54 protein-coding genes and 1 tRNA gene (2 of these 55 cut by a window edge) are annotated in these 56457 nt (G+C 74.1%); 32 read left to right on the forward strand and 23 right to left on the reverse strand.

Annotation, left to right across the window (positions count from 1 at the left end):
* From ACFPK1_RS09920 to ACFPK1_RS09935, 4 genes are all read right to left on the reverse strand, one after another.
* Positions 1-361, reverse strand: partial view of a hypothetical protein gene (locus ACFPK1_RS09920; RefSeq protein ID WP_378020754.1) — the 5' portion only. 593 nt of this gene lie to the left of the window's left edge; 361 of the gene's 954 nt are visible here — the first part of the coding sequence; the start codon lies at positions 359-361; its stop codon lies beyond the left edge, outside the window.
* A 114-nt stretch (positions 362-475) separates the two neighbouring features.
* Positions 476-1252 carry a crotonase/enoyl-CoA hydratase family protein gene (locus tag ACFPK1_RS09925; RefSeq protein WP_378020755.1) on the reverse strand — a complete coding sequence of 259 codons (777 nt, stop codon included), beginning with the start codon at positions 1250-1252 and terminating at the stop codon, positions 476-478.
* A gap of 8 nt (positions 1253-1260) precedes the next feature.
* Positions 1261-2019, reverse strand: a complete 759-nt coding sequence (locus ACFPK1_RS09930; RefSeq protein ID WP_378020756.1) for an SDR family NAD(P)-dependent oxidoreductase — start codon at positions 2017-2019, stop codon at positions 1261-1263.
* Between the two features lie 64 nt (positions 2020-2083).
* Positions 2084-3292 (reverse strand): MFS transporter, encoded by a 1209-nt coding sequence (locus ACFPK1_RS09935; protein WP_378020757.1) that lies wholly within the window; start codon positions 3290-3292, stop codon positions 2084-2086.
* A gap of 47 nt (positions 3293-3339) precedes the next feature.
* On the opposite strand from ACFPK1_RS09935, the gene ACFPK1_RS09940 reads away from it, so the two are divergent.
* From ACFPK1_RS09940 to ACFPK1_RS09960, 5 genes are all read left to right on the forward strand, one after another.
* Complete coding sequence (locus tag ACFPK1_RS09940; protein WP_378020758.1) at positions 3340-4224, forward strand: SDR family oxidoreductase; 885 nt, start codon at positions 3340-3342, stop codon at positions 4222-4224.
* A 10-nt stretch (positions 4225-4234) separates the two neighbouring features.
* A complete protein-coding gene (locus ACFPK1_RS09945; protein WP_378020759.1) occupies positions 4235-4690 on the forward strand; it encodes a MaoC family dehydratase in 456 nt (151 codons plus the stop codon).
* A 100-nt stretch (positions 4691-4790) separates the two neighbouring features.
* Positions 4791-5654: an esterase/lipase family protein gene (locus ACFPK1_RS09950; RefSeq protein ID WP_378020760.1), complete on the forward strand. Its 864-nt coding sequence runs from the start codon at positions 4791-4793 to the stop codon at positions 5652-5654.
* 115 nt (positions 5655-5769) lie between these two features.
* Positions 5770-6054, forward strand: a complete 285-nt coding sequence (locus tag ACFPK1_RS09955) for a WhiB family transcriptional regulator (protein WP_378020761.1) — start codon at positions 5770-5772, stop codon at positions 6052-6054.
* A gap of 30 nt (positions 6055-6084) precedes the next feature.
* Positions 6085-6495: an OsmC family protein gene (locus ACFPK1_RS09960; protein ID WP_378020762.1), complete on the forward strand. Its 411-nt coding sequence runs from the start codon at positions 6085-6087 to the stop codon at positions 6493-6495.
* Between the two features lie 3 nt (positions 6496-6498).
* Here ACFPK1_RS09960 and ACFPK1_RS09965 read toward each other — a convergent pair whose 3' ends face one another.
* A complete protein-coding gene (locus ACFPK1_RS09965) occupies positions 6499-6861 on the reverse strand; it encodes a nuclear transport factor 2 family protein (RefSeq protein ID WP_378020763.1) in 363 nt (120 codons plus the stop codon).
* 83 nt (positions 6862-6944) lie between these two features.
* Here ACFPK1_RS09965 and lon point away from each other — a divergent pair, with 83 nt between their 5' ends.
* From lon to ACFPK1_RS10025, 12 genes are all read left to right on the forward strand, one after another.
* Positions 6945-9263, forward strand: coding sequence for an endopeptidase La (gene lon, locus ACFPK1_RS09970; RefSeq protein ID WP_378020764.1), 2319 nt, complete (start codon positions 6945-6947; stop codon positions 9261-9263).
* 1 nt (position 9264) lies between these two features.
* The gene (locus ACFPK1_RS09975) at positions 9265-9582 is read left to right on the forward strand and encodes a winged helix-turn-helix transcriptional regulator (RefSeq protein ID WP_378020765.1); all 318 of its coding nucleotides are present in this window, start codon (positions 9265-9267) and stop codon (positions 9580-9582) included.
* 151 nt (positions 9583-9733) lie between these two features.
* Positions 9734-11479, forward strand: coding sequence for a GGDEF domain-containing protein (locus ACFPK1_RS09980; protein WP_378020766.1), 1746 nt, complete (start codon positions 9734-9736; stop codon positions 11477-11479).
* The gene (locus ACFPK1_RS09985; protein WP_378020767.1) at positions 11476-12126 is read left to right on the forward strand and encodes a rhomboid-like protein; all 651 of its coding nucleotides are present in this window, start codon (positions 11476-11478) and stop codon (positions 12124-12126) included. The genes ACFPK1_RS09980 and ACFPK1_RS09985 overlap by 4 nt, the downstream gene beginning before the upstream one ends.
* A gap of 99 nt (positions 12127-12225) precedes the next feature.
* A tRNA-Leu gene (locus tag ACFPK1_RS09990) sits at positions 12226-12300 on the forward strand.
* A gap of 198 nt (positions 12301-12498) precedes the next feature.
* On the forward strand, positions 12499-13128 hold the full coding sequence (locus ACFPK1_RS09995; protein ID WP_378020768.1) for an ANTAR domain-containing response regulator: 630 nt from the start codon (positions 12499-12501) through the stop codon (positions 13126-13128).
* A 199-nt stretch (positions 13129-13327) separates the two neighbouring features.
* On the forward strand, positions 13328-14521 hold the full coding sequence (locus tag ACFPK1_RS10000) for a branched-chain amino acid ABC transporter substrate-binding protein (RefSeq protein WP_378020769.1): 1194 nt from the start codon (positions 13328-13330) through the stop codon (positions 14519-14521).
* Positions 14522-14703: 182 nt separating this feature from the next.
* Positions 14704-15903, forward strand: a complete 1200-nt coding sequence (locus ACFPK1_RS10005; protein ID WP_378020770.1) for a branched-chain amino acid ABC transporter substrate-binding protein — start codon at positions 14704-14706, stop codon at positions 15901-15903.
* Positions 15904-16091: 188 nt separating this feature from the next.
* A complete protein-coding gene (locus ACFPK1_RS10010) occupies positions 16092-17078 on the forward strand; it encodes a branched-chain amino acid ABC transporter permease (protein ID WP_378020771.1) in 987 nt (328 codons plus the stop codon).
* 44 nt (positions 17079-17122) lie between these two features.
* A complete protein-coding gene (locus ACFPK1_RS10015) occupies positions 17123-18280 on the forward strand; it encodes a branched-chain amino acid ABC transporter permease (RefSeq protein WP_378020772.1) in 1158 nt (385 codons plus the stop codon).
* Positions 18277-19230: an ABC transporter ATP-binding protein gene (locus ACFPK1_RS10020; protein WP_378020773.1), complete on the forward strand. Its 954-nt coding sequence runs from the start codon at positions 18277-18279 to the stop codon at positions 19228-19230. The genes ACFPK1_RS10015 and ACFPK1_RS10020 overlap by 4 nt, the downstream gene beginning before the upstream one ends.
* Complete coding sequence (locus tag ACFPK1_RS10025) at positions 19227-19946, forward strand: ABC transporter ATP-binding protein (RefSeq protein ID WP_378020774.1); 720 nt, start codon at positions 19227-19229, stop codon at positions 19944-19946. Before ACFPK1_RS10020 ends, ACFPK1_RS10025 begins: the two co-directional genes overlap by 4 nt.
* A 260-nt stretch (positions 19947-20206) precedes the next feature.
* Here ACFPK1_RS10025 and ACFPK1_RS10030 read toward each other — a convergent pair whose 3' ends face one another.
* Positions 20207-20662, reverse strand: coding sequence for a PaaI family thioesterase (locus ACFPK1_RS10030; protein WP_378020775.1), 456 nt, complete (start codon positions 20660-20662; stop codon positions 20207-20209).
* Between the two features lie 80 nt (positions 20663-20742).
* Between ACFPK1_RS10030 and polA the strand changes: the two genes are divergently transcribed.
* Positions 20743-23511 carry a DNA polymerase I gene (gene polA / locus ACFPK1_RS10035; RefSeq protein ID WP_378020776.1) on the forward strand — a complete coding sequence of 923 codons (2769 nt, stop codon included), beginning with the start codon at positions 20743-20745 and terminating at the stop codon, positions 23509-23511.
* A 55-nt stretch (positions 23512-23566) separates the two neighbouring features.
* The gene (locus ACFPK1_RS10040; RefSeq protein ID WP_378020777.1) at positions 23567-25051 is read left to right on the forward strand and encodes a flavin-containing monooxygenase; all 1485 of its coding nucleotides are present in this window, start codon (positions 23567-23569) and stop codon (positions 25049-25051) included.
* A 14-nt stretch (positions 25052-25065) separates the two neighbouring features.
* Here ACFPK1_RS10040 and ACFPK1_RS10045 read toward each other — a convergent pair whose 3' ends face one another.
* Genes ACFPK1_RS10045 through ACFPK1_RS10070 form a run of 6 tightly spaced genes read right to left on the reverse strand, consistent with a single transcriptional unit; the run spans position 25066 to position 31880 of the window.
* On the reverse strand, positions 25066-26220 hold the full coding sequence (locus ACFPK1_RS10045; RefSeq protein WP_378020778.1) for a vWA domain-containing protein: 1155 nt from the start codon (positions 26218-26220) through the stop codon (positions 25066-25068).
* Positions 26210-27085, reverse strand: a complete 876-nt coding sequence (locus tag ACFPK1_RS10050) for an AAA family ATPase (protein ID WP_378020779.1) — start codon at positions 27083-27085, stop codon at positions 26210-26212. Before ACFPK1_RS10050 ends, ACFPK1_RS10045 begins: the two co-directional genes overlap by 11 nt.
* Positions 27082-28023: an XdhC family protein gene (locus tag ACFPK1_RS10055; protein WP_378020780.1), complete on the reverse strand. Its 942-nt coding sequence runs from the start codon at positions 28021-28023 to the stop codon at positions 27082-27084. Before ACFPK1_RS10055 ends, ACFPK1_RS10050 begins: the two co-directional genes overlap by 4 nt.
* A 1-nt stretch (position 28024) precedes the next feature.
* Positions 28025-30451 (reverse strand): aerobic carbon-monoxide dehydrogenase large subunit, encoded by a 2427-nt coding sequence (locus tag ACFPK1_RS10060; protein WP_378021004.1) that lies wholly within the window; start codon positions 30449-30451, stop codon positions 28025-28027.
* Positions 30452-30483: 32 nt separating this feature from the next.
* Positions 30484-31002: a (2Fe-2S)-binding protein gene (locus ACFPK1_RS10065; RefSeq protein ID WP_378020781.1), complete on the reverse strand. Its 519-nt coding sequence runs from the start codon at positions 31000-31002 to the stop codon at positions 30484-30486.
* Between the two features lie 2 nt (positions 31003-31004).
* Positions 31005-31880 (reverse strand): FAD binding domain-containing protein, encoded by an 876-nt coding sequence (locus ACFPK1_RS10070; RefSeq protein WP_378021005.1) that lies wholly within the window; start codon positions 31878-31880, stop codon positions 31005-31007.
* 248 nt (positions 31881-32128) lie between these two features.
* Between ACFPK1_RS10070 and ACFPK1_RS10075 the strand changes: the two genes are divergently transcribed.
* Positions 32129-33076 (forward strand): LysR family transcriptional regulator, encoded by a 948-nt coding sequence (locus tag ACFPK1_RS10075; protein ID WP_378020782.1) that lies wholly within the window; start codon positions 32129-32131, stop codon positions 33074-33076.
* On the opposite strand, the gene ACFPK1_RS10080 is transcribed toward ACFPK1_RS10075, so the two are convergent.
* From ACFPK1_RS10080 to ACFPK1_RS10100, 5 genes are read right to left on the reverse strand one after another with little or no spacing between them, the layout of a single operon-like run.
* Complete coding sequence (locus ACFPK1_RS10080; RefSeq protein WP_378020783.1) at positions 33060-35327, reverse strand: heavy metal translocating P-type ATPase; 2268 nt, start codon at positions 35325-35327, stop codon at positions 33060-33062. The two genes, ACFPK1_RS10075 and ACFPK1_RS10080, sit on opposite strands and share 17 nt — an antisense overlap.
* Positions 35328-35330: 3 nt before the next feature.
* Entirely contained in the window at positions 35331-35915 is a 585-nt protein-coding gene (locus ACFPK1_RS10085) for a GTP-binding protein (protein ID WP_465252220.1), read from the reverse strand.
* Entirely contained in the window at positions 35896-36225 is a 330-nt protein-coding gene (locus ACFPK1_RS10090; RefSeq protein ID WP_378020784.1) for a DUF742 domain-containing protein, read from the reverse strand. Before ACFPK1_RS10090 ends, ACFPK1_RS10085 begins: the two co-directional genes overlap by 20 nt.
* A gap of 44 nt (positions 36226-36269) precedes the next feature.
* The gene (locus tag ACFPK1_RS10095) at positions 36270-36686 is read right to left on the reverse strand and encodes a roadblock/LC7 domain-containing protein (RefSeq protein WP_378020785.1); all 417 of its coding nucleotides are present in this window, start codon (positions 36684-36686) and stop codon (positions 36270-36272) included.
* Positions 36683-38794 carry a sensor histidine kinase gene (locus ACFPK1_RS10100; protein ID WP_378020786.1) on the reverse strand — a complete coding sequence of 704 codons (2112 nt, stop codon included), beginning with the start codon at positions 38792-38794 and terminating at the stop codon, positions 36683-36685. The genes ACFPK1_RS10095 and ACFPK1_RS10100 overlap by 4 nt, the downstream gene beginning before the upstream one ends.
* Before the next feature lie 231 nt (positions 38795-39025).
* Here ACFPK1_RS10100 and ACFPK1_RS10105 point away from each other — a divergent pair, with 231 nt between their 5' ends.
* The gene (locus tag ACFPK1_RS10105) at positions 39026-39649 is read left to right on the forward strand and encodes a PAS domain-containing protein (protein ID WP_378021007.1); all 624 of its coding nucleotides are present in this window, start codon (positions 39026-39028) and stop codon (positions 39647-39649) included.
* 12 nt (positions 39650-39661) lie between these two features.
* Here ACFPK1_RS10105 and ACFPK1_RS10110 read toward each other — a convergent pair whose 3' ends face one another.
* Complete coding sequence (locus tag ACFPK1_RS10110) at positions 39662-40630, reverse strand: GNAT family N-acetyltransferase (RefSeq protein WP_378020787.1); 969 nt, start codon at positions 40628-40630, stop codon at positions 39662-39664.
* Positions 40627-41490: a class I SAM-dependent methyltransferase gene (locus tag ACFPK1_RS10115; protein ID WP_378020788.1), complete on the reverse strand. Its 864-nt coding sequence runs from the start codon at positions 41488-41490 to the stop codon at positions 40627-40629. Before ACFPK1_RS10115 ends, ACFPK1_RS10110 begins: the two co-directional genes overlap by 4 nt.
* Before the next feature lie 330 nt (positions 41491-41820).
* On the opposite strand from ACFPK1_RS10115, the gene rpsA reads away from it, so the two are divergent.
* Entirely contained in the window at positions 41821-43341 is a 1521-nt protein-coding gene (gene rpsA, locus ACFPK1_RS10120) for a 30S ribosomal protein S1 (RefSeq protein ID WP_378020789.1), read from the forward strand.
* 268 nt (positions 43342-43609) lie between these two features.
* Here the strand turns inward: rpsA and ACFPK1_RS10125 are convergent, their stop codons facing one another.
* On the reverse strand, positions 43610-43807 hold the full coding sequence (locus ACFPK1_RS10125; RefSeq protein WP_378020790.1) for a hypothetical protein: 198 nt from the start codon (positions 43805-43807) through the stop codon (positions 43610-43612).
* A gap of 143 nt (positions 43808-43950) precedes the next feature.
* Here ACFPK1_RS10125 and coaE point away from each other — a divergent pair, with 143 nt between their 5' ends.
* Positions 43951-44988, forward strand: a complete 1038-nt coding sequence (gene coaE, locus ACFPK1_RS10130) for a dephospho-CoA kinase (RefSeq protein ID WP_378020791.1) — start codon at positions 43951-43953, stop codon at positions 44986-44988.
* Between the two features lie 54 nt (positions 44989-45042).
* Here the strand turns inward: coaE and ACFPK1_RS10135 are convergent, their stop codons facing one another.
* Both ACFPK1_RS10135 and ACFPK1_RS10140 read right to left on the reverse strand, forming a co-directional pair.
* Positions 45043-45606: a DUF402 domain-containing protein gene (locus ACFPK1_RS10135; protein ID WP_378020792.1), complete on the reverse strand. Its 564-nt coding sequence runs from the start codon at positions 45604-45606 to the stop codon at positions 45043-45045.
* A gap of 87 nt (positions 45607-45693) precedes the next feature.
* On the reverse strand, positions 45694-46200 hold the full coding sequence (locus ACFPK1_RS10140; RefSeq protein ID WP_378020793.1) for a ribonuclease FAU-1 family protein: 507 nt from the start codon (positions 46198-46200) through the stop codon (positions 45694-45696).
* A gap of 56 nt (positions 46201-46256) precedes the next feature.
* On the opposite strand from ACFPK1_RS10140, the gene uvrB reads away from it, so the two are divergent.
* Genes uvrB through ACFPK1_RS10170 form a run of 6 tightly spaced genes read left to right on the forward strand, consistent with a single transcriptional unit; the run spans position 46257 to position 53737 of the window.
* The gene (gene uvrB / locus ACFPK1_RS10145) at positions 46257-48464 is read left to right on the forward strand and encodes an excinuclease ABC subunit UvrB (RefSeq protein WP_378020794.1); all 2208 of its coding nucleotides are present in this window, start codon (positions 46257-46259) and stop codon (positions 48462-48464) included.
* Positions 48465-48500: 36 nt separating this feature from the next.
* Complete coding sequence (locus ACFPK1_RS10150; RefSeq protein ID WP_378020795.1) at positions 48501-49208, forward strand: DUF998 domain-containing protein; 708 nt, start codon at positions 48501-48503, stop codon at positions 49206-49208.
* A complete protein-coding gene (locus tag ACFPK1_RS10155; protein ID WP_378020796.1) occupies positions 49205-50032 on the forward strand; it encodes an alpha/beta fold hydrolase in 828 nt (275 codons plus the stop codon). Before ACFPK1_RS10150 ends, ACFPK1_RS10155 begins: the two co-directional genes overlap by 4 nt.
* A 59-nt stretch (positions 50033-50091) precedes the next feature.
* Complete coding sequence (locus ACFPK1_RS10160; RefSeq protein WP_378020797.1) at positions 50092-50901, forward strand: LuxR C-terminal-related transcriptional regulator; 810 nt, start codon at positions 50092-50094, stop codon at positions 50899-50901.
* 53 nt (positions 50902-50954) lie between these two features.
* Positions 50955-52502, forward strand: a complete 1548-nt coding sequence (locus tag ACFPK1_RS10165) for a class I adenylate-forming enzyme family protein (RefSeq protein WP_378020798.1) — start codon at positions 50955-50957, stop codon at positions 52500-52502.
* Positions 52499-53737 carry an acyl-CoA dehydrogenase family protein gene (locus tag ACFPK1_RS10170; protein WP_378020799.1) on the forward strand — a complete coding sequence of 413 codons (1239 nt, stop codon included), beginning with the start codon at positions 52499-52501 and terminating at the stop codon, positions 53735-53737. The genes ACFPK1_RS10165 and ACFPK1_RS10170 overlap by 4 nt, the downstream gene beginning before the upstream one ends.
* Here ACFPK1_RS10170 and ACFPK1_RS10175 read toward each other — a convergent pair.
* Positions 53726-54373, reverse strand: a complete 648-nt coding sequence (locus tag ACFPK1_RS10175) for a UdgX family uracil-DNA binding protein (protein ID WP_378020800.1) — start codon at positions 54371-54373, stop codon at positions 53726-53728. The genes ACFPK1_RS10170 and ACFPK1_RS10175 overlap by 12 nt on opposite strands.
* 164 nt (positions 54374-54537) lie before the next feature.
* On the opposite strand from ACFPK1_RS10175, the gene ACFPK1_RS10180 reads away from it, so the two are divergent.
* The 3 genes from ACFPK1_RS10180 to ACFPK1_RS10190 all read left to right on the forward strand — a co-directional run.
* Positions 54538-54960, forward strand: a complete 423-nt coding sequence (locus tag ACFPK1_RS10180; protein ID WP_378020801.1) for a VOC family protein — start codon at positions 54538-54540, stop codon at positions 54958-54960.
* 77 nt (positions 54961-55037) lie between these two features.
* Entirely contained in the window at positions 55038-56300 is a 1263-nt protein-coding gene (locus ACFPK1_RS10185) for a GAF domain-containing protein (RefSeq protein WP_378020802.1), read from the forward strand.
* Positions 56301-56348: 48 nt separating this feature from the next.
* Positions 56349-56457: the start of a 2,3-butanediol dehydrogenase gene (locus ACFPK1_RS10190; RefSeq protein WP_378020803.1), read on the forward strand. It continues 947 nt past the right edge of the window; 109 of the gene's 1056 nt are visible here — the first part of the coding sequence; its start codon is at positions 56349-56351; its stop codon lies off the right edge, out of view.

Consider the following 56457-nt stretch of genomic DNA (forward strand, 5'->3'; position numbering starts at 1 on the left):
CCAGCACGCCGTAGTGCCGTATGCGGCGCCGGAAGCGCTCGGGCAGCTGGCTGTGGCGCAGCCCGTCGAGCTGATCGAGGTACTCGCCGCCCGCGGGCGTGGTGCCGGAGACGGGCAGCTCGTCGTGCACGAACCGCCAGAGGGCCCGCAGGCGCTCGCGGCCGTCGAGCAGCACGTCGGTCTCGTCGTCGCCCGCGAGGACGATCGCGGGCAGCGGCCAGTCGCGCAGCACGGTGTCGACGAGGAGCTGCTGGCGCCGCTGGTCCCAGCCGCCCGTGGCGTCCCACCCGGTCTCGATCTCGCCGCGCTCGATGCGGGTGAGCAGCACCTCGGCCTCGACGACGGAGTGGCGGAGGTGCATGCGGGATCCCTCCCGGGCGGCGTGGCCCTGCATCGTAGGGGACGCCGGCGCCTCCGGCGCACGTGAGTGATACGGGTCGTCAGGACGACCCGTATCACTCACGTGGCGAAGCCCTCAGCGCCCCCGCCACACCGGGGCGCGCTTCTCGGCGAAGGCGGCGGCGCCCTCGCGGGCGTCGTCGCTGGAGAGCACCGGGCCGAGGATCTCGCCCTGGCGCTGCCACACCTCCGCCGCCGGCCACGACGGTGACTCGACGATCACCTGCTTGCTCGCGCGCACGGCGAGCGGGCCGTTGGCGCCGATCCGGGCCGCGAGCTCCCGGGCGCCCTCGAGCGCTCCGCCGGGCGCGGTCAGGTGGTTGACCAGGCCCCAGCGGTGCGCGTCGGCCGCCGACATCGGGTCGCCGGTGAGGGCGAGCTCCATGGCGACGGTCCGCGGGATGCGCGCGGGCAGCCGCAGCAGCCCGCCGGCGGCCGCGGCGAGGCCGCGCTTGACCTCGGGGATCCCGAAGCTCGCCTCCTCCGAGGCCACCACGAGGTCGCACGAGAGCGCCAGCTCGCAGCCGCCGGCCAGCGCCGGGCCCTCGACGGCCGCGATCAGCGGCTTCGACGGCGGGCGCTGGGTGATGCCGGCGAACCCGCGGTCGCCGATGTGCGGGCGCTCGCCGCGCAGGAACGCCTTGAGGTCCATGCCGGCGCTGAAGAACCCGCCGGCGCCGGTGAGGATGCCGGTGACCAGGGCGTCGTCGCCGTCGAGCTCGTCGAGGGCGTCGGCGATGCCCTGCGCCACGGCGGTGTTCACCGAGTTCCGCGCCTTCGGCCGGTCGATGGTGATGACCAGCGTCGTGCCGTCGCGCTCGGTCCGGAGCACGGTCTCGTCGTCGGTGCTCACCGCCTCGCTCATCGGGGCGCCATCCGGATCGCGCCGTCGAGACGGATCGTCTCGCCGTTGAGCATGGGGTTCTGCAGCATCGCGACCGCCATCTGCCCGTACTCGGCGGGATCGCCGAGGCGGCGCGGGTTGGGCACCGAGTCGCCGAGGGCCTTGCGGACGTCCTCGGAGAGCGTCGCGAACAGCGGGGTGTCGAACAGGCCGGGCGCGATCGTGTTGACGCGGACCAGCTTGGACGCGAGGTCGCGCGCGGCGCACAGGGTCATCGACACGACCCCGCCCTTCGACGCCGCGTACGCCATCTGCCCGATCTGGCCCTCGAACGCCGCCACGGACGCCGTCATGATCATCGCGCCGCGCTCGCCGTTCACGGGCTCGGTGCGCGCGATGGCGGCGCCGCCGAGACGCAGGGCGTTGAAGGAGCCGAACAGGTTGACCCGGACGACCCGCTCGAAGGCCTCCATGTCGCCGGGCTCGCCGTTCTTCTCGACGACGCGGGTGAGGCTGCCGATGCCCGCGCAGTGCACGAGCGCGCGGAACGGGCCGGCCGCCTCGGCCGCGGCGACCGCCTGACCCAGGGCGTCGGCGTCGGTGACGTCGGCGGCCACGAACTCGCCCCCGAGGTCGGCGGCGACCTCCTTGCCGTTCGACGACGGCAGGTCGGCGACGACGACGCGGCCGCCCGCCGCGGTGATCGCCTTCGCGGTGGCCAGCCCGAGGCCGGACGCGCCGCCGGTGACGAGGGCCGAGACGCCCTGCAGATCCATGATCGGTTCCTCCGCGGTCGGGGTGCGATGTGCCCCGCACCGTAACCAGTCAGGGCTGACCGTGTCACCGGGCCCGGCTGCCCGCCCGCGTCCCGGTCACGAGCGCGGCCACGACCGCGACGAGCAGGGTGATCCCGGCGGCCACCCCGACCGCGGCGGCCGGCGCGACCCCGTCGATGAGCACGCCGGCCAGCGGGGCGGCCACGGTGGCCCCGACCATCAGCGCCGAGCCGTGCAGCCCCGTCGCCACGCCGCGTGCGTCGTCGGGCGCCAGGCGGCCCACGGTCTCGGCCGCCGCCGCGAGCGCCGGCGCGCAGAAGGCGCCGGCGGGCACCAGCAGCAGCGTCAGGATCCACCACGGCCCGCCCAGGGCGACCGGGAGCGAGCCGAGCGCGAGCAGTCCGAGCAGCACCGCGGTCGGCGGCGGGCGGCGCGCGGCCCCGTAGATCCAGCCGCCGACCAGCGACGCCGCGCACCAGACGGTGTTGGCGAGCGCGAACCAGGCGGTCTCGTCCCGCGCGGTGAGCATCGCGACCACGGAGAGCTCGGTGGCGGTGAGCATGAGGATCGCGGCGGCCGTGGAGCCCAGCGCCACGAGCATCGGCCCGCGCAGCCAGGTGCGCACCGGTGGCGCCGGGCGCTCGCCGGGCCGGGCGCCCCCGCGGCGGACCGGCGGGTCGAGCCACCCCAGCGCGACCGTGGCCAGCACGAACGCCGCGCCGACGATCCACGTCCCGGTGCCGGGCAGCGTGAGCACCACCAGCGTGCCGAGCGCCGGGCCGACCGCGTAGGCGACCTCGGTGGACATCGCGTCGAGCGCGAACGCCGGGCGCTGGTGCTCGGCGGGCACCGACGCGGCCAGTGACTGGCGCACCACGGCGAACGCGGGCGGGGCGAGCAGCCCGGCACCCAGCGCGGCGGGGACGAGCGCGGTGGTGTCGAGGAACGGCACCAGGCCCCAGAACGCGGCCTGCGCGAGGCCGCACAGCACGAGCACCGGGCGCAGCCCGTGGCGGTCGACCAGCCGGCCCACGAACGGCGCGCCGAGCGCGATGCCCCCGGTGATCGCGCCGCCGACCAGCCCGGCGGCCGCGAACCCCTGGTCGAGCCCGATCGCGACGTGCAGGGTCAGCACGACGCCGGTCGCGGTCACCGGCAGGCGCGCGGCGAACCCGATGACGTAGAGCGGCGCGAGCCCGGGGAGCCCGAGCACCGCCCGGTAGGTGGCGACGCTGCCGCCGACCGCCCCCGTCACGTCTCCATCATCACCCATCCGGGCACCTCGTTTCCCGGACGACGGCCACGGGGCACCTGCGGCGCATGAGCGAGCCGCCCGTCCTCCCCACCGCCACCTACGCCGTCACCGGCGCGACCGGCCACCTCGGACGCCTCGCGGTCGACGCCCTGCTGCGCCGCGGCGTGCCGGCCCGCAACGTGTTCGCGCTCGTGCGCCGCCCGGACAAGGCGGGCGACCTCGCCGACCTCGGCGTCGGTGTCCGCGAGGCCGACTACGACCGCCCCGAGACCCTCGACGCCGCCCTCGAGGGCATCGAGCGGCTCCTGCTCGTGTCGAGCCCGACCGTCGGCAACCGCCTCGAGCAGCACACCACCGTGCTGCGCGCCGCCGACGCCGCCGACGTCGGCTTCGTCGTCTACACGAGCGTGCTGCACGCCGACGAGACCGAGCTGGCGCTCGCGCCCGAGCACGCCGCCACCGAGGACGCCCTGCAGGGCTCGGGGCTGCCCTTCGCCGTGGCCCGCAACGGCTGGTACACCGAGAACTACACCGGCCGCCTCGACGAGTACCTCGCCCGCGGCGAGATCGTCGGTGCCGCGGGCGACGGGCGGGTCTCCGCCGCGACGCGCGCCGACTACGCCGAGGCCGCCGCCTCGCTGCTCACCGGCGACATCGCCGACCAGCAGGGCTACTGGGAGCTCGGCGGCCCCGCGTTCTCGATGGCCGACCTGGCCGCGACGATCACCGAGGTCACCGGCACCGAGGTGACCTACCGGGACCTCCCGCCCGCCGAGTTCACCGACACCCTGCGCGCGGCGGGCGCCGACGAGGACACCGCCCGCTTCGTCACCGCGCTCGAGGAGTCGACGGCCAAGGGCGAGCTGGAGACCGACAGCCCGGCGCTGGAGAACCTCCTGGGCCGCGCGCCGACGTCCCTCGCCGACGCGATCCGCGCTGCCCGGTTGTAGCTTCCGGGTCATGGAGACCTTGCACGGGCGCGAGGAGCTCCTCGCGTCGCTGGGCCGCGAGCTCGGGCCGGGGGAGTGGCTGGAGATCGGCCAGGACCGCATCGACGGGTTCGCCGACGTCACCGGCGACCACCAGTGGATCCACGTCGACCCCGAGCGCGCGGCCACCGGTCCCTTCGGCGCCACCGTCGCCCACGGGTTCCTGACCCTGTCGCTCGTGCCGCTGCTGCTCGACGGGCTGCGCCGCGTCGAGGGCACGCGGATGGGCCTGAACTACGGCCTGGAGCGCGTGCGGTTCCCGTCGGCGGTGCGGTCCGGCACGCGGGTGCGGGCGCGCTCGACGCTGGTCGACGCCATCGACGTCGGCGACGGCGGGCTGCAGCTGGTCACGCGCGTGACGATCGAGGTCGAGGGCTCGGAGAAGCCGGCCTGCGTCGCCGACGTCGTCACCCGCGCCTACTTCTGAGCGGTCGCGCCACCGGGAGTCGGGAATGGCCGAACATCCGGTCGGGTACCCCGGCTCGAGGAGGACGCGTCGGGGCGTCCTCGGCGAGGAGGTGGTCGTCATGGACGCCCCCACACCGATCTGGCGGACGGACGTCGACCCCGGCGGCGCGATCCTGCCCTTCCCTTCGTGGTGGCTCACGGCCACCGACCTCGCGCGGGCGTCGGTCGAGACGGCCGCCTGGCACACCGTGCGGCACGTGCTGCCGCACGGCGGTCGCGGTGACGGACAGCCGGTGCTCGTCATCCCGGGCTTCCTCACCAGCGACATCACGACCGCCGCGCTGCGGGCCCACCTGCGGACCCGGGGCTTCCACACCCACCGCTGGACCCTGGGCCTCAACCACGGCTTCACCGACGCGATCCTCGACGGTCTGATCGACCGCTTCGACGAGCTCCACGCGCGTCACGGGCGCCCGGTGGCGATCGTCGGCTGGAGCCTGGGCGGCCTGATGGCGCGCTGGCTCGCGCAGATCCGCCCGGACGCGGTCGAACGCATCATCTGCCTCGGCTCACCGTGGCGGCCCGAGGCCGAGATCAACAGGGTCTCCGGCGCGTTCCGGGCCGCCGAACGGCACTGGGGCTTCTCCGCCGACACCGACGACGTCGTCGAGCTCATCCGCCGGCCGGTGCCGGTGCGCTCGATCGCGGTCTACTCGCCGTTCGACGGGCTGCTGCACGGCGAGGGCTGCCGTCAGGACGACGGCGACCTCTGCGAGAACGTCGTCGTCCCCGGCAGTCACTGCGGGCTGACCCACAACCCGGCGGCGCTCGTGGCGGTGGCCGACCGGCTCGAGGTACCGCTCGACCGCTGGCGGCCTTTCCGCTGGTCGTCGGCCGTGTCCCACGGGCTGTCGGGCGACGGCCGCGAGGGCGCCGAGGCCCTCCCCGACCCCACATCCGTCCCGGCGACCGTCGCGGCCTGAACCACGCCGGTGGGGGAAACCATCGTTCCCCGTCCTCCGTCGACGCCGGGAGACGGGGATCTCACACCGACGGTCGCCGACGAGGTGTACGACGGTCGGTAGGAGGTGCTCATCAATGGCTGATGTGTCCCGGCTCCCGTGGGCGATCACCGACCACTGGGACTGGCAGGTCCACGCGGCCTGCCGCGGCATGAACTCGGAGCTGTTCTTCCACCCCGACGGGGAGCGCGACCCCCGGCGCAGCCGCCGCGTCGAGGAGGCCGCGCGCATCTGTGCCCGCTGCCCCGTGCGCGAGCCCTGCCGCGACTGGGCCCGGCGGGTGAACGAGCCCTACGGCATCTGGGGCGGGGAGAGCGAACAGGAGCGGCGCGCGCACCTCTCCGGGGAGCGCGCGAGCTGATCCCGCCCCGGCCGTGCCAGGCTGGTGAGCATGGACAAGCCCGCCGTGTGGGCCCGGGGCCGCCTCGCCGACGGTGACGGGCGCGTGGTCTGCGTCGACGTCAACGGCCTCTCGGTCGACTGCACGGTGCCGGCGGAGCACGGCGAGCCCGACGGCGCCACGTCGTACGGGCTGCTCGCCGCCGCGCTCTCGTCGTGCACCGCGATGTCGGTGCGCACGTTCCTGCAGCGCTTCGGCGTAGACGGGTCGGGCGTCGAGGTCGACGTCTCGTTCGAGCCGGGCCCGCCCCCGGTGCTGCACCGGCGGGTGGGGCTCGCGGCCGACCTCGACACCGACCACCGCGCCCAGCTCGCCGCCGTCGTCGACAGCACGCCGGTGACGATCCTGCTGCGCGACGCCCTGGTGATCGTCACGCGGCTGGACGTCACCGCGCCGCACTGATCCTCACGCGCCGCCGTCGAGCAGCGTGTGGAGCCGGACGATCCGGCCGTGCTCGCTCAGGGCGATGTCGGTGCCGGACACGACCGGCGCGCCGTCCGCGGGCCCGAACGCCCAGGTCAGCACGCCGAGGTCCCCGCTGACGCGCACCGGTGCGGTGGCGCGGAAGGCGAAGGCGGGCGGCGCGCCGTCGAGCAGCGCGGCGACCTTCCCGTCGATCGCGTCGCGACCGCGGACGGCGCCCTCGGGGTCCTGGAACAGCACGTCCGCGTCGAAGAGCTCGGCGATCACGGCGCGGCGGCGGTCGCCGTCGCGCTCCCCGAAGACCTCGAGCAGGTTGCGGGTGAGGAGCTGGTCCACGGTCGTCATACCCCGATCCTCCCAGCACCGTGGAATACCGAAGCTGCTTCAACACTTGTAGCTGCTATCAGAACGAGTGATGGGGTGACGAGATGACCGAGCTGTTGCTGGTCCCCGTCGACGACAACGTGGTCTTTCCGGGCATGACCGTGGTGATCCCGGCCGCGGAGGTCGGGCCCGTCGAGGCGGGCGAGCAGGTCCTGCTCGTCCCGCGCCACGAGGGCACGTTCGCCGGTGTCGGCACCGTCGCCGACGTCAGCGAGCGCACGCGCCTCCCGAACGGCGTGACCGCCGTGCAGCTGACCGGTGTCGCGCGCGGCCGGGCGGGATCGGGTCGCACCGACGACGAGGGCCGCCTGCGCGTCGAGGTGACGACCCACCCGGACGCCACCGAGCGCGACGGGCGGGTCCGCGAGCTGGAGACCACGTACCGCGCGGTCGTCGAGGAGGTCCTCGAGCTGCGCGGCGACGACGGCCGCGGTGCCGCGTTCCTGCGCGGCATCGACGAGCCCGGCGCGCTGGCCGACACGGCCGGCTGGGCGCCGGAGATTCCCTACGACGAGAAGGTGTCGCTGCTGGGCACCCTCGACGTCCGCGAGCGCCTGGAGCTGGCCCTGCGCCTGCAGCGCGAGCGCCTCGCGGAGCTCCAGGTGCGCAAGTCGCTGCGCGAGGACGTCGAGTCCGGCGCCGCGAAGCAGCAGCGCGAGTACGTGCTGCGCCGCCAGCTGGAGGCGATCCGCAAGGAGCTCGGCGAGGGCGGCGACGACGCCGGCTCCGGCGACGACTACCGCGCGAAGATCGCCGAGGCCGGGATGCCCGACCACGTGCGCGAGCAGGCCGAGCGCGAGCTCGCCCGCCTCGAGCGCGGCGGGGAGCAGTCCGGCGAGTCGTCGATGATCCGGACCTACCTCGACTGGCTGCTGGCCCTGCCGTGGGCGCAGCGCTCCGAGGAGCAGCTGGACCCGGGCGCGGCGCGCACCGTGCTCGACGCCGACCACACCGGCCTGGAGGACGTGAAGGACCGCATCGTCGAGTACCTGGCCGTCCGCAAGCTGCGCCGCGACCGTCGCCAAGAGTTGGGGCTCAGCGAGGACGACAAGAAGGCAGGGACCATCCTGACGCTGGTCGGGCCTCCGGGCACCGGCAAGACGTCGATCGGCGAGTCCGTCGCCCGCGCGATGGGCCGGGAGTTCGTCCGGATGTCGCTCGGCGGCGTCCGCGACGAGGCCGAGATCCGCGGTCACCGGCGGACCTACGTCGGCGCCCTGCCGGGCCGCCTGGTGCGGGCCCTGCGCGACGCGGGCACGATGAACCCGGTGATCCTGCTCGACGAGGTGGACAAGGTCGGCGCCGACTGGCGCGGCGACCCGTCCGCCGCGCTGCTCGAGGTGCTCGACCCGGCGCAGAACCACGCGTTCCGTGACCACTACCTCGACGTCGAGATCGACCTGTCGCAGGTGGTGTTCCTGGCGACGGCCAACCAGCTCGACACGATCCCGGGTCCGCTGCTCGACCGCATGGAGGTCATCTCCTTCGACGGCTACACCGTCGAGGAGAAGGTCGCGATCGCGCGGGACCACCTGCTCCCGCGCCAGATCCGCGGCGCGGGCCTGACGCCCGACGACGTGAGCGCCGACGAGTCGGCGCTGCGCCTCGTGGTGTCGGAGTACACCCGCGAGTCCGGTGTCCGCCAGCTCGACCGCTCGCTGGGCAAGCTCACGCGCAAGATCGCCACGGAGATCGCCTCCGGCGCGGACCGCGTGGTCGTCGACACCGACGTGGTGCGCCGCCACCTCGGCCGGCAGCGGGTCTTCACCGAGTCCGTCGAGCGGACCGCGGTGCCCGGCGTCGCGACCGGCATGGCCGTGACCGGCGCGGGCGGCGACGTCCTGTTCATCGAGGCCGCCGCCATGACCGGCGACGAGGGGCTGGTCCTCACCGGCCAGCTCGGCGACGTCATGAAGGAGTCGGCCCGGATCGCCCTGTCGTGGGTGCGCTCGCACGCCGCGGAGCTGGGCATCGCGCAGGACGCGTTCACGGGACGGTCGTTCCACGTGCACGTCCCCGCGGGCGCGATCCCGAAGGACGGCCCGTCGGCCGGCGTCACGATGGCCACCGCGCTGGTGTCGCTGCTGACCGGGCGTCCCGTGCGGCACACCGTCGCGATGACCGGTGAGCTGACCCTGCAGGGCCGGGTCCTGCCGATCGGCGGGGTGAAGCAGAAGGTGCTGGCCGCGCACGCGGCGGGCCTGACGCAGATCGTCGTCCCCGAGCGCAACCGCGCCGACCTGGACGACGTCCCGGCCGACGTGGCCGCGCAGCTGGAGTTCCACCCGTCGATGACCATCAACGAGGTCCTCGACGTCGCCCTCGAGCCGGCGACCGACCCGGCGCTCGAGGTGGCCGCCTGACATGTGCTCGCGGGAGCCGGTACCGCCCGAGGTGCGCGCGCTGACGGCACTGCTGGAGCGACGCTGGTCGCTCTCGGTGCTCTACGCCGCGCACCTCGGTGCGGTCCGGTTCTCCGAGTTCGAGCAGGCCCTCGGCCAGGTGCCGCCCGCGACGCTCGCGGCGCGCCTGGCCGATCTCGAGGACGCGGGCCTCATCGAGCGCCGGGTGCTCGAGACCCGACCGCCCCGCACCGAGTACGCGCTGTCCGCGGAGGGCCGCCGGCTCGCCCCGCTGCTCGAGGCGCTCACGGTCTGCAGTCGCGAGCGGCGTCGTCCCTGACCGGCGGTCACGCTGCGCGAAACGGACGGCGAGGACGTCGACCGGACAGCCGAGCAGCGGTAGCGTCCCAGCCCGTTGGGGCGACGTCGCGTGAGCGATCGGTCGCTCCCGGGCACGGATCCGGCCGGCCGCGGACCCTTGGAGGACGGGCGTGGCGCCTCCGCTGCGTGTGGGCACCGAGGTGCAGCGCCTGGGTGTCGTCGTCGCGGTCGCCGCGCTCGTCATCGTCGTCATCAACGTCGGGCGGCTGTCGTACTCCGCCTTCGTCACCCTCCCGGCCGAGGACGAGCTCCGCGTCGGGCTCCTCGCGCTCGAGGACTCCCAGGACGCCGTGATGGGCACCGACTCCCTCCTGCGCGGCTACCTCGCGACCCGCGATCCCTACTTCGTCGCGCAGGCGGCGACGCGGGCGCCGGAGATCGCCGCGGCCGAGGGCGCGATGCTCGCGAACCTGGACCGGCCGAAGGTCTTCCCGCTGGTCCTCGACCTCGTCGCCACGCAGCGGGAGTGGCAGTCCGGCTGGGTCGGCGAGATCCAGTCCGTGGACCCCGGGCGCGTCGACGAGTTCGTCGCGCGGGGCGACGTGCTCATGCGCGACTACCGCGAGGCCAGCACCGCGACCCGGGCCGCCCTCATCGAGCTGATCGAGGCCCAGGACGCCGCGTCGCGCCTGATCCAGCGGTCGGCCATCGTCGTGACCGCCCTCGTGGCGGGGACGGCCCTGGTGGTCGCGCTGCGGGCGCGGCGCCGGCTCCTCGCGCACGTCGTCGCCCCGGTGGACGGCCTCCTGGCGGCGGTGCGCGGCATCGGGGAGGGGCGGCTGACACCGCCGGAGCGGGTGGACGGGTCGGCCGAGCTGGTCGCCCTGCGCGACGGCATCGCGGAGATGACGGTCGCCCTGCGCCGCCAGCACGAGGAGACGGCGGCGCAGGCCGAGCGCCTCCAGGTCCGCACCGACCGGCTGCGCACCATCCTGATCATGACCCGCGAGATCGCGGGCAGCCTCAACACCCGCTACGTCATCGACGCCACGGTGCAGGCCGCCGTCGCCGTCACCGACGGGCGGGTCCTGCTGTGGCTGGTGCTCGACGACGGCACGGCCCTCGAGCTGGCGCACGACTCCGATCGCGGGACGGTGTCGCCGATGGAGCAGGACTGCCCCCTCGCGGTCGGCGTGGTGGGCCGCTCGGCGCGCTACGCCCAGATCTCGCGCGGCGACCCCGCCGCGGGGGAGGACCCGGCGGTGGCGGTGCCGATGGTGGTCGGCGCCCGGGTGATCGGGGTCGTCGAGTGCTGGGACTCGCCCGACGGCGAGGTCGACGGGCAGCGCCTCTCGTCGGTGGAGATGCTGGCGACGCTGGCGGGCTCGGCGATCGAGGCCAGCCGCCTGCACGCGGCCACCGAGCGGCTCTCGGAGTTCGACCCGCTGACCCAGCTCGCCAACCGCCGCCGCCTCGGCGTCGACCTCGAGCGCGCCGTCACCGACGCGAAGCGCTGGTCGACGCCCATGTCGGTGATCATCCTGGATCTCGACCACTTCAAGGAGCTCAACGACCGGTACGGCCACCAGCAGGGCGACGTGGTGCTCCAGGAGGTCGCCGCCGTGCTGCGCGCCGGCGTGCACGACGGCGCGACCCCGTACCGCTGGGGCGGCGAGGAGTTCGCCGTGCTCGTGCCGCGCGGCGGCGCCGACGAGGCCGCGGCGCTGGCCGAGCGCCTGCGCGTGCGCGTCGAGGAGGACTTCCGCCGCGGCGACAAGCAGCTGCTCACGGCGTCGTTCGGCGTCGCGGGCCTGCCCGAGCACGCGGGCGACGGCGAGGCGCTGCTCAGCGAGGCCGACCGGGCGCTGTACTCGGCGAAGAACGCCGGCCGCAACCGCGTCCACCGGGCGGGATGAGGGTGGCGGGCCGGGCGCTGCGGACGTGGGTGCGGGCGGGCCCGGTGACGGCGGCGTACCTCGGGGCGCTCGTGGCGACCCACGTCGTCCTCGCCGCCACGGGCACGGGTCCGGCGGCGCGGGCCTGGAGCAGCACGAACGTCGACAACCTGCGCGACCACCCGCTCGGCGCCCTCGCGACCAGCCCGTTCCACCTCGGCAACAGCGGGGAGATCACCCCGGGGACGGTCGCGATCGTGGGCGTCGGCATCGGTGGGGCGATGTGGTGGCTGGAGGCGCGCCGCGGTGTCGCGACGGCCGCCGCGGCGTTCGCCGGCGGCCACGTGGGGGCGACGGTGCTGACGGTTCCGCTGATCCTCGCGGCGGTCGACGGCGGCGTGTACCCGGCGTCGGTGCTCTCGGCGGTCGACGTCGGCGTCAGCTACGGCGCCCAGGCCGCGGCGGCCGCCGCGACGACGCTGCTGCCGCGGTGGGCGGGGGTGGCGGGCGCGCTCGTCGTCGCGGGCTGGCCGCTGCTCGACGCCGAGTGGTCGCGGGGGTGGCCGGACTTCACGTCGGTGGGGCACCTCGTCGCCGCGGGCATCGGGTTCGGGATGGGGCCGGCGCTGCGGCGAGCGGCACGGTCCGCAGGTCCGGGGCCCTGTTGATCATGCGGGACGTGCCCCTCGCGGTGCCCGGAAACGGCTGGGGGCCGCCGTCTATGCTGCCGCTGGCTGGAACGGGTCTCGCGGTAGGCCGAACAGTCGGCCCCCGTAGCCCAAACGGCAGCAGGCAGCGGACTCAAAATCCGTACAGTGTGGGTTCGAGTCCCACCGGGGGCACCGGTACCGCGCGCGGGACCCGCGCGCTGCGAGGCCAGCGTCACGGTCGGGATCGGCGGCTCCGCCCGGTACCCTCCTGAATCGAAACGGCCTGCTCCGACGGTGCTCCCGACGGGCGGGCCGGCCGTTCCTCCCGCGGTCTCACCGGGGCGGCCCGACGAGGGGCGGCGCACCGAGGCGAGAGACCAGGAGTCGCTCATGAGCCAGTCGGCCGAGACCGTCAGCGAGACCGGGAGCGCTCCGGAGCCCGGCACCCCGGCCGGTCTGCGCGTGGTGGTCGCCGAGGACGAGGCGCTCATCCGCCTCGACCTCGTCGAGATGCTGCGCGAGGAGGGCTACGAGGTCGTCGGCGAGGCCGGCGACGGCGAGCAGGCCGTGCGCCTCGCCCGCGAGCTCCGCCCGGACCTGATCATGATGGACATCAAGATGCCCGGCACCGACGGGCTCGAGGCCGCGCGGACGATCGCGGGGGAGCGGCTGGCGCCCGTCGTCATGCTCACCGCGTTCAGCCAGCGCGAGCTCGTCGAGTCCGCCCGCGACGCCGGGGCGATGGCCTACCTGGTCAAGCCGTTCTCGAAGACCGACGTGGTGCCCGCCATCGAGCTGGCCGCCTCGCGCTACGCCGAGGTCGCCGCGCTCGAGGAAGAGGTCGCCGGGCTCACCGACCGTCTCGAGACCCGCAAGGCCGTCGAGCGCGCCAAGGGCCTGCTCATGGCCAAGAAGAAGATGTCGGAGCCCGACGCGTTCCGCTGGATCCAGCGCACGGCGATGGACCGCCGGACGACGATGCGCGCCGTCGCCGACGCCGTCGTCGAGACCTTCGGCTGACACTACGCAGCGTGCATCGCCTGATCGGGTGACGGCGCTCACCCGCGGGCGCGCACCGGCGTTGACCTGGACAGACGCCTCCCTACCGTCCCCTGCGCGGACCTCACTCGGCCGTGACCTACCGTGGGCGCTCGACCACGCACGGGAGCACGGCGGGCAGGGGGCGAGGCGAGTGGGCGCGCGACGGCGTCGGGTCGGGATGCTCGGGGCGGTCGCGGCGGCGTTCGCCCTGGTGCTCGGCGGCTGCGGGGGAGCGGGCGGGTCGTCGGGCGACGGCGGCGACTGCGACACCGGCCGCGGCACGCTCGTCATCGGCCTCGTGGCCCCGCTCTCCGGGGAGCTCGCGTCGGTCGGGCTCGGGATGAAGAACTCCGCGGACCTGGCCGTCACGCAGGCCAACGCCCGCTGCGCCGTCCCCGGCTACCACCTCGCGGTGCAGAGCCAGGACGACCGGGCCGACCCGGCGACCGGGGCCGCCGCGGCCGCCACGCTCGCCCGGGATCCCTCGCTGATCGGCGTGCTCGGGCCGTTCAACTCGTCGGTGGCGCAGACGGTGCAGCCCGTCCTGAGCGACGCGGGGATCGTCCAGATCTCGCCCGGCAGCACCGCGACGTCGCTGACCCGCGGGGCCAACGCCGTCACCGCTCCGCTGCGGCAGTACCAGACGTTCTTCCGCACCGTGGCCACCAACGGCGTGCAGGGCCCCGCCGCCGCGAGCTACCTGACGCGCAGCGAGAACAAGCGCCGCGTCGCCGTCGTCTCCGACGGCAAGACCTACGGCGAGGGCATCGCCGAGGAGTTCGCCAAGCAGCTCGCGACCGAGGGCGGGCAGGTCGTCGCCCGCGTGACCGCGGCGCCGGGGGCGGGACGGGACGCCGTCGTCTCGCGCGTCGCCGCGGCCCGGCCCGACGCGGTCTTCTATGGCGGCGAGTACCCCGAGGGCGGGCCGCTGTCGGCGGCGCTCGCCGCGGGCGGGGTCTCCGCGCCGGTCGTCGGCGGTGACGGCATCGTCAACCCGGGCTACGTCGCCGCCGGCGGGCGCGAGGGCGACCTCGGGACGTCGATCGGGCCGCCGCCCGAGACGCTGCCGGCGGCACGGGACTTCGTCGAGGCCTACCGGCAGGCGGGCTACCCCGACGACATCGGCTCGTACGGGGCGTCGACGTTCGACGCGACCAACGTCCTCGTCGACTCGACCGTTCGCGCGCTCGGTGAGGACGGCGAGTGGACCCCGGCGCGGCGTCCGGACGTCGTCCGATCGGTCCAGGGGTACGACGGCGACGGCATCACCGGCCCGCTGTCGTTCGACCGCTTCGGCGACGTGATCACCGACGCCGTCACCGTGTACCGCGTCCAGGGCGGGCGCTGGTCGGTCGTGGGCCCGGCCGACTGACCGGTTCCGGATCTCCCGAGGTCATCGACCGGATCTCCGTCGAGATCGGACGTCACGGTGCGAACACGACGGCGTAGCCGCTTGCGCGATGCGTCGCACACGCCTATACCTTCCACACCCGACCGGGCGAGCGATCACGCGGACCCGACGTGGATCCCTGACGGCAGGTGACGGAGGTGGACGTGATCCGACGACGGCTCGCAGCCGCGGGTGCGCTCGTGGCTGCGGTGGCGCTGGTCCTCAGCGGCTGCGCCAACCAGGGGGGTGGGCAGCAGCAGGGCGGCGGCCCCCAGGCGGGCGCGCCGAGCCAGCCCACCGATGCGGTGCTCCCGGCCGGAGACGGGCAGGGGCGCTGCGCTCCGGGCACGTCGATCGCCTACGCGGGCACCATCGCCGGGCAGAACGCCGCGCTCGGCATCGCGATCGTCAACGCGGTGCAGCTGGCGGTCGACCAGCACAACGCGGCGAACCCGAACTGCCAGGTCACCCTGGTGCGCGCGGACACCGGCGGCACGCCGGACACCGCCGTCGGCCCGGTCACCGCGGTGATCAACAACCCGCAGGTCCTCGGCATCGTCGGCCTGCCGTTCTCCGGCGAGTCGCGGGCGGTCGGCCCGGCCCTCAACGCCGCCGGCCTCGTGAACATCACCCCGTCGGCCACCAACCCGGCGCTGAGCACCAACGGGTGGACGAACTTCTTCCGGGGCCTCGGCAACGACGCGGTCCAGGGCCCGGCGATCGCCCGCTACATCCAGCAGCGGCTCAACGCCCAGAACGTCTGCATCATCAAGGACGACTCCGACTACGGCATCGGGCTCGCCCAGCAAGTGACCCAGGCGCTCGGCCCGGCAGCCACCTGCCAGGCGGACGTCCGCACCAACCAGCGCGAGTTCTCCGCGGTCATCGGGCAGGTCCAGCAGGCCAACCCGCAGGCGATCTTCTACTCGGGCTACTACCAGGAGGCCTCGCCGCTGGTCCAGCAGCTGCGGGACGCCGGTGTGCAGACCCCGTTCATCGGTCCGGACGGCGTGAAGGACGAGCAGTTCGTCGTCAACGCGGCCGGTGCCGCCGACGGGGCCCTGCTGTCCTGCCCGTGCGTGCCGCAGGAGGGCTTCACCGACTTCACGAACGCCTACCGGCAGGCCTTCGGCGTCCCGCCGCAGACCTACTCGGCCGAGGGCTACGACGCCACGACGATCCTGCTCCAGGGCATCGACCGTGGCGCGGCCGACCGGGCGGCGCTGCTGAACTTCGTGCGCAGCTACAACGGCCAGGGCCTCACCAAGCGGTTCCAGTGGAGCCCGACCGGTGAGCTCACCCAGACCCCGGTCTACATGTACCGGGTGCAGGGCAACCAGATCGTCACCGACAGCCAGATCTGATCGATCCCGCCGGCCGCGTCCGCTCCGCATCGTCGCGGAGGGGCGCGGCCGGCGGCCGTCGGTGACCCGGGCGCCACCGCCTGGCACCATCCCGCGACACCCCACGAATCCCCTGCGCCCCTGCGGGCGCCCGACGCCCCGGGGAGCGCGTCATCTCCTCCTTCGCGGTACTCGCACACGCGGCACCGTTGGCCGCGAGCACCGAGCCCTGGATCAACTTCGACGTCGGTCTGCTGATCGACCGGTTCTGGGCCAACACGATCAACGGTCTGGCCTACGGCAGCATCTACGCGCTGGTGGCGCTGGGGTACACGCTGGTCTACGGCGTGCTCCAGCTGATCAACTTCGCGCACTCCGAGATCTTCATCCTCGGGGTGTTCGGGGTGTACCTGACGTTCCTCGCGCTCGGCTTCGAGCCCGGCGCGATCCCCGACCTGCCGCTCGGGTTCATCATCGTCGACCTCGTCCTCGCCGGGCTGGTCGGCATGGCCGTCTCGGGCCTCGCCGCGGTCCTGCTCGAACGCACGGCCTACCGGCCACTGCGACGGCGCAACGCGCCCCGGCTGGCGTTCCTCATCACCGCGATCGGCGCCTCGTTCGTGCTCCAGCAGGTGATCCGGATCTGGCGGGGCTCGAACCCCGAAGGCACGATCCGGCTGCTCCCGCCGTCCCCGGCGTTCACGATCTTCGGGGCGCCGGTGACGAACCTGCAGATCATCATCTTCCTGGCCTCGCTGGCGATGTTCTTCGTCGCGGACACCTTCGTGAACCGCAGCCGCCTCGGCCGCGGCATCCGCGCGGTGGCGCAGGACCCGAACACCGCGACGCTGATGGGCGTCAACCGGGAGCGGGTCATCACGATCACGTTCCTGGTCGGCGGGGTGCTCGCCGGCGCCGCCGGGCTCTTCTACCTCATGACCATCCCGCAGGGCGCGGTCTACAACGGCGGCTTCCTGCTGGGTATCAAGGCGTTCACCGCCGCGGTCCTGGGCGGGATCGGCAACCTGCGCGGTGCGCTGCTCGGCGGCCTGATCCTGGGCGTGGCCGAGAACTACGGACAGAGCCTCTTCGGCGGCGACTGGCGTGACATCGTGGCCTTCGTGCTGCTGGTGGTCGTGCTGATGTTCCGGCCGACCGGCATCCTGGGCGAGTCGTTGGCGAGGTCGCGGGCATGACGGACACGAAGCCTGCCGGAGCTGGACCATCGATGAGGGAACGGATGTCGCAGATCTCGACGTTCTGGAACGCGCGCAGCCGCTTCCAGCAGTGGGGTCTGCTGATCCCCGTCGTGGTGTTCCTGCTGTGGCTGCCGGTGCTCAACCCGCCGATCATCACCACCGAGCCGGCCACCGACTTCCCGATCGCGCTGTTCAACGCGGCCGTGCTCGCGCTGATCGCCATCGGGCTCAACGTGGTGATCGGGCAGGCGGGCCTGCTCGACCTCGGGTACGTGGGCTTCTTCGCGATCGGCGCCTACACCACGGCGCTGCTCTCGAGCCCGGACTCGCTCCTCGGGGTGCGCTACCCGTGGCTGGTGATCGTCCCGATCGCCATGCTGGTCACGATGATCTCCGGGGTCATCCTGGGGACGCCGACGCTGCGGCTGCGCGGCGACTACCTCGCGATCGTGACGCTGGGCTTCGGCGAGATCGTGCGGCTGCTCGCGGACAACATCGACCCGCTGCGCGGCAACCGCGGCTTCCAGAACATCGCGCGCCCGGAGGCCAGCTACCCCGACGGGTCGCCGGTGTTCACGCAGACCGACGTGCTCGGGTTCTACTGGCTGGCGGTCTGTCTGATCGTCATCGTGCTGATGCTGATGGGGAACCTGGAACGGTCGCGGGTGGGCCGGGCCTGGATCGCGGTGCGCGAGGACGAGGACGCCGCCGAGCTGACCGGCGTCCCGACCTACCGGTTCAAGATCTGGGCGTTCGCCATCGGTGCCGCGGTCGGCGGGCTGTCGGGCTCGCTGTTCGCCGCGCAGGTCGGCTACGTCAACAACCAGCGCTTCGACGTCGCGACGTCGATCCTCTACCTGGCGGCGGTCGTGCTCGGGGGCGCGGGCAACAAGGTCGGGGTCATCGTGGGCGCGTTCCTGGTGTCCTACATCCCGGACCGCTTCCAGTTCGAGCCGCAGTACCGCTTCCTGGTGTTCGGTGTCGCCCTGATGGTCCTCATGGCGTTCCGGCCCCAGGGCCTGCTCGGGATGCGCCAGCACCTGCTGGCCTACGGGCGCGAGGCGTACCAGAAGCTCTTCGGCGCGCGGACCGGTGTGCGCCCGAGCGGGATGACACCCTCGACGCGGGCGGAGGGCGATCTCCCGGAGACCACACCGGACGACCACGCCGGGACGTCACCGCGAGGGGGTGGCGAATGACCACCGGGGAGCCGACGCGGGAGGGCCTGCTCACCGACCTCGAGCACATGGACGCCGCGGAGCGCGCCGAGCACGACGCCGCGGTGTCGGGCTCCGTCGCCCCGGACCGTGAGATCGGTGTCGCCATGGGCGAGACCCTGCTCGCGGTGGACGGGCTGACGGTCCGCTTCGGCGGCCTGACCGCGCTCGACGACGTGACGTTCGACGTCAAGCGCGGCGAGATCCTGGGCCTGATCGGGCCCAACGGCGCGGGCAAGACCACCTGCTTCAACATCATGACCGGGGTCTACCGGCCGTCCGAGGGCGACATCCGCCTCGAGGGCCGGTCGCTCGCGACGATGAAGCGCTACCGGATCATCCAGACCGGCATCGCGCGCACGTTCCAGAACATCCGGCTCTTCGGGGCGATGACCGCCCTGGAGAACGTCGTCGTCGGCACCGACGCACGGCACCGGACGTCGATCCCGGGCGCGCTGCTGCGCCTCCCGCGCCACCGCCGCGAGGAGCGCGAGGGCGTCGAGAAGGCGATGGCGCTGCTGGAGTTCGTCGGGATCGCGCACCGCGCGGCGGACAAGGCGACGGCGCTGCCCTACGGCGACCAGCGGCGTCTCGAGATCGCGCGCGCCCTGGCCACCGAGCCGAAGGTGCTCTGCCTCGACGAGCCGGCGGCCGGGTTCTCGGCGACCGAGAAGGACGCGCTCTCCGAGCTGATCCTCAAGATTCGCGACGACGGGTACACCGTGGTCATCGTCGAGCACGACATGCGCGTCGTCCTCGGCGTCACCGACCGCCTCGTGGTGCTCGACTTCGGTCGCAAGATCGCCGACGGACTGCCCGACGACGTCCGCCGGGACCCGGCGGTCATCTCGGCCTACCTCGGTGGGGCCGTCGACGCCGACGGCACCCCGAGCACCGGGGCCACCACCAGCACGGGGGAGGAGTCGTCGTGAGCCTGCTCGAGCTCGACGACGTCAACGTCGCCTACGGCCGCATCCAGGCGCTGCGGGGGATCACCCTGCGCGTCGAGGAGGGCCAGATCGTCGCCCTCATCGGCGCCAACGGGGCCGGCAAGACCACGACGATGAAGGCGATCTCGGGGATCCTGGGGCTGCAGTCGGGCGCGATGCGCTTCGACGGCGAGGACCTCACGAGGATCCGGGCCGACCTGCGCGTGGTCCGCGGCATCTGCCAGGTGCCCGAGGGCCGCGGCATCTTCCCGGGCATGACGGTGGCCGAGAACGTCGACATGGGCGCGTTCGTGCGCAAGGACCGCCGCAGCCCGGAGTTCGCGGCCGACCTCGAGCGCGTCTACGAGCTGTTCCCCCGGCTCGCGGAACGCCGTTCGCAGACCGGCGGCACGCTGTCGGGCGGCGAGCAGCAGATGCTCGCGATCGGCCGCGCGCTCATGGCCCGCCCGCGGCTGCTGCTGCTCGACGAGCCGTCGATGGGTCTCGCCCCGCAGTTCATCGCCCAGATCTTCCGGGTGATCGAGGAGATCAACTCCCAGGGCACGACCGTGCTGCTCGTGGAGCAGAACGCCACCCAGGCCCTGGGGCTCGCGCACGAGGCCTACGTCCTCGAGACCGGCGAGGTGACCCGCTCCGGCACCGGCGCCGAGCTCCTCGCCGACCCGACGATCCAGGACGCCTACCTCGGCGTGAGCTAGGTGGCCGGGGTGGGGTGGGGTGGTTGCAGCGAACGTGGCGTTCGCTGCTTCTAAGCGGACGAAGTCCCCGTTGATCACCGGCGCGGGGTGTCGTGCGCGGCGGCGACCGGCACGTTCCGCGTGATCATCGGGCTCGCGGGCCTGCGGGACGTGCCGCTCGCCCGGCCCGCGGTGATCAGGAGCGCGCCATCCACCCGGCTCGGGGTCCGGACGTGGACGCCGCGCTCCTGATCTCGACACCGACCCGGCCGGCCGACAACTCAGCCCGCCGACCCCGGCGGGCGGTCGCGGTAGACGCAGGTGAGCTTGGCGGTGCAGACGCGCCGGTCCTCGTCGTCGGTGATCACGATCTCGAAGGTGCCGATCGTGCGGCCGACCGACAGGGGCGTGCAGACGCCGGTGACCGTCCCGCCCAGCGCCGAGCGGTGGTGGGTGCAGTTGAGCTCGAGCCCCACGGGCAGGCGTTCGGGCCAGCCGTGCATCGCCGCGGCGGTCGAGCCGAGGGTCTCGGCGAGGACGCCGTTGGCGCCGCCGTGCAGCAGGCCGAAGGGCTGGCGGTTGCCGGCGACGGGCATGGTGCCGACGACCCGGTCCCGGGTCCACTCGGTGATCTCGATGCCCATCCGCGCAGCGAGCTGCTCGTCGGGGTACTGCACCTCGATCTCGGGGACCGCGGCGGACTCGGGGGCCGACTCACGAGCGGAGGATCTGGTCATTCCCGCAGGGTAGGGCGGCGCCCGCGTCGCGGCCGCCCGGGCCGCCCGGGTGTGTCGGGGGTCGCGCCTAGACTCGCGCCGTGGCTCCGACCAGCACCGCTCCGTCAGCCAGCGGCCAGCCCGAGACCGTCCCGGACGCCCCGGCGGGCGGGCGGGGGCGCCTGCTCCTGCTCGACGGGCACTCGTTGGCCTACCGCGCGTTCTTCGCGCTGCCGACGGAGAACTTCAACACCACGACGGGGCAGACCACCAACGCGGTCTACGGCTTCACGTCGATGCTGATCAACCTGCTGCGCGACGAGGAGCCGACCCACCTCGCGGTGGCGTTCGACGTCTCGCGCCAGACGTTCCGGGCCGAGACCTACGCGGCCTACAAGGCCAATCGCAGCTCGACGCCCGACGAGTTCCGCGGGCAGATCGACCTCATCAAGGACGTGCTGGCCACGCTCGCGATCCCGGTGCTGGCGGTCGAGGGCTACGAGGCCGACGACCTCATCGCCACGCTCACCACCCAGGCGGTCGCCCGGGGCATGACGGTGTCGATCTGCACGGGCGACCGCGACGCGTTCCAGCTGGTGTCCGACGACGTCACCGTGCTCTACCCGCGCAAGGGCGTGTCCGATCTCGTGCGCTACACGCCCGAGCAGGTCATGGAGCGCTACACGCTGACGCCCGCCCAGTACCCCGACTTCGCGGCGCTGCGGGGCGACCCGAGCGACAACCTGCCGAGCATCCCGGGCGTGGGGGAGAAGACGGCGCAGAAGTGGATCCGCGAGTTCGGCTCGCTCGACGCGCTGGTCGACCGCGTGGACGAGGTGCGCGGCAAGGCCGGCGACGCGCTGCGCGAGCACCTGTCGTCGGTGGTGCTCAACCGCCAGCTCACCGAGCTGGTCCGCGACGTCGAGGGCATCGGCATGGGCCCCGACGACCTCGTGGTCCGCCAGTGGGACCGCGACGCGGTGCACCAGCTGTTCGACCAGCTCGAGTTCCGGGTGCTGCGCGAGCGGCTGTTCTCCACGCTCACCGCCGCCGAGCCCGAGGCCGAGGAGGGCTTCGAGGTCCGCGGGTCGGCGCTCGAGACCGGCGCGGTGGCCGACTGGCTCACCGACCACGCCCGCGACGGCAGCCGGGTCGGCCTCGCGTTCCGCGGGCAGTGGGCGCACGGCTCGGGCGACCTCGAGGGCATCGCCCTCGCGGCCGCCGACGGCGAGTCGGCCTACCTCGACGTGCACGCGATGGACGAGGCCGACGAGAAGGCGCTGGCGACGTGGCTCGCCGACGTCGACGTGCCGAAGGCCGGCCACGAGATCAAGGGCCCGATCCACGCCGTGCGGGCCCGCGGCTGGACGCTGGACGGGGTCACCAGCGACACCGCCCTCGCGGCCTACCTCGCCCGTCCCGGCGAGCGCAGCTTCGACCTCGCCGACCTCGCGCTGCGCTACCTGCGCCGCGAGCTGCGCGTGGAGGAGACCGGCGGCAGCGAGCAGCTCACCCTCGACGGCGGCGAGGAGGAGGCCGACACCGCGCTCGCGCAGGCCGAGATGCTGCGCGCCCGCGCGGTCATCGACCTCGCCGACAAGCTCGACGCCGACCTCGCCGAGCTCGGGGGCACCGCGCTGCTCACCGAGCTCGAGCTGCCGCTGCTCGCGGTGCTGGCCGACCTCGAGGCCGCCGGCGTCGCGGTCGACGTGAGCGCCCTGCACGACCTCGAGTCGCAGTTCGGCGCGCGGGTGCAGGCGGCGGCGCAGTCCGCGTACGACGTCATCGGCAAGGAGATCAACCTCGGGTCGCCGAAGCAGCTGCAGGTCGTGCTGTTCGACGAGCTCGAGATGCCGAAGACCAAGCGCACCAAGACCGGCTACACCACCGACGCCGACGCGCTGCAGACGCTCAACGAGTCGAACCCGCACCCCTTCCTGGAGCACCTGCTGGAGCACCGCGACGCGACGCGGCTGCGGGTCACGGTCAAGGGCCTGCTCGACGCGCTGTCCGACGACGGGCGCATCCACACCACGTTCAACCAGACCATCGCGCGCACCGGGCGTCTGAGCTCCACCGAGCCCAACCTGCAGAACATCCCGGTGCGCACCGCCGAGGGCCGGCGCATCCGCGACACGTTCGTCGTCGGCTCCGACTCCGCCGACGGCGCGTTCTCCGACCTCATGACCGTCGACTACTCGCAGATCGAGATGCGCATCATGGCGCACCTCTCGCGCGACGAGGCGCTCATCGAGGCCTTCCAGTCCGGCTACGACTTCCACTCCGCGACGGCCGCGCGGGTGTTCGGGGTCGCCGAGGACGAGGTCGACCCGGCGCAGCGCGCCAAGATCAAGGCGATGAACTACGGCCTGGCGTACGGCCTGTCCGCGTACGGCCTCTCCGCCCAGCTCCGGATCTCCACCGACGAGGCCAAGGAGCTGATGGAGGAGTACTTCGCGCGGTTCGGCGGCGTGCGCGACTACCTGCGCCAGGTGGTCATCCAGGCCGGCAAGGACGGCTACACCAGCTCGATCCTCGGGCGGCGGCGGTACCTGCCCGACCTCACCAGCGACAACCGCCAGCGCCGCGAGATGGCCGAGCGGATGGCGCTCAACGCCCCGATCCAGGGCAGCGCCGCCGACATCATCAAGGTCGCGATGCTCGGGGTGCACCAGGCGCTGCGCGCCGAGGGCTTCCGCTCGCGGATCCTCCTGCAGGTGCACGACGAGCTCGTGCTCGAGGTCGCGGCCGACGAGAAGGACGCGGTCACCGAGCTGGTCCGCCGCGAGATGGGGGCGGCGTTCGAGCTCGACGTGCCCCTGGAGGTGTCGGTGGGCTTCGGGAAGTCCTGGGACGAGGCCGCGCACTAGCGAGCGCGGTCACCGTGACTGGTACGCGACGGTACCAACCGCTACGGTGGTACGCGTGAGTACCGAGCATCTCGACGTGGTCATCGTCGGCGCGGGCCTGTCCGGGGTCGGGACCGCCTGCCACCTCGAGCGCGACCTGCCGGGCACCCGCTACGCGGTGCTCGAGGCGCGGGAGGATCTCGGCGGCACGTGGAGCCTCTTCCGCTACCCGGGCATCCGCTCGGACTCCGACATGCACACCCTCGGCTACCGCTTCCGGCCGTGGAGCAGCGCGACGGCGCTCGCCGACGGACCGTCGATCCTGGAGTACGTCCGCGAGACCGCGCAGGAGTTCGGCGTCGACGAGAAGATCCGCTACGGGCACCGCGTCACGCGCGCGTCCTGGGACTCCGACGCCCAGCGCTGGACCCTCGAGATCCCGGGCCGGACGCCGCTGACCTGCTCGTTCCTGCTCATGTGCTCGGGCTACTACCGCTACGACCAGGGCTACACGCCCGATCTGCCGGGCATCGAGCGCTTCGGCGGCACCGTCGTGCACCCGCAGCTCTGGGACCCCGAGCTCGACTACGCCGGGAAGCGCGTCGTGGTGATCGGCTCCGGCGCGACGGCCGTGACGCTCGTGCCGGCGATGACGCAGGGCGACGGCGCCGCCGCCCACGTCACCCAGCTCCAGCGCTCGCCGAGCTACGTGCTCTCGATCGGGCGCACCGACGCGGTCGCCGAGGTCCTCTCGCGATGGCTGCCGAAGGCGGTCGCCGACCCGCTGACGCGCGCGAAGAACATCGCCCAGATCATCACGCTGTACCAGGTCAGCCAGCGTTTCCCGCGGTTCGTCCGCGGCCTGCTGCGCAAGGCGACCCAGGCCGCGCTGCCCGCGGGCTACGACGTCGACACGCACTTCAACCCGCGCTACGACCCGTGGGACCAGCGGATGTGCATGGTCCCCGACGGCGACCTGTTCCGGGCGATCCGCCGCGGCGACGCGGAGATCGTCACCGACACCATCGAGACGTTCACCGAGACCGGCATCCGGCTCGCGTCCGGACGCGAGCTCGAGGCGGACGTCGTCGTCACGGCCACCGGCCTGAACCTCCAGATGTTCGGCGGCGCCGAGCTCGTCGTCGACGGCGAGGCGCTGCACCTGCCCGACACCATGGCCTACAAGGGCATGATGCTCTCCGGCGTGCCCAACCTCGTCTACATGATCGGCTACACGAACGCGTCCTGGACGCTCAAGGTCGACCTCGTGGCCGAGTACGTCGTGCGGTTCCTGCGCCACCTGCGGAGGAGCGGCCTCGGGGTCGCGGTGCCCGAGCGCGACCCGTCGGTCGAGGAGGCCCCGTTCCTCGACTTCGGTGCCGGCTATGTGCAGCGCTCCATCGACGAGCTGCCCAAGCAGGGCACGCGCGCGCCCTGGCGCCTGGCGATGAACTACGCCGTCGACGCCGTGTCGCTGCGGCGCAGCCGGGTCGACGACGAGGCGATGCGGTTCGTGCCGGTGGCCACGCCCGCCCCCGCGGCCGTGCGTGCTGCCGGCTGACGGGCGCGCCAGGGTCAGGCCTGCAGGGCGTCCAGGAGCTCGGAGAGCGCGTCGAGGCGGTGGGCACTGACGACGGCGTCGCAGTGCGGCCACGCGGCCGCGATGCCACGGGCGCGGGGAGCGAAGCCGGGGCGCGCCGTCCGCGGGTTCGCCCAGACGATCCGGTGGGCCACCCGACGGAGGCGGGCCATCTCGCGGCCGAGGACCTCGGGATCCCCGGTGTCCCAGCCGTCGGAGACCACCAGCACCACCGCACCCCGCGCCGTGCCCCGGCGACCCCAGTGGCGGGAGAACTCCGCGATCGAGGCGCCGATGCGGCTGCCGCTGGACCAGTCCGGGGCGTGGGCAGCGGCCCGGGCGAGCGCCGTGGCGGGCTGCCCGCCCCGGGCGAGGACCGGGGTCAGCCGGGTGAGGCGCGTCGCGAAGGTGAACACCTCGGCCCGCCCCGAGACCCGGGCGCACCAGAGCAGCTGCAGCAGCGCGCGGGCGTAGGGCTCCATCGACCCCGAGATGTCGCAGAGCACGACGAGGCGCCGGGGCCGGGTGCGGCGGGTCCGGCGGGCGAGGACGACGGGCTGGCCGCCGGTGCGACGGGCCCGGCGCAGCGTCGCGCGCAGGTCCACCGACGTCCCGTCGGCCGCGGGCCGGTACCGCCGCGACGGGCGCCGTGGGGTGGCCACCCGGAACCGCCGCATCGCGTCCGAGAGCGTGCGGAGCTCCGCCGGGGTCAGCTCCGCGAAGTCCCGCCCGCCCAGGCGCTCGGCGGCGCTCGCGGCCACCGCGATCTGTCGGTCGGCGCCCTCGACGTCACCCCCGATGGAGCGATCGGCCGTCACCGACGCCGTCGCCCCCACCGGCGCGGCCCGCGGCGTCGCGCCGGCAGTCACGGGCGGGGGAGCGTGCTGGTCACCGCGGCTCTCCGCAGGGTCGGTGAGGTCGGGGGACACCGACCGGAACACCGCACGGAACACCGCGTCGAAGGCCGGCAGGGTCCCGGGCTCGATCACCAGCGTCACCCGGGCGACCCAGTAGAGCTCGCTCACCCGCCTCGGCCGGACCGCCACGACGCCGGCGGCGAACCGCGTGGCCGCCTCGACGTCGACCGCCATCCCCGCCCGCCGCAGCGCCGCGGTGAACCGCGCCGCGAAGGTCGCGAGGTCAGCGTCCACCGACCACCGCCTCGAGGCCCGCGTCGAGGACGGTCTCGCGGTCCTCGTCGTACTTGAGCACCGCGCCGAGCGTGCGACCGGCCGACCCGGCGTCGAGCGTGGTGACCCCGAGGGCGTGCAGCGCGTGCGCCCAGTCGATCGCCTCGGCGACCCCGGGGGGCTTGAGCAGCGGCGGCTCGCGGAGCCGGCCCAGTGCACGGGCGACCTGATCGGCGAGGGCGTCGCCGACCTCGGGCACGCGCGACCGCACGATCGCCTCCACGGCGGCCGTGTCCGGGTGGGGGATCGTGTGGTGCAGGCAGCGCCGCTTGAGCGCGTCGTGGAGGTCGCGCGTGCGGTTGGAGGTCAGCACGACGACGGGCCGGTGCACCGCGTGCCGGGTCCCGAGCTCCGGGATGGTCACCGATCCCTCGGCGAGCAGCTCCAGCAGGTGGGCCTCGAACTCGTCGTCGGCCCGGTCGACCTCGTCGATCAGCAGCACCGCCGGCCGCGGGCCGGGGTGGGTCACGGCGGCGAGCAGCGGGCGCGCGAGCAGGTAGGCCTCGCCGAACAGGTCGTCGTCGGCGAGCGCCTCGCCCCGGCTCTCCGCCAGCCGGATCGCGAGCAGCTGGCGCGGGTGGTTCCACTCGTAGAGCGCCTCGGCGGCCGTGAGCCCCTCGTAGCACTGGAGCCGGAACATCCGCGTGTCCAGGACCTCGGCCAGGGCGAGCGCGGCGCGGGTCTTCCCCACACCGGGCTCGCCCTCGAGCAGGAGCGGCTGGCGCAGCGCGACCGCCAGGAACAGCGCGGTGGCCAGGCCGTCGTCGGCGAGGTATCCGGTCGCGCCGAGCTCGGCGCGCAGGGTCCCGACGTCGGCCGGGATCACGAGCGCCCCGCCGGGGTCCCGGGGGTGGACGCGGCGAGGACGAACCGGGCGGGGTCGTCGACGAACGCCTGCCGGCACCCCGACCCGCAGAACCACCACGTCACCCCGTCGACGATCGTGCTGGGGTCGGCGGCGGCGCCGGCCACGGTCATCCCGCACACCGGGTCGACGGCCGGACCGATGGGACCCGAGCCCTCCCCGGGGAGGCCCCCGGGTGACGGCGTGGCCACCCGTTCCCGCGCACCGACCATCTCGGCGTAGATCGACAGCGCGATCTCGGCGGGCGTGGTCGCGCCGAGGTCGAGTCCCGCGGGCGTGGAAACCCGCGCTCGGTCGGCCGCACCGACGTTGAGGGCCCCGAGCACGGCGGCACCGCGGGTCCGGCTCGCGACCAGGGCCACGTACGGCACCCCCGCCCGCAGGGCCGTCGTGAGCACCTCGGCCTCGTCGCGTCCGTGCGAGGCGACGACGACGGCCGCCGCCGTCTCCGCGGGCGGGCCGCCGTCGTCACGGACGTCGTAGTCCATCGCCTGCCCGATGCGCACCAGCGCGCGGGCCACCGGGGCGTCCCCGTATACGTGGACCACGGTCGGCGGCACCATCGCCTCGAGGAAGATCTCGAGAGTCCCGCCGGAGAGGCAGGGGTTGTCGACGGTGATCAGTCCCTCGCGCTCGTCGGCGGCACCAGTCGACCCCGGCGTGATCCGCAGGAGCGTGGAGCTCCGGTCGCGCAGCAGCCGCAACCCCTCGACGCGGACGGTGGACTCCGCGCAGCTGCCCCCGACGAACCCCTCGACATGCCCGTCCGGCAGCACCAGCGCGCGGTCACCGGGCCGCGCGCTGGTGGGCCGTTCCGCCCGCACCACGGTGGCGAGCACGAACGGCGTGCCCGCGTCCCGCAGCGCGTCGGCGCGACGGAGAACCTGTCCGCCGGACACGTCAGGTGATCGCGAGGTCGGTGCGCAGCGGGCGGCCCTGCGCGGCCGACCAGACCGCGGCCGGTGTGAGCGGCATGTCGGCGTGACGGACCCCGAACGGTGCGAGGGCGTCGACCACCGCGTTGACCACCGCCGGCGGCGAGCCCACCGTGGCGGACTCGCCGACCCCCTTCGCACCGATCGGGTGGTGGGGCGAGGGCGTCACCGTCTCCCCGAGCTCCCAGGACGGACACTCCAGCGAGGTCGGCAGGAGGTAGTCCATCATCGAGCCGCCGAGGCAGTTGCCGTCGAGGTCGAACGCGATGCCCTGCATGAGCGCCATCCCCACGCCGTCGGCGAGCCCGCCGTGGACCTGCCCCTCGACGATCATCGGGTTGATCCGCACCCCGCAGTCGTCGACGGCGACGAACCGCCGCACGTCGACGTCACCGGTGCCCGGGTCGACGTCGACCACGCACAGGTAGGCGCCGCACGGGTAGGTCAGGTTCGGCGGGTTGTAGACGACGGTCGCGTCCAGGTGGCCCTCGACGCCCTCGGGCAGCTCGAGGTTCGAGTGCGAGGCCATCGCGATCTCGGCCATCGACACCGACGCGTCGGGGTCGCCGGCGACCTGCCAGCGCCCGGTCTCCTGCCACTCCAGGTCCTCGACCGACACCTCCATCATCGCGGCCGCGACGATCTTCGCGCGCTCGCGCACCTTGCGGGCCACCATGGCCGTCGCCGCCCCGGACACCGGTGTCGACCGCGAGCCGTAGGTCCCCAGCCCGAACGGGGTCTGGTCGCTGTCGCCGTGCACGACCTCGACGTCGTCGGGGGAGATCCCGAGCTCCTTCGCCGCGATCTGGGCGAACGTCGTCTCGTGGCCCTGGCCCTGGCTCTGCACCGAGATGCGCAGCACCGCCTTGCCCGTGGGGTGCACCCGCAGCTCGGCGCCGTCGGCCATGCCCAGGCCCATGATGTCCATCGTGCGCCGGGGACCGGCCCCGACGGCCTCGGTGAAGAAGCTCAGGCCGATGCCCATGAGCTTCACGCGCTCGCCGGCGTCGTGGCGGCGGCGCAGCTCGGCCTGCTCGGCGCGGAGATCGCCGTAGCCCGCCTTGTCCAGGGCCACCTGCAGGGTGCGGGGGTAGTCGCCGGAGTCGTACACCCATCCCGTGGCGGTCTCGTAGGGGAACTGCTCGGGGCGCAGGAGGTTGCGCATCCGCAGCTCCGCCGGGTCGAGCCCGAGGTCGTGGGCGACGACGTCGACCATCCGCTCGATGAGGTAGACCGCCTCGGTGATGCGGAACGAGCACGCGTACGCCACGCCGCCCGACGCCTTGTTGGTGTAGACGCCGGTGACCCCGCAGTGCGCGGCCTCGAGGTCGTAGGAGCCGGTGAAGACACCGAAGAAGCCGGCGGGGAACGCGGTCGGCTGGGCGGTGCCGTTGAACGCCCCGTGGTCGGCCAGCACGTGCACCCGGACAGCACGGATCTTCCCGTCCCGGGTGACCGCGACCTCGCCGCGCATGTGGTAGTCGCGGGCGAAGGAGGTGCTCATGAGGTTCTCGGAGCGGTCCTCCATCCACTTCACCGGCCGGCCCGTGACGATGGACCCGACGATGGAGCAGACGTAGCCCGGGTAGATGCCGACCTTGTTGCCGAAGCCGCCGCCGATGTCGGGCGACACCACCCGGAGCTTGTGCTCGGGCAGGCCGGCGACCAGCGCGTAGAGGGTGCGGTGCGCGTGCGGCGCCTGCGTGGTGGTGTAGATCGTGAGCTTGCCGCTCACCGGGTCCATGTCGGCGATCGAGCCGCAGGTCTCCAGCGGCGCGGGGTGCACCCGCGGGTAGAGCATGTCCTCGACCACGACGACCTGGTCGTCCGCGGCCTCGGCCTCGGCGAAGATCGCGTCGGTCCGGGCCCGGTCCCCGGACTCCCAGTCGAAGATGTGGTTGTCGGTCTTGTCCTTGTCGTCCCTGATCACCGGCATGCCCTCGGCGAGGGCCTGCTTCGCGTCGATCACCGGGTCCAGGGGCTCGTACTCGACGTCGATGAGCCCAAGGGCGTCGCGGGCGGTGTACTTGTCGTCGGCGACGACGAACGCGACCTCCTGGCCCTGGAACCGCACCTTGTCGGTGGCGAGCACGGCCTGGACGTCGTTCGACAGCGTCGGCATCCAGGCCAGCCCCAGCCCGGCCAGGGTCTCGCCGGTGATGACGGCGTGCACCCGCGGGTGCGCCTCGGCGGCGCTCGTGTCGATCGAGACGATGCGGGCGTGCGCCAGCGGGCTGCGCAGCACCGCCCCGTGGAGCATCCGGGGCAGCACGATGTCGTCGACGTACTGCCCGCGGCCACGGACGAAGCGCGCGTCCTCCTTGCGCTTCATCGAGCCGTAGCCCCGGGGGGTCTCCTCGGCGGCCCGGACCTGGTCGGACGGGTTCTGCATGCCCTTCTCGTGACCCTGCTCGTACAGCGTGGTCATGCCGTCACCTCGGGGGTCTCTTCGGGAACGACGGGCGTGGCGGCGCCGGCACCGCCGTCGGCGTGCTCGGCCGCCCACCGCACCGAGCGCACGATGTTCTCGTAGCCCGTGCAGCGGCAGACCTGGCCGGAGATGGCCTCGCGGATGGTGGCCGGCGAGGGGTCGGGATCGCGGTCGAGCAGGGCGCGGGCGGTGAGCATCATCCCGGGCGTGCAGAAGCCGCACTGCAGGCCGTGGCACGTCATGAAGCCGGCCTGGACGGGGTCGAGGTCGTTGCCGCGCGCGAGGCCCTCGACGGTGTCGACGGCGGCGCCGTCGGCCATCACGGCCAGGACGGTGCACGACTTGACGGGCACCCCGTCGAGGCGCACGACGCAGGCGCCGCAGTTGGAGGTGTCGCATCCCCAGTGGGTCCCGGTGAGGCGGAGGTCGTCGCGGAGGAAGTGGACGAGGAGCAGGCGGGGCTCCACGTCCCGGGTGAACTGCTCGCCGTTCACGGTCACGGTGATCTGCACGCTCAGGCCTCCTGTCCACGCGCCCGGGCCGCCGCGCGGTGCAGGGTCCGCGCGGTCAGCTCGGCCACGAGGTGGCGCTTGTAGTCGACGGGTCCGCGCTGGTCGGCGGAGGGGTTGCTGTGCGCGGCCGCGATCCGGCCGGCCTCGGCGAAGGCGTCGTCGGAGACGGGGCCGCCGCGCAGGGCGTCCTCGGCCTCGGGGGCGACGAAGTGTGCGGCACCCACCGCGGACAGGCCGATGCCGACCTCGGTGACGGTGTCGCCGTCGAGGGTCAGGACGGCCCCGGCGGAGACGACGGCCCAGTCCCCGGCCCGGCGTTCGACCTTGTGGTACGCGCTCCCGGTGCCCGGGGAGATCGGGACGCGGACCTCGACGAGCAGCTCGCCGTGGGCGACGGCCGTCTCGTAGGGACCGTGGTGGAACTCGCGCACGGGCACGACCCGCTCGCCGTCGGCGCTGCGGATGACCACGCTCGCGCGCAGCGCCGAGAAGGCCGCCGAGAGGTCCTCGGAGGGATCGGCCTGGCAGAGCGAGCCGCCGACGGTGCCGCGGTTGCGCACGATCGGGTCGGCGATGAGGCGTTCGGCGTCGGTCAGGATCGGGAAGTGCTCCCGGACCACCGCCGACTCGAGGACCCCGCCGTGGCGCGTCATCGCCCCGAAGCGGACCTCGTCGCCCTCGACGCGGATGTAGTCGAGCTCGGCGAGGCCGTTGATGTCGATCAGCGTGGACGGCTCGGCGAGGCGCAGCTTCATCATCGGGATGAGGCTGTGCCCGCCGGCGACGATCAACGACTCGGGCCCGTGCTTGCGCAGCAGGGCGATCACCTCGTCGACGCTGCCGGCCTTCTCGTAGGCGAACTGGGCGGGGACCTGCATCGGCTTCCCCTCGGGGTGGAGAGACGGGTGGGTCACGGGGCGGGGCACGGAGGTCGCCCCGTCGCGATCGGGGTCGGGGTCGGGGTCGGGGCGCAGCGGGACCCGCGCCGTCGTGGTGGCGGCCCCGACCGCCATTGGTGTGAGGGGCGCCACTCTGCGTTCCCGCCCGATCGTTGCGGTAGACGGAGTTGAGCGATCCCTCAACCGGGCGCTGGAACCGTTCCGTGACCGGGACGAGACTCGACCGGGTGACGCTGACGCAGCTCCACACCTTCGTGCTCGTCGCCCGGCTCGGCACGGTGCGCGCGGCGGCCGAGGCGTTGGGCGTCACCGACTCGGCGGTCTCGCAGGCGCTGTCGGTGCTGCGCAAGCACCTCGACGACCCGCTCGTCGTCCGGGTCGAGGGCCGCATGGAGCCGACGCCGGCAGGAGCCCGGCTGCTGGGTCTCGCGTCCCAGATGGTGGCCCTCGGGGCCGAGGCGGAGGCGGCGGTCCGCACGGCGCAGGGTCGGTCCGAGGAGCTGCGCGTCGCCACCGCGTCGGTCATGGCGGAGTTCGTCGCGAGCCCCCTGACGGCGGCGTTCGACACCCGCACCGGCAGCGCCTACGCCCTGTCCACCAGCGTCGCCTCCACCGCCGAGCTCGAGGTCCTGGTGGCCAACCGCCTCGCCGACGTCGCGCTCGGACCCGCGGTGGTCCTCGATCCCGGTCGCCGGCTCGCCAGCGAGCCCGTCCTGCGCACGCAGCTCGTCGCGGTCGCCGCGCCCGGCCTGCGCCTCGCGGGCCTCCCGGCCACGTGGCCGTGGCTGGTCGACCCGACCCACGGCGAGCCCGGGAGCGAGACCGGTGGGCTGCTGCGCCGCCTGGGCGTCCCCGACGAGCGGGTCCGCGTGTTCGCGTCGCACGGGGCCGCCTGGGAGGCCGCGGTGGCCGGCGGCGGTGTCGCCGTCGCCACTGCGCACCTCGTCAACCCGCAGTTGCGCCGGGGCGACCTGAGGATCGTCCCCACGCCCGCGACACCGATGGCCGGGGCCTGGCACGCCACGATGCTGCGACCCGAGATGCGCACGCCGGGGGCGACCGCCTTCCACCGCTTCCTGACGACGCCGGAGGCGATGGCGCTGATGCGCTCCCCGCACGGCGGGGTCGTGCCGTCCCGGTTCCGGCCCCCGGTCTACGTCACGATCTGGAACTAGCGACCGCGCGCCCGCCGGGCGACCAGCTCGCCAGACGCAGGCTCGAGGCCACCACGAAGGCCGAGGACGCGGCCATCGCGACCCCGGCGACCAGCGGGTTCAGCAGACCGGCAGCGGCCAGGGGGAGCGCGGCGACGTTGTAGGCGAACGCCCAGGACAGGTTGCGGCGGATCGTGCGCCGGGTGGCGCGCGCGAGTCCGAGCGCAGCGGGGACGACGTCGAGACGGTCCCGCAGCAGCACCATGTCGGCGGCGCCGATCGCGACGTCGGTGCCGGACCCCACGGCGAGCCCGAGGTCGGCGCGGGCCAGGGCGGGGGCGTCGTTCACCCCGTCGCCGACCATCGCCACGGAGCACCCGTCGTCGCGCAGCCGGTCGATGACGGCCGCCTTCTCGTCGGGAGTCACCCCGGCGATCACCTCGTCGACGCCGACGACGTCGGCGACCCGGCGAGCGGCCGCCTCGTGGTCGCCGGTGAGCAGCACGGTCCGCACGCCGAGGGCGTGCAGCGCGGCGACGGCGTCGGCCGCCCCCGGGGCGACGCCGTCGGCGAGCGCGAACGCGCCGACCGCGGCGTCCCCGCGGCCCACGAGCACGGTGGTGTGGCCGTCGCGCTCCCAGGCGGCGGTGCACGCCGCGATGTCGGCGGGAACGGCGACGCCCTCCGCGGCGAGCAGGCGCGCGGACCCGACCGTGACGACCTCGCCGTCCACCCGGCCGCGGGCGCCGAGCCCGGCACGGGTCACCGCGCCCTCGACCGGCGGCAGCTCACCCGTGGTCGCGCGTGCCAGGGCGACGAGCGCGGTCGCGAGCGGGTGGTCCGCCCTCGCCTCCACCGCGCCGGCCCAGCGGGCGACGTCGAGGGGCGACACCTCGACGCTCGTGGTCGCGTCGACCACGGCCATGCGCCCGTCGGTGACCGTGCCGGTCTTGTCCAGCACGACGACGTCGACGGCGTGGGCCGCCTCCAGCGCCCGGTGTCCGAGCAGGAAGATCCCGAGACGGGCACCGCGGTCGGTCGCGACCAGCAGCGCCATCGGGGTCGCGAGGCCCAGGGCGCACGGGCAGGCGATGACGAGGACGCAGAGCGCGGCCGAGAACGCCGCGACGCCGGGACCCACGACGGCCGACCACCCGATCGCCGTCGCGACCGCCAGGACCAGCACGACGGGGACGAACATGGTGCAGATGCGGTCGGCGAGGCGCTGGGCGGCGGCGCGCTCGGACCGCGTCCGCTCGACGCTGTCGACCAGCCGCGCGAGGCGGGTGTCGGCGCCCGCCCGGGTCACCCGGATCACGACCTCGCCGTCCACGACGCGCGTCCCGGCGTGCACGGGTGCCCCGGGGGCGACCGCCCGGGGCACGGGCTCGCCGGTGAGGGTGCTTGTGTCCACCGCGGCCGTGCCCTCGACCACCTCGCCGTCGGCGCCGACGAGCCCGCCGCGGTCCACGGGGCGCACGACGATCTCCTCGCCGGGCGCGAGCCACCCCGCGGGGACGTCCTGTTCGCCGTCGGCACGGCGGACGGTCACGTGCCGCGGTCGCAGGGCCGCGAGCCCGGCCACCGTCCGGCCGGCGCGGCGGCGTGCGGTGGCCTCGAAGAGCCGGCCCGCCAGCAGGAAGAGCACGACCACGAGGGCGACGTCGAGGTAGAGCGGTCCGGCGACGAACGACCCGGTGACCGCGGCGACGACACCCAGGGAGACCAGGGTGTCCATCGACGCGGTTCCGTGGCGTGCCCCGGCGAGCGCGGCGCGGTGGAACGGCCACGCGCACCACGTCGCCACCGGGGCGGCGAGGGCCAGCAGCACCGCCGTCGAGCCGGGGAAGCGCAGGTGGGGGTCCACGGCGAGGCCCATCGCGACGTGGGCCACCGGCACGCCGAGCAGCAGCGCCACGACCAGCCGTCGGCGCAGCGAGCGCACGGCGGCCCCGTCGGCGTCATCGGGCCGGCCGGGCTCGCCGGTCTCCGGCGCACCGTCGACGATGGCGCGCACGCGGAAGCCGAGCCGCTCGATCTCGGCGACGAGCTCGGCGGACCGCTCCGGTCCCGCACCCCGCACCCGGGCCCGCTCGGCCACGAGGTCGACGCGGGCGGTGACGCCGCCGAGCCGCTCGAGCCGGCGCTCGATCCGCGCGGCGCACGACGCACACGTCATGCCCTCGACGGCGAGCTCCAGCTCGGCGGCGTCCCGCTCCCCCGGGGGGGCGACGGACCGGGGGGACCGGGGCGGGTCCTCGAGGCGGACCACCGGTCAGTGGCTCCCCTGGAGGGAGTGCTCGACCAGCCGGATCAGGGCCTCCAGCGACGAGCGGTGGTCGCGGGCGTCGACGCGCACCAGGGGGCACTCGGGGCGCAGGACCAGCGCGTCCCGGACGGTCTCGTCGTCGTACTCGTCCGCCGTCGGGAACCCGTTGACCGCCACGACGAAGGGCACGCCCCGGTTCTCGAAGTAGTCGATCGCGGCGAAGCAGTCGTCCACGCGGCGCAGGTCGACGAGGACCACCGCCCCGACCGCACCGCGGGCGAGCTCGTCCCACATGAACCAGAACCGCGACTGACCGGGCGTCCCGAACAGGTAGAGGATCATGCCCGCATCGACGGTGAGCCGCCCGAAGTCCATGGCGACCGTGGTGGTCTGCTTGTCCGGCACGGCCTCGGCGTCGTCGACCCCCACCGACAGGCTCGTCATCTCCTGCTCGGTCGACAGGGGCGGGATCTCCGAGAGGGCGTGGACCAGGGTCGTCTTGCCGACCCCGAACCCGCCGGCGATCAGGATCTTCAGAGGCAGCAGCCCCGTCGCGGTCCGGGCCTGACGGTCAGCGGGCACGGAGGCCATCGAGGAGTCTCTCCAGGAGTTCGCGTCGGGGACGGCCGTCCGCGCCGACGAGGGGCAGGTGCACGGCGAGGTGGTCGGCGTTGGCGAGATCGCTCACCAGCACCCGCGCCACGCCCACGGGGACGCCCAGCAGCGTCCCGATCTCGACCAGGGACTGCGGCTCGGCGCACGCCTCCACGATGGTGCGGTACTCGGGCTGCAGGACGCCCAGCTGGGAGAGTCCGTGCTCGGTCGCGGTGACGAGGGCCTCGACGGGCAGCTCGCGCCCCACCGCCCGCGTCCGGCCCCGCGTGACGGCGTAGTTGGGCACGACCCGTCCTGCGGACGCGGGAGGCGTGGGGCGCTCGTCCACGGTCATCGAGGACTGCCGGTGCGGTCGGGCCGCGCGGCCGGGGTCAGCGCGTGCCCGACGCGGGACGCGAGCATGGTCATCTCGTAGCCCACCAGACCCATGTCGGCGGTGCGCTCGGTGTGCACCGCGAGCAGCGAGCCGTGGCTGATGGAGGTCAGGAACAGGTAGCCGCCCGCCATCTCGAGGATGGTCTGGCTGACCGGGAGGGTCCCCAGCAGCGTGGCCGCCCCCCTCGCGAGGCTGACCAGCCCGGAGCTCGCCGCCGAGAGCTGGTCGCCCAGCACCGGGTCGACCTCCGGCGTGGCGGCGAGGCGGAGCCCGTCGGAAGAGACCACCAGGGCGTGCACGACGCCGGGCGTGCCCCGGGCGAAGTCGGTGAGCAGCCAGTCGAGGTGGCCGTTGTCGTGGATGCCCGTCACGAGGACGCTCCGTTCGGGTTCGGGCCGCCACGCCGGTCCTCGCCGCCGCGACCCCCGTCGATCTCGAGGTGGGCCATCCGCCTGCTGGCCTGGTAGCGCGACAGGGCCGTGAGCGCGCCGCCGCTCGCCGGGCCGTCGGTCGGCGCGTCGGCGAAGGGGCCGGCCGCGGCGGTGTCGGCGGTGTCGGCGGTGTCGGGCGCGAGCCTCTTTCCGGAGGCGGGGGACGGGTCGGCGGGGGACGGGTCGGCGGAGGAGGTGGACGGCTGGGCGAGCTCCGGTGCGAGGTGGCTCTGCGGGGTGCGCCGCTTCAGGGTGCGACGCGGCGGATCGGCGTCCGCGGCCTCGCGCCCGCCCGGTCCGCCGCCCGGTGAGAACTCGGGAGAGCTGCGGGGCGTCGGGGCGTCGGCGTGGCTCCCCCGGGGGCGGATGATGTCGGACCCGGCGCCCAGGGCCGCCCCGTCCCCGGCGATCTCGCGGGGCGGCGGGACGACGATGGGGTGGATGAGCCCGCCGCGCTGCGACGCGGACGCCCGCCCGTTCCCGCTCGCCGACGCGGCGGCATCGGACGGGGCGTGGGCGGGGAGGTGGGCGGGGAGGTGGGCGGGGAGGTGGGCGGGGAGGTGGTGGCCGTTCCCGGCGTCCTGGCGGGGCACGTGGGGCCACGCGTGGCGGCCGTCCCCGCCCGGCGGCACGGGGGCCACCGCGACCGGCGAGGTTCCGGAGCGCCCGGCGGCGGCCTCACCGACGGGGCCCGCGGGAGCCGGCCGCAGGGCCGGGCCCGTCGGGCGCCGGGGCGCGCCGGTGGTCGACGGGAACAGCGCGGCCGGCAGCACGAGTACGGCGGTGAGCCCGCACCCCGGGGTGGGGGTGAGGGTGGCGGTGATGCCGTGCCGCTCGGCGAGCCGGGACACGACGTGGAAGCCGAGACGGCGGGAGGCCGAGACGTCGACCTCCTGCGGCGCGCTCAACAGCTCGTTCGCCCGCGCGAGCTCGTCGGCGGGCATCCCCACGCCGGTGTCCTCGACGACCAGCAGGTGCGACCCGGGCGAGGGGTGGTAGGGCCGGTTGGTGACGGTGACCGTGCTGGTCGGCGGGGAGTAGCGTACGGCGTTCTCGAGGAGCTCGGCCAGCAGGTGGGTCAGGTCGGCCACCGAGCTGCCGACGATGGCGAGGCCCTCGTCGACGGTGAAGGTGATCCGGTCCAGGTCCTCGGTCTCGGCGATCGCCGCGCGGACGACGTCGCGCAGCGCCACCGGTGCCGACCACACGCGGGGCGCCTGCTCCCCGGAGAGCACGAGCAGGCTCTCGGCGTTGCGCCGCACGCGGGTCGCGAGGTGGTCGAGGCGGAAGAGCTCGGCCAGGACGTCGGGGTCCCGCTCCTTCTCCTCGAGGTCGTTGATGATGTCGAGCTGGCGGTGGTACATGCTCTGGTTGCGCCGCGCGAGGTTGAGCAGCAAGTCAGAGGTGAACTCCTTCTTGCTGATCTCGCTCTGCGCGAGCTGAGCGGCGAGCTCGGACTTCTGGTCCTGCAGGTCCTCGGTGTACCGCCAGAACAGCAGGACGCCGGCACAGGCGGCGAGCACGCTCAACCCGTGCACGACCGACCACAGCCAGGGATTCCCCTGTCCGGACAGGTGGTTGAAGATCAGATTGGGCACCAGCGCGGAGCCGATCCCGTGACTGAGCACGGTGAACGCGATGTTCCAGAGGAACGGGAACCAATCCTGGTACAGCGCGAGGAAACCGACGATGACGAAGAAGTGGAAGTGCGCCTCGATCGAGCCGTTAGACAGCACCACCAGGGCGATCGAGCAGGAGGTCAGTCCCAGCGTCACCAGGAACGACCCGACGCGGCGCCGACGGGTCATCGCCGCGGCGGCGGTGAGCAGCGCCGTCCACCCCACGAAGGCGCCGATCCAGGCGACGGGCCAACCGGTCACCGCCCCGACCGCGATGAGCAGGGGGACGTGCAGGCCCAGGACGACGAGCAGCAGCCGGTGACGTCGCGTCCACTCCGCGTCGCTCAGTGTGTTCCCACGAGGGAGGAGATCGATCGTCCGTTGCCAGATCGATTCTCGTGTCGGGGTCGGCGCGGCGGAATCGGACAAGCGGGCACCTTCTCGGGGAGGCGAGGGGATGTGACCACGGCACGGGATCGTGGCGGACCGTACATTGCCGGGTGCGCCCAGGGAATCGCACGGGTGCACCAATGGCGTTACCGACGCCAGGAAATGACGCTGTGTGGCGTAGATGGTTGGTCCGGTCAGGTGCGGGCGCAGTCCGGACGATTCTCGTCCATGAACGAAATGGCGTTCGGGGGAACAGCGAGCAGGGGGCACATGCGGGTCGGACGTGTCGGTACCTACAGTTGGCAGCCCCGTACGGATCGGTGGACGTGGAACGCGACGATGTTCCGGCTCCACGGCTATGAGCCCGAGGCGGTGACGCCGACCCGATCGCTCTGGGTGGCGCACAAGCACCCCGACAGCCTCGACCACGCCCGCGAGGCGGTGGACGAGGCCTGCCGGTCGCACTCCACGTACGTCTGCGAGCACCGGATCGTCGCGTTCGACGGGCGCGAGCGCGAGGTGGTCGCGCTCGGCTTCCCCACGCCGGACACCCCGCGGAGCTCGGCGGGACGACGCGGTTACCTGATCGACGTCACGCCGGGGGCTGGCGAGGAGAAGCTCGATCCCGTCCGTCCGGGGTGGTGGTCGGTACGGCCGATTCGCGACGAGGAGGCGGCACACCACGCGTTGGCGGCACTCGACGAGCACCTCCACCTGAGCCCGGAAGGCGGCCTGGCGCTGCTCGAGTGGCTGGCCGTGGCCCGGGCCCGGTCGGTCGACGCCGTCGCGGGCGGCGTGCTCACGGCCCTCGGTGAGCCGTGGGGGAGCCGGCACCCGCGCCGGGCACTGCTCGCGGTCGTCGAGCCCGACCTGCTCCCACCACCGGATCGGTAGGCGCCGCGACGATCACCGCAGTGCCGACGCCGGCCGGACCTCCCACAGCGTCCACAGCGGCCGGTAGCCGTGGCGGGGCCAGAACACCGAGGAGACCGGGTTCGGCGGGTTGTAGTAGAGGTAGGTCCCGCGGACCCCGGGCGGTTGGAGCGCCGGCAGGGCGGCGGCGACGAGCGCGTGCCCGACGCCCCGGCCGCGCTGGCCCGGCAGCACCGAGGCGCAGTTGACGTAGCCCCAGCGCCCGATGGGCAGCAGGCCCGCGAGCCAGCTGCCCGGCGTCGCGTCGGTGAGGCCGCACTCGAGCAGCCCGACCAGCCGGCCGTCCCGCTCGGCGACCCAGATCGGCTCGCCGCGCTGCTGACGCTCGCGCAGGGCCGCGCGCTTGACCGCCTCGGCGTCGGGGCGCAGCACGCTGCCGCCGACCAGGCTGGAGTAGGCGATCTCGTGCATCGCCAGCGTCACGCAGGCCTCGAGGTCGCCGTCGCGGGCCGGGCGCAGGACGAGGGCCGGGTCGGGGTCGGCGACGGGGGGCGGCGGGCCGGGGGGACGCACGGCGAGCACCGCGAGGGGCACGAGCCCGTGGTCGAGGAAGGCGCGCGCGGCGGCGACGTCGCGGCTGGGCCAGGTCACCACGGCGGCGGAGTCGGCCGCCGCGCGGGTGCGCGCCGGGACGCGCGCGCGCCACTCGGTCACCAGCGCGTCGGCCCCCGCGCGACCCGCGTGCCCCAGCACCGGGTGCAGCTCGGTGACCTCGGCCGCCGACCACAGCAGGGGAGCGCTGCCCGCGGGCCAGCTGTGGTGGGTGACGACGCCGGCGGCCTCGTCACCGTGCCCGCCGACGACCACCACGTCCCCGGGCGGGGGCATGACCGCGGGCGGCAGGCCGGGGTCGAGCTCGGTGAAGCGCTCCTGCTGGTCGCGCAGCAGCTCGGTGAGCACGACCTCGGGCGAGCGTCCCGCCGCCCGCGAGCGCCCGATCACGCGGGCCCGCCCCGGCCCGGCCGCCGGCAGCAGAAGATCGCCGTGCCCGGGAAGAGCCGGCCCCGCAGCGGCGACCACTGGCCCCACACCGCCTCGAGGTCGTCCGGCCACTCGGGCTCCACCAGGCGCTCCAGCACCAGCCCGGCCCCGACGACGTCGGCCACCCGGTCGCCCAGGGTGCGGTGGTGCTCGACGTAGACGGCGCGGTCGTGCTCGTCGACCTCCGCGTAGGGCGTGCGGTCGAAGTACGACTGCGACACGGTCAGGCCGTCGGGGCCCGGGTCGTCGGGGAACATCCAGCGCATCGGGTGGTTCACCGCGAACACCCACGGCGCGCCGGGGCGCAGCGCGCGGGCCACCTCGCGCATCACCGCGGCCGCGTCGGCGACGAACGGGATCGCCCCGAACGCCGAGAAGGCGGCGTCGACGCAGCCGTCGCGCAGCGGGATCGCGTCGGCGTCGGCCTGCACGAGCGGGACGGTGACGCCGGCGCGGGCGTCGGCGTCGCGGGCGTGGCGCAGCATGCCGGCCGACAGGTCGAGACCGAGCACCCGCGCGCCGAGGCCGGCGAGCCAGCGCGAGCAGGACGCCGCCCCGCACCCCACCTCGAGGACGCGCGCGCCGCGCAGGGCGGCGGGGTCCCCGAGCAGGTGCGCCTCGGCCTCCCGCAGGCGCTCGGGGCACCAGACGAAGTCGTCGTCACCGAGGAACGCGCCGTGCTCGGCCTGGTAGTCGTCGGCGTCGGCGTCCCACCAGGCCCGGCTCGCGGCGCTCGACTCCGCCGGTCCGACCGCCCGCCGGGCGACCCCGGCCGCCCCGAGCAGCTCCTCCGCGCTCGGCGGAGGGGGCGGCGTCGACACCGGGGCATCCTGACACGCCCGGATGCGGGTCCCGCGTCCCCCGCGCGGGCGTCCCGCCGGCTCGACACGCCGGGCGCTCCGCCTGCGACACGCCGGGGCTCGGTACGGGGTGCCCCGATTGCCGGGCCGTGTCGGGCGCGGTTACGATGAAGGTCCACGTGAGTGGTCTCGCCCTGTCCGCGTCCCGCTACCCCAGGCAGCGGTGGGCGGCGATTCTCGTCTCCACCTCGGCGTTCGCCAGGCTCGTCCCGGCGCGCGCGTCAGGTCGACGACCCCCCGCGTGGGGTCCCTGCACGCTCGATCTGACCATGTCCCGGAGCCGTCCACCGTATGTCCATCGACACCCACACCGCCCCGACGTCGACCAGCCCCCAGGTTGCGATCAACGACATCGGGTCGGAAGAGGACTTCCTCGCCGCCATCGACCAGACGATCAAGTACTTCAACGATGGCGACATCGTCGAGGGCACCATCGTCAAGGTCGACCGGGACGAGGTCCTCCTCGACATCGGCTACAAGACCGAGGGCGTCATCCCCTCGCGTGAGCTGTCCATCAAGCACGATGTCGACCCCAACGAGGTCGTCGCCGTCGGCGACGAGGTCGAAGCCCTCGTCCTCCAGAAGGAGGACAAGGAGGGCCGGCTGATCCTGTCCAAGAAGCGCGCGCAGTACGAGCGCGCCTGGGGCACGATCGAGCAGCTCAAGGACAACGACGAGCCCGTCAAGGGCACCGTCATCGAGGTCGTCAAGGGCGGCCTCATCCTCGACATCGGCCTGCGCGGCTTCCTCCCGGCCTCGCTGGTCGAGATGCGTCGCGTCCGCGACCTCCAGCCCTACGTGGGCAAGGAGATCGAGGCCAAGATCATCGAGCTGGACAAGAACCGCAACAACGTCGTCCTCTCCCGCCGTGCGTGGCTGGAGCAGACCCAGTCGGCGGTGCGCAGCGAGTTCCTCAACCAGCTCGCCAAGGGCCAGATCCGGTCCGGCCAGGTCTCGTCGATCGTCAACTTCGGTGCGTTCGTCGACCTCGGCGGCGTCGACGGTCTGGTGCACGTCTCCGAGCTGTCCTGGAAGCACATCGACCACCCGTCCGAGGTGGTCGAGGTGGGCCAGGAGGTCAAGGTCGAGGTCCTCGACGTCGACCTCGACCGCGAGCGGGTCTCCCTGTCGCTGAAGGCGACGCAGGAGGACCCGTGGCGTCAGTTCGCCCGCACCCACCAGATCGGCCAGATCGTGCCCGGCAAGGTCACGAAGCTGGTGCCGTTCGGTGCGTTCGTCCGCGTGGACGAGGGCATCGAGGGCCTGGTCCACATCTCCGAACTGGCCGAGCGCCACGTCGAGGTGCCGGAGCAGGTCGTCCAGGTCGGCAACGACGTCATGGTCAAGGTCATCGACATCGACCTCGACCGTCGCCGCATCTCGCTCTCGCTCAAGCAGGCCAACGAGGGCATGACGCCGGAGACCGAGTTCGACCCGGCGCTCTACGGCATGGCGGCCGAGTACGACGACGCCGGCAACTACATCTACCCCGAGGGCTTCGACCCGGACACCGGCGAGTGGCGCGAGGGGTACGAGTCGCAGCGCGAGGAGTGGGAGCGCCAGTACCAGGCGGCCTACGCCCGCTACGAGCAGCACATCGCGCAGCTGCAGCGCACGCAGGAGCAGGAGGCGGAGGCGGCCGAGGCCGCGCCGGCCAACTACTCCTCGGGCGGCCCGTCGTCCGACGACGAGCGGGGCGACGACACCGACGCCTCGGACCCGGGCCAGGGCCCGCCCTCCCAGAGCGGCGGCGGCGCGCTGGCCAGCGACGCCCAGCTCGCGGCGCTCCGCGAGAAGCTCTCGGGCGGCTGATCAGCTGCTGAGCTCGACCGACGGGCCCTCATCCCTCGCGGGGTGGGGGCCCGTCGTCGTGTGCGGGGCCGCCCGGATCGCAACGAACGGGTATCTCGCTGCTTCTACGCGCGTGAAGTCCCCGTTGATCACCCGAGGCGCGGGGGTGGGCGGGCTCTGCTCGGGGCCCGCGCGTGCCGGCGCGGTGGAGATCAGGAGCACATGGTGTCCCCGGGGTCGCCGGACGAGGGGCACGGCGTGCCCCTGATCTCGCGCGCGCCGCGAAGGCCTAGCCGAACGCCGGCGGCGCCGCGGTGCCGAAGGCGGGGCGCAGGTGCCGCGAACCCGCGAGGAGGCGCTCGACGAGGCCGCGGCGGGCGATGTGCGGTGCCGCGAGGGCCGCCGCGACCGGGGGCAGGGCCCGGCACCAGACCAGACCGGGGTCGCCGAGGCGGTGGCGTCCTGCGGGGCGGCGCGAACGGAACACGCGGCGGCTCCTCGGTACGGGTGGTGCGGATGGGGCGAACGGGGCGTGACCCTATCGCTGTTGCGCCCGTGACACGAGTGACTCACCGCGCGGTCTCGACCCCGGGTCGAGTGACTCCTCCACCCGCTGGGCACACTGCGGACGTGCTGAGGCTGGGGCTCACCGGTGGGATCGGGGCGGGGAAGTCGACGGTGGCGGAGACGCTCACCGAACTGGGCGCGGTGGTGATCGACGCCGACCGGATCGCCCGCGAGGTCGTCGAACCCGGCACCGAGGGCCTGGCCGACGTCGTCGCCGCGTTCGGCGAGGACGTCCTCGACGCCGATGGCGCCCTCGACCGGCCCGCGCTCGGGCGGATCGTCTTCGGCGACGAGGCGAAGCGGCAGAAGCTCAACGGCATCCTGCACCCGCGGATCGGCGCGCGGACCGCCGAGCTGGTCGCGGGCGCCGACGACGACGCCGTGGTCGTCCACGACGTCCCGCTGCTCGTCGAGAACGGGATGGGTGCGGCGTTCGCGCTGGTGGTGGTGGTCGACGCTCCGGTGGACGTGCGGGTCACCCGGCTCGTCGACACCCGCGGCATGACCGTCGAGGACGCCCGCGCGCGGATGGCGGCGCAGGCCGACGACGAGGCCCGCCGGGCGGCCGCCGACGTGTGGCTCGAGAACGCCGGCGCGGCCGGGGCGCTGCGCGAGCAGGTCGAGCGCCTGTGGCACGACCGGCTCGTGCCCTTCGCCGCCAACGTCGAGCGCGGGCGGGCCGTCCCCGCGCCGAGCGAGATCGTGGCGCCCGCCGACGACCGCTCGCTCGTCGGCCGTCGCCTCGCCGCCCGCCTCGCCGCCGCCGGGGGCGAGCGCGTCCGTCGCGTCGAGCTCGTCGGGCCCGGCGCGATCCCGGACCTGCCCGCCCCCGACGTCGTCGACGTCCTCGTGGAGGCCGACCGGCCCGGCGACGATCTCGTCGAGGCCTTCGTGGCCGCCGGATTCCCGCGCACCGGCCCGGGGCGCCACGGATCCGCCGACCCCGCCCGTCCCGCCCGCGTGCTCGTCCTCGACGGCAGGAAGCGTCGTGAGGCGAAACAGGCCAGGGCGATCGTGGACGCCCGCGAGCGTGCGCGTCGCGACCCGGACCGGGTGGCCGCCGACCCGGACGCGGTGCGTGCCGAGGTGGCGCTGCCCTGAGGATCCGCCGGGAGGGCGGCCCCCGACGGCCGGCGTCGTGGCCGCGGGCCGACCCTAGAACCGGGTGAGGGACCCCGTCCCGAGCGAGCCCGTCCAGGTGTCGAGGTCGTGGCGGGCGTCGACGAGCTCGCCGAGCACGCGGTGCACGGTGCTCATCGCCTCGTCGGCGTCAGCGCCGGAGAGCACGCCGCCCGCGACGGCGGCGGCGAAGTCGGCGTCGTGCACGACGCGGGCCGGCCGCCCCGGGACGACCTCGAGACCGAGCAGCAGGTCGGTGCAGCGCCACTGCGGCCCGTCGACGACGATCCGGACCGCGCCGATCTCGGTGACCGTGCCGGCCGCGTCACCGTCGCGCGGGAGGCGCCGGCGTATCCGCAGGCCGTGGTCGGCGACGTACCAGCACGTCTCCGCCAGCACGAAGGGGTCCTCGGGGCTCAGCACCGTGGTGCGCAGGTGCCCGTCCGCGACGTGCCAGCGGTCGAGGGCCTGCGCTGGGGCCTGCTCGGAGGCCTGCTCGGAGGCCTGCTCGAGCGCGTGCTCGGGGGCGAAGGGGAGGGTGCGGGTCGCCGTACGGGTGTCGACGACCTCGACCAGCTGGCGGGAGACGACCGGGCTCACGGCGGTGGACCCTAGGACACCCGTCCGAGTGGCCGGACGTCGCCCCCTACCCGAATCCCACACCTGTCATTCGCGGTGTGACGCAGGTCATGCCCAGGTCAGGGCAACGTCGTGGCGGGCGAGCCATCGGTCCAGGTCGTGGCCCTGCTCGGCGAGGCCCGCCAGGGTGCGGTGGCTCGTGGCGAGGGCCCGTTCGGCCCGCTCGACGTCGAGGAGCCCGGCGGCGACGGCCTCGGCGAGCTCGTCGAGATCGAGGACGTCGGTGCGCTCGCCGGTGTGGACGACGAGGTCGACGTAGTGGTCCTCGGTCCACCACGTGGTGCCGTCGCGGGTGACGTCGACGATGTCGATGTAGTGGTCCTGGAGCCGCTCGTGCCCGGGCTTCCAGGTGAAGTCGGTGACGCGGATGCCGAGGGCCGGCAGCAGCCACGACCGCAGGTGGGTCAGGGTCGGGTGGTCGACCATCTCCCGGCTCACGTAGAGCCCGAACGGCTCCTCGCGGTAGACGTCGACCACGCGGACGAAGCCCTTGGGATCGGTGTTGGTGCCGGCGGCGACGTCGAACGTCTCGATCTTCGGGGAGTGCAGGCCCACGGGCGGCGACCCTAGCCGGGACACCGTTGTCGGGGGTCGCGGTTAACCTCGATCCCATGGCCTTCGCGACAGAGGTTCCGGGCTCGGCCCGCGACGGGGAGAACCCGGAGGGGCTCCCCGACGACGCCCTCGCGCACTCCGAGTTCCGACCGGTGGGCGAGATCGAGCGCACCGGCGTCCCGTTCGAGGTCGTCAGCCCGTACGAGCCGGCGGGCGACCAGCCGGCGGCCATCGAGGACCTCGAGAAGCGGGTCAAGGCCGGCGAGCACGACATCGTGCTGCTGGGCGCCACGGGCACCGGCAAGTCGGCGACGGCCGCGTGGCTGATCGAGCGGGTGCAGCGCCCGACGCTGGTGATGGCGCCCAACAAGACGCTGGCGGCCCAGCTGGCCAACGAGCTGCGCGAGCTGCTGCCCAACAACGCGGTCGAGTACTTCGTCTCGTACTACGACTACTACCAGCCCGAGGCGTACATCGCGCAGACCGACACCTACATCGAGAAGGACTCCTCGATCAACGAGGACGTCGAGCGGCTGCGCCACTCGGCGACGTCCAACCTGCTCTCGCGCCGCGACGTCGTCGTGGTCGCGTCGGTGTCGTGCATCTACGGCCTCGGCACGCCGCAGTCCTACCTCGACCGCTCGGTGCAGCTGAACGTCGGCGACGAGCTCGACCGCGACCAGCTGCTGCGCGCGCTGGTCGACGTGCAGTACACCCGCAACGACATGTCGTTCGCGCGCGGCACGTTCCGGGTCCGCGGCGACACCGTGGAGATCATCCCGGCGTACGAGGAGCTCGCGGTCCGCATCGAGTTCTTCGGTGACGAGATCGAGTCGCTCTACTACCTCAACCCGCTCACCGGCGACGTCGTGCGCCAGGTCGACGACGTGCGCATCTTCCCGGCCACCCACTACGTGGCCGGTCCCGAGCGCATGGAGAAGGCGGTCAAGGCCATCGAGGCCGAGCTCGAGGAGCGCCTCGCCGAGCTCGAGCGCCAGAACAAGATGCTCGAGGCGCAGCGGCTGCGCATGCGCACCACCTACGACATCGAGATGATCCGCCAGGTCGGCTTCTGCTCGGGCATCGAGAACTACTCGCGCCACATCGACGGCCGCGGCCCGGGAACGGCGCCGGCCACGCTGATCGACTACTTCCCGCAGGACTTCCTGCTGGTCATCGACGAGTCCCACGTGACGGTGCCGCAGATCGGCGGCATGTACGAGGGCGACATGTCCCGCAAGCGCAACCTCGTCGAGTACGGCTTCCGGCTCCCGAGCGCGACCGACAACCGGCCGCTGACGTGGGAGGAGTTCGCCGACCGGATCGGGCAGACGGTCTACCTGTCGGCGACGCCGGGCGACTACGAGATGCGGATGGCCGGTGGCGAGTTCGTCGAGCAGGTCATCCGGCCCACCGGGCTGATCGACCCCGAGGTCGTCGTCAAGCCCACCAAGGGCCAGATCGACGACCTCGTGGGCGAGATCCGCACCCGTGTCGACAAGGACGAGCGGGTGCTGGTCACCACGCTGACCAAGAAGATGGCCGAGGACCTCACCGACTACCTGCTCGAGCTCGGCATCAAGGTCCGCTACCTGCACTCCGAGGTCGACACCCTGCGGCGCGTCGAGCTGCTGCGCCAGCTGCGCTCCGGCGAGTACGACGTGCTGGTCGGCATCAACCTGCTGCGCGAGGGTCTCGACCTGCCGGAGGTGTCGCTGGTCGCGATCCTCGACGCCGACAAGGAGGGCTTCCTGCGCAGCGAGCGCTCGCTCATCCAGACGATCGGGCGCGCGGCGCGCAACGTGTCGGGTCAGGTGCACATGTACGCCGACACGGTCACCGACTCGATGCGCTACGCCATCGACGAGACCAACCGGCGCCGCGAGAAGCAGATCGCCTACAACACCGAGCGGGGCGTCGACCCCCAGCCGCTGCGCAAGAACATCGCCGACATCCTCGACCGCGTCTACCGCGAGGCCGAGGACACCGAGGAGTCGGTCGGGGTCGGCGGGTCGGCGCGCAACAGCTCCCGCGGCCGGCGCGCGGCGGGCGAGGCGGGCGGGCGCGGCAGCTCGGGCATCGTCGAGCACCGCGACACCTCGGGGATGGCGCGCGCGGAGCTCGCCGACCTCATCCAGCAGCTCACCGACCAGATGATGGCCGCCGCGCGCGACCTGCAGTTCGAGCTCGCCGGGCGCCTGCGCGACGAGATCGCCGACCTCAAGAAGGAGATGCGGGGGATGGACGCGGCCGGGGTCAGCTGAGCGGCCGGGCCGCCGCCGCACCACTAGGGTCGCCGGGTGCGGGGTTTCGCGACGCGGAGCGCGACGATCACCGACCGGGTGATCGGGTGGGCCACGGTGGTGGCCGGCGTCGTGTACTCCGCGTTCCTGGTGACGCCCTTGCTCGGGACGCGGCTCGATCCGGGCCGCTCGTACGTCAGCGAGCTCGCCGCGCTCGACCAGCCGCACGACATGGTGTTCCGCACCGTCGACGGCGCCGTGGGCGTGGTCGTGGTCGCCGCCGCGGTGCACGTCGCCCTCGGCGCGCGGGTGCGGGCCGTGCGGTGGGCCGGCGTCGCGCTCGGGCTCTTCGGTGCGGCGACGCTGCTCGACGTCGTCGCACCGATGGTGTGCGCCCCCTCCGCCGACCCCGCCTGCGCCGCCGCCGAGGCGTCGCGGTCCGCGGTGTCGCTCGGCGTGCACGAGGTGACCAGCGTCGCGGCCAACGGCGCCGCGATCCTCGCCGTCCTGCTGCTCGCGATCGCCCGGTCCCGGGGGCGCACCGCCGAGCAGCCCGCCTCGCCACTGGAGGGAGCGATGCTGGTCGGGCTCCCGCTGGTCGCGGTCCCCGGGCTGCTGGTGGTCCTCGAGGAGACGGTGGGCCTGGGGCTCGACGGGGTCGTCGGCTACGTGCAGCGGGTGCAGGTCCTGACGCTCTCGGGCGTGCTGGTGACCATCGGGCTCGTCGTGCTGCGGGGCTCGCGGTGGGTCCGGAGGCGCCGGTGAGGGCCCGCACGGTGGTCGTCGTCCCCGGGCTGGGTGCGACGCCGGGGGAGTGGGACGCCGTCGTCGAGGCGCTGCCGCACGACGTCGCGGTGATCGTCGTCGATCCCGCGGACGCCCCGCGCCTGCGCTCGCGCGGCGACTGGACCCCCGACGCCGTCGCCGCCCGCCTCGCGGCGCGGGTGGCCGGTGCGGCGCGGCCGCTGCTGTTCGTCGGCCACTCGTCGGGCGGGCTGCACGTGCAGGCCCTGCTCCACGCCGACCGCGAGGGGTCGCGCGACACCGTCGGGGCGGTGCTCGTCGACGCCTCCCACGAGCAGGGGGTGCGGCTCGCGCCCGCGCCGGTCAGCCACGTCGGGCGGGCGGTCGCGGAGCTGGTCCTGGCGACCGGGATCGGGACGCTCGTCGGTCCGTGGACGCGCGTGCTCGGCGTGCGCGCGGGCTCGGTCCGGGGGCGCGACCGCATGAACCCGGCGGCGGTGCGGGCGGTCTACGCCTCGCGGGCCTGGGCGATCTCGACGCTCGACGCGTGGTTCGGGCACGGACCGCTGCAGGCCGGCGTGCTGACGTGGCAGCGGGAGCGGGGCGCGCCGGCGGTGCCCGTGCGGCTGCTCGTCGGCGCCGCGGGCACCGGCCGCGGCCGGGCGCGGTGGGTCGCGCTGCAGCGGGACCTCGCGCGTCGTCTCGGTGCGCCCGAGCCGCGGCTGCTCGACGACGCCGGGCACCTGGTCACCCTCGACCGTCCCGACGCGATCGCCGACGCCGTGCGGGCGCTGCTGGGCGTGGGCGGGGCCCCCACCCCGGGGTCGGCGACCGCGCGAGCGTGACCCGGGCCACAGCCATGGCCTAGCATCGCCGGAGCCCGGTCCGGCGCGGGGAGGTGGGCGTGACAGCCGATCCCCCCGGCCCTCCCGCGATGACGCCGCTCGCGCGGGCGGTCCGCGCCCTCGAGGACGCGGACGCCCTGGACATGGCCTTCGCCGCCGAGCTCGACCCGTGGGCCACGACGTTCCGGCTCGGGCTCATGCGCGGGGCACGCGCCGGGAGCATGGACGGCCTGGTCACCGCCGTCGGGCAGGGGCTCGGCGGCAAGGTCCTCGCGCTCGGGCGCCCGCTGGCCGTCGCCGACTATGCCCGCGCACCGGGCATCACCCACCAGTTCGACCAGGCGGTGTCGGCGGAGGGCCTGCGGGCGGTCTTCGCGGTGCCGGTCCGGGTCGAGGGCACGCTGCACGGTGCCGTCTACGGCGCGGTGCGGCGACCGCTGGAGTTCGGCGAGCGCTTCCTCGCGCGCATGGTCGACACGGTGCGCGCGGCCGTCCGGCTCCGCCCGGCGGCGCCCACCGACGAGCCGGCGCGCGACGTCCGGCTCACCCGCGAGGAGGCCCGCGACCTCCACGCGGTCCTGCGCGCGGCCCGGGCGGGCACCACCGACCCGGCCGCGCGCGCCCGGCTGGAGACGCTCGCCGAACGGCTGCACGGTGTGGACACTGCCCCCGGCGTCCACCTCTCGGCCCGCGAGCTCGACGTGCTCGCCCTCGTCGCCGTCGGGGCGGGCAACGGCGCGATCGCGGAGCGGCTGGGTCTCCGCACGGAGACGGTGAAGTCGTATCTCAAGTCGGCGATGGCCAAGCTGGGCAGCCGCACCCGTGGCGAGGCGGTCCACCGGGCCCGGGCGGGTGGCCTCCTGCCCTGACCCCCTCGATCGTGGGTAGTGACCCGCGTCACGCACGTCCTAGCGTCGGTCGGGTGGACGTGCCCAGCCTGATGCGCCAGGCCATGACCCTGCACCGTCACCGGACCGCGCTGCTCACCGAGCACCGCAGCCTGACCTTCGGCGAGGCGTGGGACCGGGGCGTGCGCACCGCGAACGGCCTGCGGGCCCTCGGGGTGCGGCCCGGCGACCGGGTGGCGAGCGTCGAGGAGAACGACCTCGGCGCGGCGGACCTGTTCCTGGGCGCCGCGATCGCCGGCGCCGTCCGCGTCCCGCTCTACGCGCGCAACGCCCGCCGGGCCCACCAGCAGATGATCGAGCAGACGCAGACCCGCGTGCTCGTCGTCGACGCCGCGCACGCCGACGAGGTCAAGGGGCTCGACGACCCCGACGACGGGGCGGCCGGCCTGGAGCACGTCCTCGTGCGCGACGAGGGCTACGAGGACTGGCTCGCGGCGCAGCCGGCCGACGACCCGGAGCTGCGCGTCGGCGCCGACGACTGGTACGTCATCCGGCACTCGGCGGGCACCACGGGACGGCCCAAGGGCGTCGGGTACACGCAGCACGACTGGCTGGTGAACTGCCGCAACTGGTACTACCGCCTGCCCAACCTGCAGACCCACAGCGTCGTCGGACACGCCGGGCCGATCTCCCACGCGTCGGGCTACCTGTTCCTGCCGGCGTGGCTGCACGGCAGCGCCAACCTGCTCTTCGGGGCGTTCGACCCCGCCAAGGTCCTCGCGCTGATGGAGCGCCACCGCGTCACGCACATGTTCGCGCCGCCGTCGATGGTCCAGATGCTCACCGCCGACCCCTCCCGGGCCGACCGGGACGTCACGGCGCTCGAGTGCCTGCTCGTCGGCGGGGCGCCGATCACCGACGCCACCGCGCTGGCCGGGCGGGCCGCGTTCGGCGACGTCCTGCACCAGGTGTTCGGGCAGACCGAGGCCGTCCCGCTGACCGTGATGACCCCGCAGGAGTGGTTCGCCGACATCCCCGGCTCGTCCCCGCTGCGGGCCGCGGGCAAGGTGCTGCCCTTCGCCCGGATCGAGGTCCGCGACGAGGAGGACACCGTGCTGCCGCTCGGGGCCGAGGGCGAGCTCTGGGCGCAGGTGGAGGGCCAGATGCGCGGCTTCTGGGACGACGAGGAGCTGACCGCGACGCGGCTCGTCGACGGCTGGGTCCGCACCCGCGACATCGGGCGCATCGACGAGAACGGCTACGTCTACGTCCTCGACCGCGCCGACGACATGATCGTCTCGGGCGGCTTCAACATCTGGCCCGCCGAGCTCGAGTCCGCGATCGCCGACCACCCCGAGGTCCTCGAGGTGGCCGTGTTCGCGGTGCCGCACGAGCGGTGGGGCGAGACGCCGATGGCCGTGTGCCACGTCGCGGAGGGGGCGGACGTGACCGCCGAGGAGGTCGTGGAGCTCGTCCGCCGGAACCTCGGCTCGTACAAGAAGCCCGGCGTCGTGGAGTTCACCCACGAGCCGCTGCCCAAGAACGTCGTCGGGAAACTGCTGCGCAAGGCCCTGCGCGAGCCGCACTGGGCCGGTCGGACCAGGAGGGTGGCCGGAGCATGACCCAGACATCGGACCGTCTCGACGAGACCGTCGCGACGGGCCTCGACGACGCCGACTACGGCGTCCCGTGGGCGCTCGAGGACCACCACCGCGACTGGCAGGCGACGCTCCGGGACTTCGTCACCCGCGAGGTCGCCCCGGGTGCGGCCGAGCGCAGCATCGCGGGCGCCTTCGACGCCGACCTCGCCCGGGCGGCCGGTCGCCTCGGCGCCTACGGGCTGCTCGCCGACGAGCGGTACGGCGGCGCGGGCGCCGACCTGCGCACCCTCTGCCTGACCGCCGAGGAGCTCGCCCGCGTCGACTCCTCCCTCGCCGTCACGGTCCACGTGCAGGCGATCAGCGTCGCGCTGCTCGCGCACCTCGCGGCCGGTCGCGACGACCTCCTCGACGAGGTGCTGCCCGGCGCGTGTACGGGGGAGACGTTCGTGTCGTTCGGGCTCACCGAGCCGACGGGCGGCTCCGACGCCGGCAACATCGGCACCACGGCCCGCCGCGACGGCGACGACTGGGTGATCACGGGGTCGAAGCAGTTCATCACCAACTCGGGCACCCCGTTCTCCCGCTGGGTCATCCTGTTCGCCGCCACCGGCGACGCCGCCGCCGGCGCGACCGGGCGCCGGCGGCGTCCCGTCTCGGCGTTCCTCGTGCCGCTGGACGCGCCCGGCGTCACCGTCGGCGGGCCGTACGCCAAGCTCGGGTGGCGCGCGTCGGACACCCACCCGCTCTTCTTCGACGAGGTCCGCGTCCCGGGGACCGCCCTGCTCGGGGAGGAGGGGCGCGGGTACCGGGAGGCGCTCGGCTTCCTGACGTGGGCGCGCTTCCCGATCGCCGCGATGAGCACCGGACTCGCCCTGGGCTGCCTCGACGACATCCGCCGCTTCGTCGGCGACCGCACCTCGTTCGGCACGCCGCTGGGCGGGCACCAGGGCGTCGCGTTCGGTGTCGCCGACATCGCCGCGCTCGCCGCCACCGCGCGGGTGATGACCTACGACGGCGCCTGGAAGTACGACCGGGGCCTGCCCATCGCCCGGGAGGCCGCCACGGCGAAGCTGGTGGCGTCGGAGGCGGCGAACAAGGCCGCCTACCTCGCGACCGAGCTCGCCGGGGGCTACGGCTTCGTCCAGGAGTCGGCGGTGACCCGGCACTACCAGGACGCCCGCATCCTCACCATCGGCGAGGGCACGTCGGAGGTGCAGCGGATGCTGATCGCCCGGGGGCTGGGCCTACCCGTGTAGGAGCCCACCGGCCGTGCGCAGGTCGGCGACGAATCCCGCGAACATCTCGTCGCGGTCCTGCCCGCGGGCCGGGTCGGCGCGCAGGATCGCCGAGGGGTGGATGGTCGGCACCAGGGTCATGTCGTTCCAGGCCCGGGGCTCGCCGCGCTCGGCGGTGATCCGGAACGACGACCCGAGCAGCGCCTTGCCCGCGGTCGCCCCGAGGGTCAGCAGCACCTGCGGCTTCACCAGCGCCAGCTCGGCGTCGAGCCACGGCCGGCAGGCCTTGATGTGCCCGGCCTTCGGGGTCTCGTGGATGCGGCGCTTGCCCTGGTAGCGGAAGCCGAAGTGCTTGACCGCGTTGGTGACGTAGGCGTCGTCGCGGGCGATCCCCGCCTCGTCGAGGGCCTCGTCGAGCAGGCGCCCGGCCGGCCCGACGAACGGGGCCTGCTGGCGGTCCTCCTGGTCGCCGGGCTGTTCACCGACCATCACCAGGCGCGCCTGCGCCGGCCCGGACCCGAAGACGGTGCCGGTGGTGTCGTGGTACAGCTCGCAGGCGGTACAGCCCGCGGCCTGCGCCTTGAGGGTCTCGAGGTCCGGCGGCAGGTCCGTGGTGGTGTCGGCGGCGTCGCCGAACAGGTCGAGCGGCTCGGTCACCGAGCGGGGGTGCCCACTGCCGAGCAGGAGGAACACGCGTGCGACGGACGCACCGGGGGTGGGTCAGCGTGGCGGCCACGCTGACGTCCAGCGAGCGGAAAGCCCCCACGATCACCTCCGGGTGCCGGACGCGACCTGTCCGCTATCACCGCCAGACTGGGCACATGGCCCTGGGAGTGCAGATCACGTTCGACGCCCACGACACGGCGAAGCAGGCCGAGTTCTGGGCGCTCGCGCTCGACTACGTCGTCCAGCCCCCGCCGCCGGGCTTCGACAGCTGGTTCGCCTTCGCCGAGAAGATCGGGATCCCGCGCGAGGACTGGGACCGCCTGAACGCCGTCGTCGACCCGGCCGGTGCCGGCCCCCGTGTGCTGTTCCAGAAGGTGCCCGAGGACAAGACGGTGAAGAACCGCGTGCACCTCGACGTCAACGTCGGCGACGGCGGCGAGGGCCGCAAGGAGCTCGCCCACGCCCACCGCGAGAAGCTCGAGGCGGCCGGCGCGCGGTTCCTGCGCGAGATCGACGAGCCCACGGGCTGGTGCCTGGTGATGGCCGACCCGGAGGGCAACGAGTTCTGCGTGCAGTGAGCGGGGCGGCTGGTCTATGGCGCCGCTCACGGTGGCCTGCCTAGGCTGCGGCGGGGTCCGTCGACGAGGAGGTGCCCGTGCCTCACGCTGACGACGGGGTCTGCGCGGTCACGCGCAGTACCGACCTGCGCCAGCACGCCCGCCTGCTCCACCAGGCCCACGACGCCCGGCTGTCCGGGAGCCGGCCGACGACGCCGTTGCGCCGGGTCGTGAGCCGGTCCTGGGACCGCGTCCTGTCCTACGGCGTCGCGCCGGACGGACGCTCGCTGGACGACCCCGCGCCGCCGGAGACCGTCGAGCAGCGCCGGGCCGCCTCGCCGATCGCCGGGGTGCTGCCGCAGCTGCGGGCGAGCCTCACCGCGGTGGCCGAGGACGCCGAGCACATCATGGTCATCACCGCCGCCGACGGTTTCGTGCTGTGGCGCGAGGGCGCCGTGCGCGTCGGCCGGCTCGCCGACTCCCTCGGCTTCCTGCCCGGCGCCGACTGGACCGAGGCCTCGGTCGGTACCAACGCCATCGGCACCGCGCTCGCCGAGCACGCCTCGGTGCAACTGTTCTCCGCCGAGCACTTCGTCCGCGCCCAGCACCCGTGGACGTGCACCGCGAGCCCGATCCACGACCCGCGCACCGGCGAGATGCTCGGTGTCGTCGACCTGTCGGGGCCCGCGCCGACGGTGCACCCCACCACCGTGGCCCTCGTGCACACCGCGGTCCGGCTCGCCGAGACCGGGCTGTGGGCCTCGCACGAGACGCGTCTGGAGAGCCTGCGGGCCGTCGCCGCGCCGATGCTCGCCCGGCAGACGGGCCCGGCGCTCGTCGTCGACGACCACGGCTGGGTCGCCGCCGCCACCGGCCTCGCCCCGCGTGACCGGGTCGGCGTGCCGCAGGCCGGCGAGGCGATGCTGATCCACGGGCTCGGCGCGTGCCTGCCCGACCGCGTGCCCGGTGGCTGGCTGCTGCGTCCCTCCGACGCGGCCGGCCCGGGCCGCACGCGCCTGCGTCTCGACCTCGACGCCGACCCGCCCGCGGTGCTCGTCGAGGGCCACGAGGTCTGGCGCCACACCCTCGGGCGGCGCCACCTGCAGATCGTCGCCCTGCTGATGGCGGCCGGGAGCGCGGGGCTCGACGCGGCCGCGATCAGCCGCGCGCTCTACGACGACGCCGACCACCTCGTCACCGTCCGCGCCGAGCTCTCCCGGCTGCGCCGCGTGCTCGGGGGCCTGCTCGCCGCGCGGCCGTACCGGATCGCGCCGGGCGTCGAGGTCGTCGCGCCGACCCCGCAGGACATCGCCCGCCTCTTCGGCCCCGGGAGTGCAACACCGCTGCAACCCTGGCCGTGACCGGGCTCACTCTCGTGGGATGCCCGGAGAGCACCCCAGGGAGGACCCATGAAGGCTGCCCGCTTCCACGGCCGTGAGGACGTGCGGATCGAGGACGTCCCCGAGCCGCATCCCGGCCCGGGCCAGGTGCAGGTCGCGGTCGAGTGGTGCGGGATCT

This window comes from Actinomycetospora rhizophila, from assembly GCF_042657905.1.
In the GTDB taxonomy this organism is placed as follows: Bacteria; Actinomycetota; Actinomycetes; order Mycobacteriales; family Pseudonocardiaceae; genus Actinomycetospora; species Actinomycetospora rhizophila.

What these genes read in the sequence shown, in the direction of transcription:
- rpsA (WP_378020789.1), top strand. Translation starts at nt 41,821, where the DNA reads ATGTCCATCGACACCCACACCGCCCCGACGTCGACCAGCCCCCAGGTT.
- ACFPK1_RS09940 (WP_378020758.1), top strand. Translation starts at nt 3,340, where the DNA reads ATGAGCGAGCCGCCCGTCCTCCCCACCGCCACCTACGCCGTCACCGGC.
- ACFPK1_RS09930 (WP_378020756.1), bottom strand. Translation starts at nt 2,019, where the DNA reads ATGGATCTGCAGGGCGTCTCGGCCCTCGTCACCGGCGGCGCGTCCGGC.
- ACFPK1_RS09995 (WP_378020768.1), top strand. Translation starts at nt 12,499, where the DNA reads ATGAGCCAGTCGGCCGAGACCGTCAGCGAGACCGGGAGCGCTCCGGAG.
- ACFPK1_RS10180 (WP_378020801.1), top strand. Translation starts at nt 54,538, where the DNA reads ATGGCCCTGGGAGTGCAGATCACGTTCGACGCCCACGACACGGCGAAG.
- ACFPK1_RS10070 (WP_378021005.1), bottom strand. Translation starts at nt 31,880, where the DNA reads ATGCAGGTCCCCGCCCAGTTCGCCTACGAGAAGGCCGGCAGCGTCGAC.
- uvrB (WP_378020794.1), top strand. Translation starts at nt 46,257, where the DNA reads ATGGCCTTCGCGACAGAGGTTCCGGGCTCGGCCCGCGACGGGGAGAAC.
- ACFPK1_RS09975 (WP_378020765.1), top strand. Translation starts at nt 9,265, where the DNA reads ATGTGCTCGCGGGAGCCGGTACCGCCCGAGGTGCGCGCGCTGACGGCA.
- ACFPK1_RS10105 (WP_378021007.1), top strand. Translation starts at nt 39,026, where the DNA reads ATGCGGGTCGGACGTGTCGGTACCTACAGTTGGCAGCCCCGTACGGAT.
- ACFPK1_RS09945 (WP_378020759.1), top strand. Translation starts at nt 4,235, where the DNA reads ATGGAGACCTTGCACGGGCGCGAGGAGCTCCTCGCGTCGCTGGGCCGC.
- ACFPK1_RS09935 (WP_378020757.1), bottom strand. Translation starts at nt 3,292, where the DNA reads ATGGGTGATGATGGAGACGTGACGGGGGCGGTCGGCGGCAGCGTCGCC.
- ACFPK1_RS09965 (WP_378020763.1), bottom strand. Translation starts at nt 6,861, where the DNA reads ATGACGACCGTGGACCAGCTCCTCACCCGCAACCTGCTCGAGGTCTTC.
- ACFPK1_RS10000 (WP_378020769.1), top strand. Translation starts at nt 13,328, where the DNA reads ATGCTCGGGGCGGTCGCGGCGGCGTTCGCCCTGGTGCTCGGCGGCTGC.
- ACFPK1_RS10085 (WP_465252220.1), bottom strand. Translation starts at nt 35,915, where the DNA reads ATGGCCTCCGTGCCCGCTGACCGTCAGGCCCGGACCGCGACGGGGCTG.
- ACFPK1_RS10020 (WP_378020773.1), top strand. Translation starts at nt 18,277, where the DNA reads ATGACCACCGGGGAGCCGACGCGGGAGGGCCTGCTCACCGACCTCGAG.
- ACFPK1_RS09950 (WP_378020760.1), top strand. Translation starts at nt 4,791, where the DNA reads ATGGACGCCCCCACACCGATCTGGCGGACGGACGTCGACCCCGGCGGC.
- ACFPK1_RS09960 (WP_378020762.1), top strand. Translation starts at nt 6,085, where the DNA reads ATGGACAAGCCCGCCGTGTGGGCCCGGGGCCGCCTCGCCGACGGTGAC.
- ACFPK1_RS10015 (WP_378020772.1), top strand. Translation starts at nt 17,123, where the DNA reads ATGTCGCAGATCTCGACGTTCTGGAACGCGCGCAGCCGCTTCCAGCAG.
- ACFPK1_RS10060 (WP_378021004.1), bottom strand. Translation starts at nt 30,451, where the DNA reads ATGCAGAACCCGTCCGACCAGGTCCGGGCCGCCGAGGAGACCCCCCGG.
- lon (WP_378020764.1), top strand. Translation starts at nt 6,945, where the DNA reads ATGACCGAGCTGTTGCTGGTCCCCGTCGACGACAACGTGGTCTTTCCG.
- ACFPK1_RS09985 (WP_378020767.1), top strand. Translation starts at nt 11,476, where the DNA reads ATGAGGGTGGCGGGCCGGGCGCTGCGGACGTGGGTGCGGGCGGGCCCG.
- ACFPK1_RS10170 (WP_378020799.1), top strand. Translation starts at nt 52,499, where the DNA reads ATGACCCAGACATCGGACCGTCTCGACGAGACCGTCGCGACGGGCCTC.
- ACFPK1_RS09955 (WP_378020761.1), top strand. Translation starts at nt 5,770, where the DNA reads ATGGCTGATGTGTCCCGGCTCCCGTGGGCGATCACCGACCACTGGGAC.
- ACFPK1_RS10030 (WP_378020775.1), bottom strand. Translation starts at nt 20,662, where the DNA reads ATGACCAGATCCTCCGCTCGTGAGTCGGCCCCCGAGTCCGCCGCGGTC.